The organism is Mycobacterium genavense ATCC 51234, from assembly GCF_000526915.1.
Classification (GTDB): Bacteria; Actinomycetota; Actinomycetes; order Mycobacteriales; family Mycobacteriaceae; genus Mycobacterium; species Mycobacterium genavense.
The window spans coordinates 57,672-115,342 of the sequence record NZ_JAGZ01000007.1; the positions used below are offsets into that span (position 1 = coordinate 57,672).

The following is a 57,671-nucleotide window of genomic DNA, read 5'->3' on the forward strand; positions in this document are numbered from 1 at the left end:
TTCGTCGCACACATCATGCGCGCCACGTTGAACACGATCAGAGCCAACGCCGAGGCGGTGCGCTGATCACTTAACGGGCGTAGCGGCGACCGGGCCCCGGCGGAAGGCATGTCCGTCGCCAATCATGTTGTTGTTAAGGCGTTCTCAGGAATACATCGTTGAGCGTGACGGTACGCAGGTTCCGGTCCCGGATGGTGTCGATGAGTTGCGGATACACGTGCGTGACGGGCAGGTGATTGAGGTGGCCGATCACGATGGCCTGCGGGACGAAATACTGGTCGATCATCTTGAGGATGTATTCCTCGGTGATCAGCGTGGAATCCGACAACGAACCCGACCACAGGGTAGGCACGGTGTAGCCGAGTTCGTTGGCCACGGCGTCGACGGCGCCGTTGTGCTTGCCGTAGGGCGGCCGGTAATACGGTTTGGCGCCGACGCCGTAGGTCTTCTTCAGAAACTCGTCGTTGCGCTTGAGCTCTTCTTCGACCTTGCTCTGCGTCAGCGACGTCAAGTCCGGGTGTGACCAGGTGTGGTTGCCGAGCTGAATCTGCCCGGACTCCACCAACGGGCGCAACAGATCCAGATTGTCGGTCCACGAATTGTAGATCCCGTTGACGAAAAAGGTCATTCGGGCGCCGGTGTCCTTGGCCAGCTGCGTGTAGGCCCGCACGACATCGCTGTTTACCCCGTCATCGAGGGTCAGCGCGAGCAGGTCGCCGTCTCCGGGAATCGTCATCAGTGCCCCGCCACCCGGCAGCGGGATCCGGGCACTCAGGGGCGGGGGCGGCAACAAACCGACCGGCGATGGGGCGACCGGCCCAGATGTCGCGGCGGCATCGAGAGGCACCTGCGCAAACGTTCGCGGTTGCGGGTCGACGATCAGGCGCGCGGCGCCCACAGCGGCAACCGTGGCCGCGGCAAGCGAGCCGAGAAATCGGCGCCGTTTCATCTCTTCCATGGCTCGGCTCCGGTCAACCCGCGAAGCAAATGATTTGCGGTGGGGCGGCCGACAGGCAAGCCCGCGTACGGGTTGTCTACCTTGCCAAACTGCGCGGCCACAGCAGCGAACCGTACCATTGTCGGCCCGAATATGACGGGTTCGTTACGGGAGGGTCCGCTGTGAATTCCCGACGAAAAATCGCGTAGAGCTGCGAAGGTCACGAAACGGTCACGGCGCACGATCGGATCAGTGCGGGTCCCCGGGTCCGCGTTGCGGTAGCTGCACCGGCTCGACGTTCGGCGTCCCCAGCGTCGAGGCGAGCCATGGCAACGCCGCGTCGAACGCCTGGGCGGCGAACGGCCAGTCGTGTTTGCCGGGCTGTGTCACCACCGCGCACCCGATCCCGTTGGCCCCGGCGATGGTGCACAGCGCATGGGCGGCGGCGTCCTGGCCCTCCGGATTGGCCGCGGCGGTGCTCCCGAGGGCGGGGTTGGCCGCCTGCGCGACGTTGTGTGCACCGGGCGGGGTGGGGATGTCGAACCATCCCGACAATCCGGTGTAGCGGCCGTGTCGAGTCATCACGGCGATCGGGTCGAAGTCCGCCCACGCGGCGGTGTGGCCGCCGAACAGCTCCGCGATGGTCTGTTCGTTACTGCCGATGTTGGGCCGCAGGTCGCCGGCGATGTCCACGAAGGCACTGAACAACTCCGGATGCATGACGGCGAGGGTGATGGCACACGTTCCGCCCATCGACCATCCGGCGACACCCCAACTGGCGCGGTCGGCGCTGACACCGAAGTTGGAAACCATGAACGGCACCACGTCTTTGGTCAGATGATCGGCGGCGTTGCCGCGGCGCCCGTTGACGCATTCGGTGTCGTTGTCGAACGATCCGGTGGGGTCGGGGAACACGAAGACCGGGGCAAAACCGTGATGGCGAGCGGCGAAGCCGTCGATCGCGGTGAATGCGCCGCCGGGTCCCAGCCAGTCGCGAGGCAGATTGAACGCCGAGCCGAGCATCATGACCGTCGGCAGCCGGGGCGGCGGATTGGTGTTGAACCACGCCGGGGGCAGATAGACTAGTTCCTGGCGGTGCGGAAAACCGGAGGCGTCGGCGTCGATGTTGACCGGCACCACCACGCCCTTGTCCGGTTTGGTGCCGGCGACCTGCATCGCGGTGACCTGCAGCCTGTCGATCTGATCGGGCAGCGGCGCCGACGTCAGCTGATTCCACGCCGCCAGCACGGTCGGGAAATAGCCCACCCACAGGTTCAGCGACATACCCGCGCACAACACACACAGCGGAACGGCGAGGAACGCCAGAGCCCGCCGCCACCAGCGGGCGCCGTTCCACCCCAGCACCAGCACCGTGGCCGTCAATCCGCTCATCGCGATCCACAGCCACAGGGACTTCGGTGCCGGGTCGCCGGCGACGCCGAGCGAGACGATGTACCAGTACGCCAGGGCGGCGACGGCGGCCGCGGCGATCAGGGCCACCGGCAGCGCGCGCCGCAACCAGCTGGGCCTGCGCCAGTCGATCACGATCAGCGCGACGAGCAACGCGAGTGCCTGCGCCGCGAGTGGCAACCAGCCGTGCAGCAGGGACAGTTCTCCGAGAAATCGGGGCAAACGTGCAGACCTTCGAAAACTATGGAACCCGGTTGGCCAGACCAACTATCCCATATCGCCCAACCGGTCCGTGCTCGCGAACGAGCGCAGTCGCAGGCTGTTGCCGACGACAAAGACGCTGGAAAACGCCATCGCCGCTCCCGCCAGCATCGGGTTGAGCAGGCCCAGTGCGGCCAGCGGAATCGCGGCCACGTTGTAGCCGAACGCCCAAAACAGGTTCGTCTTGATCGTGGCCAACGTCTTGCGGGAGAGCCGGATCGCGTCCCCGGCAGCGCGCAGGTCGCCGCGCACCAGCGTCAGGTCGGCGGCCTCGATCGCCACGTCCGCGCCGGTGCCCATCGCGATCCCCAGATCGGCGGTGGCCAGGGCGGCGGCGTCGTTGACCCCGTCGCCGACCATCGCGACGACCTTGCCGTCGGATTGCAGACGCCGTATTACCGCGACCTTGTCGGCGGGCATGACCTCGGCGATGACGTGCGCGATCCGCAGCTCGCCGGCGATGTGGTCGGCCACGATCTCGTTGTCACCGGTCAGCAGGACCGGCGTCAGTCCGAGCCGCTTGAACTGCCGGATGGCCTCGGCGCTGGTGGGCTTGACGGTGTCGGCGATCACCAGGATCCCGCGGGCGCTGCCGTCCCAGCCCACCGCGACGGCGGTCTTGCCCTCGCTCTCGGCGCGGCGTTTGGCCTCAGCGACCGCGGGGGTCAGGCACAGCGACCAATCGGCCAGCAGGGCGTTGCGGCCGACAACGACGGCGTGGCCGTCGACGACGCCTTGCACGCCCTTGCCTTCGACGCTCATGAAGTCGTCGGGCGTCGGCAGGGGGCCGAGCTCGGCGCCGGCGGCCTTGGAGATCGCTTGGGCGACAGGGTGTTCGGAGGCATCCTCGAGTGCTCCGGCGTAGCGCAGCAGGATGGCGCGGTCGGTGCCCGGGGCGGCGACGACGTCGACAAGGGCCATCTTGCCGGTGGTCACCGTGCCGGTTTTGTCGAGCACGATCGTGTCGACCTTGCGGGTGGACTCCAACACCTCGGGCCCTTTGATCAAGACGCCGAGTTGGGCCGCGCGACCCGTTCCGACCAACAGGGCGGTCGGTGTCGCCAGCCCCAGCGCGCACGCGCAGGCGATGATCAGCACCGCGACCGCCGCCGTGAACGCCGCGGCGACGGGGAAGCCGGCGACGAGCCACGCCACCAGCGTGGCCACCGCGATCGCGATGACGATCGGAACGAAGACGCCGGACACGCGGTCCGCCAGCCGCTGCACCTTGGCCTTGCCGGACTGCGCGGCCTCGACCAGCTTGGCCATCTGTGCCAGCTGGGTGTCCCCGCCGACCCGGGTGGCACGCACGACCAGACGTCCGCCCGCGTTGACGGTGGCACCGGTGACGACGTCGCCCTCGCCGACCTCGATCGGCACGGACTCGCCGGTCAGCATCGACGCGTCGACCGCCGACGAGCCGGAGACGACGACCCCGTCGGTCGCGATCTTCTCGCCGGGACGCACGACGAAGTCGTCGCCGACGTTGAGCTGCTCGACCGGGATGCGAAGCTCGACGCCCGGGCCGTCGGGACGCAGCATGTCGCGGCGCAACACGGCGACGTCCTTGGAGCGGTGCTCGAAGTAGCGGCCGGCCAGGACAAACAGGGTCACGCCCGCGGCCACTTCGAGGTAGATGTTGCCGGTGCCGTCGCCGGGCGTGACGGTCAGTGTGAAGCCGTGGTGCAGGTGCGGATGCCCGGCGGTGCCGAAGAACAGCGCATACAGCGACCAGAGGAACACCGACAGGGTCCCTATCGACACCAGCGTGTCCATCGTGGCGGCGCCGTGCGTGAGGTTGGCCCATGCGGCGGCGTGAAACGGCCGACCCGCCCACACCACCACCGGCGCGGCCAGTGCCAGCGATGCCCACTGCCAGTTGCGGAACTGCAGTACGGGGATCATCGCCATCGCGATCACGGGCGTGGCAAGCACCATCGCGGTGACCAGCCGGCTACGCAGCGAGGCCAGCTCGCGGTCGTCGTCGGTCGGTTCGGTCTGCGGTTGCGGCAGTGCGGCGGTGTAGCCGGCCTTTTCCACCTCGTCGACCAGCAACTGCGGGTTGTAGCCCGCCGGGACCGCGACCGACGCCCGCTCCAGTGCGAAATTCACGGTCGCCGTCACGCCGTCGAATTTGTTCTGCGCCTTTTCCAGCCGCGCCGCGCAGGAGGCACACGTCATCCCGGTGATGTTCAACTCCAGGTTGCTGACCGCGCTCGTGGTCATGACGCTCCTTTCATATACCCCCTGGGGTAGAAAGCACGCATACCCTTATACACCCCCGGGGTATCGTCGTCAAGGCCGTGTCGCTGCGGTGTTCGCCTGCGATTCTGCCTGGTCGGCGGTGTAGGGCCGATTTCGGGGCGCCCGACCGCTTCATCGGCTCGGCGTCGGCACCACCGCTGCGCTGCAACTGCCACGCGAGTTCGCCACGAAGGTCGGCGTCGTGCTGCGCGAAGAGGTCACCCGGCTGACCAAATCCGGCCTGTGGCCGGCGCGCTTCGCGTCCTCGCCGGTGTGGGATCCGGCTATTCCGGAGCCGCGATAGCCGGGGCTACTGCCCGGTAGGTGGAAGGAGAGACATCATGACCGTCGTCATCGTCGACGCGGGGCCCCATCAGGTGAGCCGCTCGGTCGACGTGGCCGCGCCGGCCGCCGAGCTCTACGAGATGGCCGCCGATCCCTGCCGTCATCGCGAGCTGGATGGGTCGGGCACCGTGCAGCGCAACATCAAAGCGCCGGAAACACTGGTCGTGGGGTCGAAGTTCGCGACGGCCATGAAGATGCTGGGCGTCCCGTATCGGATCACCAGCACGGTGACCGAGCTCAAACCGCACGAACTGGTCGAATGGCGCCATCCGCTGAGCCATCGCTGGCGGTGGAAGTTCGAGCCGCTGTCTCCCACTCTGACCCGCGTCACCGAGACCTTCGACTACCGCGACGCGGGCACGTTGAAGAAGAAATTGAAGTACTACGAGCGGATGGGGTTTGCGAAAGCCAACGCGTCGGGGATCGAGGCGACGCTGGCCAAGTTGCGCGACCGCTACGCCGCGAAGTAGGTAGGCCGGATCGTCGGCGTCCCACGCGACCAGCCCGGACACCCAATGGGTCAACTGCTCGACCTGATCGTTGTGGTGCAGATGGCGTGGCGGTGTTGCGAACGTCGAGTAAGGACGGCACCGCATGACGATGCGGGTTTCCCGTTCGCACATGGCCGCCACGGCCGGCCGCGCCTCTTCACCGAGTGGTTGGCCCGACATCCGGCCGGCGACCGCCATCATCACGTCGACCGCAAAGTCACGATCGTCGTCGAGCGCGGCATCCGCATAGACCTGGAGATAGGTGAACGGCCACCGCTCGTCCAGGACACACAGGCTGACCTTGCCGTCGCGTGCGATCACGCGAGCCTTGCCGCGGCCGGCCATCGTGGCGACCAACAGTTCGTCGGTGTCGGTGGTGATGTAGTAGACCACCGACATCGCCGGGCCGTCGCTGCGGCGGCGGTAGCCGAACACGCAGGTGCGGTGGGTCCGGACGAACTCCCGCCGCTCCGAGGGCAGCATGTCGCGGTCGGTCGGAGCGGTGTAGGGCGCAGCGGCCAGCGGCAGCAACATGCGAAATATTCTCGTTGTCAGTGGTATTGACCCCTCAACTATTTTTGGATACAGTGTGACCATTAATAATGACCCTGTCAAGCCGCCGCCGGCCCGCTCCCGCGGACGACCGGCCCTGGCGAAAGAGCGGATCATTGCGGCGGCCGTCGAAATTCTCGACGAACAAGGCGCGGACGCGCTGTCCATGCGAACGCTGGCACAGCGCCTAGGATCCGGTACCGCCACGCTGTACCGGCACTTCGACGACCGATCGGAACTGGTGGCCGCGGTCGTCGACCACATTCTCGGGGCAGCCGACCTCGATCCGGACGAGATTGCCGCACAGCCGTGGCAGCAAGCCTGTATCTCGTTCGCGCAGCACATGTTTGGCGCGCTGCGCGGGCATGGTAATGTCGCAGCCCTGCTGACCGACCACATCTCGATGGGGCCCAATGCGCTGGCCCACCGCGAGCTGTGCCTGTCGGTGCTGCTCGACGGCGGCTTCGCGCCGGAGGTCGCCGCCCACGCCTACGCGACCCTGGCCCGCTATGTCTTCGGGTTTGCCATCCAACAGTCTGGCGCGGCCGATGCTGCGCAAGATGCCGCGTCGGCCAGCGCATTCCGCCACCTCGACCGCAAACGGTATCCGGCGACGGCATCGGTGGCCGACGCTCTGCCGGTGCCCTTGGTCGACGAGTTCGCCTTCGGATTGCAACTGTTGATCGCCGGGCTCGAAAGGCTGCACGGATTGAAGGTGACCGCGCGGTGAATCGTGGTGCCTTCGGACAACCAGCCCAGCCTGCCGAAGGATTTGCGCAATGACCGGCTCGATGATCAGTCGTACCTTCACCAACGCAACGCATCCCATTTCGGATTCGCTGATCCTGCTGGGTCATCTGATCAGTCGTTACGGACTGGTCGTCGTGCTAGCCTGGATCGGCTTCGGCAAGTACGTCAAGATGGAATCCCCGGTTGCTGATCGAACACAACCCGCTGATGAGCTGGATGTACGACGTTTTCAGCGTCACGACCGTTGCCCGCGCACTGGGGACGATGGAAATCGTTGCGGCCCTTCTCATTGCGGTGTGCCCGCTGTGGCCCCGCGTGTCGGCGATCGGCAGCGCGCTCGCGGTGGTGCTGTTCCTGGGAACGTTGAGCTTTCTGTTCACGACGCCCGGCGTGGTCTCGACGCATGCCGTCGGCCTGCCCGTGCTCTCGGCGCTGCCCGGCCAGTTTTTGCTGAAGGACCTGGTGCTGATCGGGGTGGCGCTATGGACGCTCGGCGACGCGCTGCGTGAACAGCGTTCCCCGAATGAGACTCTTGGCTGACCCCAGCGCGGCTTGGTAGGTGTGCGGCGCCAGGCTATCCGCTTGCTCCGACAGCCCCCGGGTGAGTGCGCAGATGGCCTCGACCGTCGACCGGGCGTCGGTCTGGCCGTACAAGGTCCCGCGTCGCCGGGCATCGTCTACGATCTCGAAGACGACGTCGTGCAGCGCCTTGGATCCCGGGGATTCCCGTGTGCCGGCGGCACGCAACGCCCGCAAGAACCCGGTCAAATACGGATAGTCACGGATCAGCCGCGCCGACTCGTCGAGCACCGCGTCGAACCGGTCGCTGACGTGCTCGTGCTGCGCCGCGGCTTCGCGCAACCGCGGCGCGACGATCTGTTCGATCTCCTCTCCGGTCGCGTGCAACAGTTCGGATTTGTTCGGAAAGTAGTGGTACAGGCTGCCACTGGTCATGTCGGCCATGCGGGCGATCTCGCGGATCGTCGCTTGCGAGTAGCCGACCTCGGCCACGCAGCGCATCGCGGCGGTGATGATCCGGCGGCGGGTCTCCTCGCTGTCCGCTCCCACCGGACGCCCCAGCTGAGTCACTGGTTGTCCGGGTGGCGCGCTCGCCGGCTGATGCGGATGCGCCACGTCCGCTTTCGCCGCGTCAGGTAGTAGTCCTCGCTTACACTTTCACCGAGTCGCCAGCCACGCCATCTGGCCAGCAGGCACAGGCCCGAGCCGACGGCGATTCCCACCAATTCACCCAGCGGCGCCAGTCCGTAACGCGACAGCAGCACCACAGTGCCGCTGGCCGCCACCGCGGGCGTCGCGTAGAGCGTGTTGCCGCCGAAGATCGCCGGCGTGCGATTCACCGCCAGGTCACGCAGCGCCCCGCCCCCGACGGCGCTGATGGTGCCGAGCAAAATCGCTGGGAGCCAAGACAATCCGGCCGCCAATGTCTCCTCCGCACCGGCCACCGCCCAGGTGCCCAGCGCCAGCGCATCGACAACCGGGTAGGTCAGCGACCACACCCGTGCGCGCAGCAGGATCAGAAATGCGACCGCTGCCCCTGCCACCGCAATCACCACGTAGAGCGTGTCGGTCAACGCCACCGGCGGTCCGTGCTGCAGCAGCGTGTCGCGGATCAGGCCACCGCCTAGGCCCGATAGGATCGCCAGCGCCACGAATCCCACTGGGTCCATGCGGAATTCGCGTGCCACGGCCCCACCCAGCACGGCATTGACGAACACGCCGGCCAAGTCGATCGCGCGCGAGAACTCCCCCAACGCGAGGTTCACTGCCGCTCACCTCCGGCTTGATCGGTCGGTCAAATATATTCGACGTCGTAGTGCGCCCGCGGTCGAAGGGTGGGCAACCATGCGCGCGAAGGCACAGTTGGGCCGACCCGTCGGCGCCAGCGGCGCAGAGACGCGCCGCCGTATCGTCGCCGCGACCATGAAATGTGTGGCCGAGGTCGGCTACGCGCGGGCGACCATCCGCGAGATCGCCCGCATGGCGGACATGACCAGCGCCAGCCTGTACAACTACTTCCCGAACAAATCCGAACTGATCAAGGCGGCCGTCGCGGCCAGGACCGACATCGTCATGCCCCGGCTGCGCGCGGCCGCCGAGGGGCCCGGCAACATCGTCGACCGGATCGAAGCCGTGCTCGACGAGTCGGGCCAACTGATGCGCGAGTACCCGGACCTGGCCGCGTTCGAGTTCGCCATCCGGGCGGAAAACGTTGCGGCGCCGGTCCGCCGGAAGGTCCGCGGGCAACCGAAGAACCCAGGGTTCGAGGCGTTCCGCGACATCATCGAGGGCGTCGTCGAGGACGCCTGCGGGCGCGGCGAGCTGGGTGATCATCCGGATTCACGCGCTGTCGTGGCGGCGCTGTACGCGCTCGTCTACGGCCTGACCGAGCTGGCGGCCACCCTGCCACCGCGGGACTACCACGCCGCGTTGAGGTCGGCAAAAGTGCTGGTCCGGAGCACTTTGTTCGGCGAGCAGCCGAAGACGCCTTGACACGATCAAGCGATTGATTATTAGAGTCGACGCACGAAGAGCGGAGCCGGGACTTGACCGAGACTGTTGGGTACGCGTTCGACGTCGACGCACTGCGGCGCAAGTATGCCGAGGAACGTGCGCGCTGTCTGCGGCCCGACGGCATCGACCAGTACGTGGAGATCGCCGGTGAATTCGCGCGGTACGGCGAAGATCCCTGGGTCGACCAGGAATTCACCCGCGAGCCCCGCACCGACGAGGTCGACGTGGCGATCGTGGGCGCCGGCCTCGGTGGCCTGCTCACCGGGGTGCGGCTGCGCGAACAAGGCGTGTCAAGCGTGCGGTTGATCGACCGGGCGGCCGATGCGGGCGGCACCTGGTACTGGAACCGGTATCCGGGGATCGCGTGCGACGTCGAGTCCTATGTGTACATCCCGCTGTTGGAGGAACTCGGCTACATCCCGGTGGAGAAATACGCCAAGGGCGCGGAGATCTTCGCCCACTGCCAGCGCATCGCCGAAAAATACAACCTGTACCGTGACGCGTGCCTGCACACCGAGGTGCAGGAGATCCGTTGGGATGCAGCCGAATCCCGGTGGGTAATCCGCACCAACCACGGCGACGCGATGCGGGCCAAGTTCGTTTCGATGGCAAACGGCTATCAAGCCAAGCCCAAGCTGCCAAGCATCCCCGGGCTCGGATCGTTTCGCGGTCACACGTTTCACACCAGCCGCTGGGATTACCGCTACACCGGCGAGAAGCTGGAAAACCTCGCCGGTCTGCGCGTCGGGATCATCGGCACCGGCGCCACGGCGGTCCAATGTGTGCCGCATCTGGGTGCCGCGGCGCGGCACCTCTACGTCTTCCAGCGCACCCCGTCGTCGGTCGATGTGCGCGCGAACGCGGCCACGGATCCTCAGTGGGTCAACACCTTACAGCCCGGCTGGCAGCGCCGTCGCATCCAGAACTTTCAGATCTTGACCGCCGGCGGGCAGGCATCCGAGGATCTGGTCGCCGATGCCTGGACGAGCATCACCCGCAAGCTCCCGGTGATGCGTCACGACGGCCCGGATCTCCAAGGGTCGGTGGACCCGGAGCAGCGTGGCCGCGACATCGAGCTGGCGGACTTCGCCAAAATGGAGGAGATTCGGGCCCGGGTCGACGAGATCGTCACCGACCGCGCCACTGCCGAGGCGCTCAAACCCTGGTACGGGTACTTCTGCAAGCGCCCCTGCTTCCACGACGAATACCTGCAAACTTTCAACCGCGACAACGTGACCCTCGTCGACACACGCGGTCGCGGTGTGGAGCAGATCACCGAGTCCGGCGTCGTCGTCGACGGCGTGGCCTACGAGCTCGACTGCCTGATCTTCGCAACGGGTTTCGAGGTGGGCACCGACTACAGCCGGCGCACCGGCTTCGAACTGATCGGACGCCACGGGGTGAGCCTGACCAAGCACTGGAGTGACGGCGTGCGCACCTTTCACGGCTTGTGCGCCAACGGATTTCCGAACTGCTTCATCGAATGCATCTCCCAGGCGGGATTGACGGTGAACTTCCCGTACCTGCTTGACGTTCAAGCCACCCATGCCGCCTGGATCATCGCGTGGGCCCTCGAGCACGGCGCCACCGAGGTCGAGGCGTCGATTGCCGCCGAAGCGGCGTGGGTCGAGACGGTGGTGGCACGCTCGACCGCGACCGCCGAGCGTGCCAGGACCTGTACACCCGGTTACTACAACCGCGAGGGCAAGGCCGACGCCAAGACCCGACAGGGCAGCTTCTTCTTCGGCACGCCAACCGAATACGCCGACATCCTGGCGGCCTGGCGGGCCCAGGGCGTCATGGCCGGCCTCGAGATTCGCCGGACCGACCCGTGAAGTACCTACTCGGCCGGGCCCGCGCGGCGACCCGGCGTCGACGCTCACCCAAGGTCGCGATCATCGGCGCCGGATTCGGCGGGCTGGGCGCGGCGGTTGCGCTGCGCCGCGCCGGCATCGACGACCTGGTGATCATCGAGGCCGACGACGGCGTCGGCGGCACCTGGCGGCGCAACACCTATCCCGGCGCCGCCTGCGATGTCCAAAGCCACCTGTACTCGTTTTCATTCGCGCCCAACAAAGCCTGGAGCCGAACCTACGCGCGGCAGCCCGAGATTCTCGCCTACCTGGAGTCGGTGGCCGACGACTTCGATCTGCACCGTCATCTGCGGCTCAACACCAGGGTGCGCTTGGCGGTGTGGAATGCCGACACCTGGAACTGGGAGTGCCGGCTGGAACGCGACGGCCGCACCAGCACGCTGAGCGCCGACGTGGTGGTCTGCGCCGTCGGGCTGTTCGGCTCGGTGAAGCTGCCCGATATCGCTGGATTGACCGACTTCGGTGGCTCCGTCATGCACACCGCAGGGACCATGGCTTTTCGTCGGCGGGCAAGAAGGTGGCGGTGATCGGCACCGGTGCCAGCGCGATTCAGCTGGTCCCCGAACTGGCGAAGACCGCCGCAGGGGTGACGGTGTTTCAGCGTTCCCCGCCATGGATGGTCCCCAAAGACGACCGCCCATACAGCGCAACCGAATTGGCGCACTTCCGGCGCAACCCGCTGGCGGTGCGCCGCGCCCGCTGGCAGATCTGGAAACTGCTGCACGACAACACCGCAACCCTCGCGGACGACCCGGTGGTCGCCGACCGCACCCGGATTGCCACGTCTTTTCTGGAACGCAGCGTTGCCGACGCCGGGCTGCGCCGCGCCCTGACGCCGGACTATCCGTTCCGGTGCAAGCGGGTGCTGCTCGGCGACGACTACTACCGGGCCTTGCAGCAGGACAATGTCGCGCTGGTCACCGACCCGATTGACCACCTCACCGACGGCGGTCGTCACCACCGTCGGTGAGGTGGTCGACGTCGATGCGATCGTGCTGGCGACCGGATTCGAGACATCGCATTATCTGTCGGGCATCGAGGTGGTCGGAAGCGGAGGGCAGCGCCTGCACGAGCGCTGGGGCGAGGATCCCAGTGCCTACCTGGGCGTCGCGGTCGCGGGCTTCCCCAATTTCTTCATGCTGTACGGCCCCAACACCAACCAGGGCGGCAACTTGATCGTCTACATCCTGGAGGCCGGTGCGCGCCTGGTGATCAGCGCGGTCACCCGGCTGGCGCGCCGCGGCGGCTACCTCGAGGTGCGCCCCGAGGCCGAAAAGGCCTACAACGACCGACTTTCCGCCGACTTGGAGCGCACCATCTGGACCCAGTGCGACAGCTATTTTCGCTCGCCGTCGGGCCGGATCGTCACCCAGTGGCCGCACACCACGTTGGAATACGCGCGCCGGACCTGGCGGCTGCGGCCCCGAGACTGGTTGCACCGCACCGGTGCGCCTCCGGCGGCCGGGCCTCGGCTAAGCGATGCCGAAATCGATTACCCCGCGGATCAATTCACCGGCGGCTAGGTCGGCGTACGCTTCGTTGATCTCGTCGAGCCCGTAGCGTTTGGTGATCATTTCGTCGAGCAGCAGTTGACCCGATTCGTACATCGCGGCCAGCAGCGCAATGTCGCTTTTGGGGTTGCAGGAGCCGAACACGGTGCCGCACAACGTCTTGTTCATCAGGATGAAGTCCTGCAGCGCGACGTCGATGGAGTTGATCGCCGGCATGGGCAAACCGGTGAGCACACACGTGCCGCCCTTGCGAGTCAGCGCCAGCGCTGCGCCCACGTCGGCGGGGCCGATCATCGACACAGACACGACGACCGCATCGGCCATCACCCCGCGGGTCAGCTCACGCACCTGAACGATCGCCTCGGCCGCGGTCGCCGCCTGGTGCGTCGCACCGAAAGTCCGCGCCGACTCGCGCTTGAACTCGATCGGATCGACCGCGACGATGCGGGCGGCCCCGCTGATCCGGGCGCCCTGAACGGCCGCGGTACCGATTCCGCCGACGCCGATCACCACCACCGTGTCCCCGCCGCGCACGTTGGCGCGCCGCGCCGCCGAGCCGTATCCGGTGGGAACCGCACACGCCAGCAGCGCGGCGGGCACCAGCGGGAAGTTCGGGTCGATTTTGACCAGTGAATTCGCCGACACGACGGTGTGTTCGGCGAACGCGCCGATCTTGGATACGTGCCCGAGATCTCGTCCGTCGGCGCTGTGATGACGAAAGGTGCCGTCGGTGGGCATGCCCGGCGCCAACGTCCCGGAGCTGGTGTCGCACAGATACTCCATTCCCGAAGCGCACCAACGGCATTGACCGCACACCGCGACGAACGACGTCACCACGTGATCGCCCGGCGCGAAGCCGGCAACCTCGTCGCCCACCTCCACCACCACGCCGGAGCCTTCATGCCCGCCGATGGTCGGCGACATCGCCGGCAGCCCGAGCGAGCGCAGCACATCCGGCGGCGCGGCCAGCCTTCCCTGCCGGATGTGTTCGTCGGATTGGCACAGCCCGGTGGCGGCCAGCCGCACCAGCACCTCGCCGGCGCGCGGTGGATCCAGTTCGAACTCCTCGACCGATCACGGGCGGCCGTACTCGTAGAGGATCGCCGCGCGGCTTCGCATCGACACTCGGCCTTTCGTGAACTCGCGGGTTGTGCTGGGCTAAGCAAGCGTGAGGAGTGCTTCGCTTACACGGACGATAGACAGCGGCGTCGCGGCCGTTCAACGTTTGCGTGATGTGTTGTGGGCGATCGCCGAAGCGTCGGTCGCCGCGGGCCTGGCGTGGTACATCGCTCACGACGTGCTGGGCCACCCGGACCCCTTCTTCGCACCGGTCGCCGCGGCGGTGTGCGTGTCGGCGAGCAATGTGTTTCAAGGGCAACGCGCGGTGCAGAACATTGTCGGTGTGGCACTGGGCATCTGCCTGGGTGCCACCGTGCAGCAACTGTGCGGCACCGAGTCGATTGCCATGGCCGCCACGGTGTTTGCCGCGTTGTGCGTCGCGGTGTTGTTCGGGCAGGGTATCCTGGCCCGCGACTTGACTTTCGCCAACCAGACCGCCGGCTCCGCGGTCCTGGTCATGGCGCTCTCGGTCGGTACCGACAGTGTGTTTCAACGCCTGCAGGAGGCGCTGATCGGTGGCGGCGTGGCACTGGTGTTGAGCATCCTGGTGTTCCCGCCCAATCCGCATACCGCGTTGCGCGACGCCCGGATCGCGGTATTCGCCGCCCTACACGACTTGCTCGTCGAGACCGTGGAGCGGGTCGCCGGTACCGCGCCGATCGCGTCGGCCTGGCAGTACGCGAGCGTCGACCGGCTGCACGACCGACTCGAGATACTCAGCAAGGCCCGCACCCACGCCCGGCATCTCGCGTTGATCGCGCCGCGGCGATGGGCCGAACGCGACGCGGTACGAGACGCGGATCGGCAAGGCGCGCAGGTGGCCTTGCTGGCCGGCTCGCTGCTCTATCTGGCGCGCGTGACGACGGCGGCCGGCGGCTCGCTTCCCGCACCGATACACGCCGCGCTCAGTGACCTGGCGGCCGGACTGACCCTCGCCGAGCCGAATCCGCAGGCGGCGAGTACCCGCGTCGCCGCCGCCCGCGCCTGTGCCGGCGCGGACGACTCGGCGCTTGCCGCCGTCCTCCAAACCTGTGTCGAGGACCTACAACTCGCGATCGACCCGCGGCACTAGGTGCCATGGGGGGAGGGATCGTCGAACCACGGCGAACTTGACCTCAGGCTGATTCTCACCGATGCCACCAGCTTCTACTACCTGGTTTAGCCGCCGGCGGCCACCCTGGCCCGCTCGGTCATCGAGGCAACCACGCCACCGTCGTTGAGGATGTCGGTGCCGGTGAGGTAGCCGGCCTTGTCGCTGGCGCAGAAGGCCAATAGCTCGGCCATCTCCTCGGGCCTGCCCCAGCGCGGGACGGCGGCGTCGGCTACCATCGCGCCGGCACCGGCCTGCTCCTCGAGGCGGCCCATTTCGGTGTCGATGGATCCCGGTGACACCGAGGCGATACGTAATCCCTTGGCGTTGAATCTTTTCGCCTGCGATTGGCTGTACCACTTCACGAAGTTCTTGCTCAGCGCGTAGGCGTACCCGGGCCGCGCCTCCTCCGGCATGGGGTCACACGCGGCCATCATGGCGTCTCAGAAGGCGTCGCCGTCGGTGAGCGCCAGCGGAAATTGCGCTGTCGGAATCAGTTCCGCGGGCAGCAAGTGGGCCGCCATCGACGCGACGTTGACTATCACGGAGCCCTCGCCGGCCACCGTATAGAACGCCTCGTTGACGTTGACGGTGCCCACGGCATTGGTCCGCATCACATAATCGGCGGCACCCATGCTGGGGCTCACCCCCGCGGTATGGATCACCGAGGCAAGCGTTCCGAGGCGTTTTGCGGTGTCCAAAAGGTCTGCCACCGCAGCCCGGTTGGTCACGTCGCAGTTGACGATCGTGGGATCCATCCCGAGTTCCTTGAGGGCGGCGGCCGCGTTGTCCAGCCGGTCTTGCCTGACGTCACAGAGGACGACGATGTGGTCGCGGCCGACGATCTTGGCCGTGGCCAACCCCATGCCGTCGGCACCGCCGGTGATTACCGAGACTCGATTCATACCTGGACGGTATACGTAGCCCGCTCAGCGGTTTGCGCGTACTAGTGGTTCAGCGCCGACTCCGCCGGATGGTGCGGATGACCGGCGTGCCGAACCGCCGTGCCGAGGAACGGCGCCTGCAGGGTGGCGGCCACGTAGCGGCGGTTGACGATCAGCCCGCCGACCGTGATCACGGCGTAGATGCCGCAGAGGACCAGCCGTCCAGGCGTCGAGGTGATCGGGAACTGAACGAGGAACAATCCCAGCAGCGTCCAGGCGGCGGCGCGGTGAAAGCGCAGCGCCAGGATCACCGCGACGCCCATCAAGGTTTGGCCGGCGGTGAGCAAGACTTCCTCGATCTGGCGGGAGTCGAGCTCCAGGGCGAAGCCGCCACCACCGAGCAGGTGGGCGAGCGGCAGCGATCCGATCAGCAGCGTCCACTGGTTGACCTTGGACGAAATCAGGGTGGCGATGGCCGCGGTGCCCTTACCGCGCGTGGCGAAGATGGTCGCGATGATGAACTCGGGCGCCTCGGAGGCCAGCGGTGCAAGCCACTGCACCAACAGGAACCGGTCGATCCCCAACTCGGTGCCGGCCGCGACCAAATTGTCGGCAAATGGCTTGGCACACAGCAGGATCACCGCCCCGGACACCGCGAACAGGCCCACCACCACGGCGCGGCGGGTACGGTCGGACAGTTCGCCGAGTGCGGCGGCGGTACCGACCAGGTCGGGCTCTTCGACGTCGCCGTGGCTGACCTTGCATAGGTAGAAGCCGAACCAGGCCAGCAGCGCCAATCCGAGTCCCAGGTGGATCTCGCCGCCGACCGGTATCGCGAACGCGGCCACGCCGGCGATCAACAAGAACCCGAGTTCGACGCGGTTGGCGGGCTCGAGGGTCAAACCGGTCGCCTTGCCGGTGCCGATCCGCCGGGCCGCCACGATGCTGACCAGCACCACGACCGGCCAGCCCAGGCCCATCAACAGCCGGTTGGATCCGGTCATATTGGCCGCCGCGTACTGCGTGTTATGGCCCGAAACGAACGCGTAGTAGAGGTCCACGGCGTACTCGGACAGTACGGCGACCAGCGCGAGCACCGCGATCGCCAGTCCTCCGGAGACGTCGATCTGCGCGGCCTCGGCGGCCCATGCCAGCAGAAAGCTGGCCGACACGACGGCGGCGCCGAAGACCAGCAGGGCGACGACCGGGTCCGGATGCAAGCCGAATTACCCGGACGACAACCGCGGGTGCGATGAACAGCGTGGTGATCAGGGCCGAACGGAAGAGAATCCGGCGCGGTGTGCGTGACGCGCCGGAATCGAGGCGATGGCCCTGTCAGTGACGAGCATCGTCGTCCTTCACTCTGGTTGGCCGATCAGGAATGGCATTTTGGCTCGCGGTCCTGGCTTGACCCGCTCGCCAAAGCTACCCGGGATACCCCTATCCAGCAACGTTGTGAAGATGCCAATCGGTGCCGGCCGTCGACCTATCTTTGCAGGCCATAGCCATCAATCTAAAAAGTTAGGTCCAACTAACTGCAGTTTATGGCAAACCGATCTAGGCGTCTTACGGGGACTCTGTGCGCGGGTGGACGGGTTCGGTGGAGTGCGCGGCCAGCCTGCGAGGGGACCGTGGAACCGCAACATCCACTGCGACGCATTGCTGGAGTCCGGGTTCCGCTGGACGTGCGACGATGTGATGGCGGCCGAGCTAGCGGGCTTCGATACGCGGTGTCCGGCGCCGCGCTGCATCGCCTGGGTCAAACCGGCGAGCCGTCGGCGGTCGGGCCCCATCGCGGCCGCCGCGGCCTGGGTGAACATTTCGACGGCCTGCTTGCGGGTCAACGACGTCATGAATTGCGCGGCGGCCTTCATGACGTCGCCGGCCATCAAGGTCGGTCCGTTCGCCAGGTTGTCGAACGCCTCCGCGATGATGTCGTCCACCGCTGCCGCACCCTCGGGGACCTCGTCGGGCGAACCGATGGTGCCGCGACTGAATTCGAGTGCCCGCAAAGCGGGCGTGTTCGTCTTGCCCAGAATCAGGCCCAGCACGTCGACGCCCTTGTCGTGCAACTCGGCCCACAGCGCCTCGGCGAACACCATGTCGAACGCCTTGGTCGCGCCGTAGGCCACCATGTTGGGTCCGCCGGCCAGTCCCGCGCCGGATCCGAAGATGACGATGCCGCCGCTGCCCCGCTCGACCATCGCCGGGGCGAAGTGATGGCACAGCTGCATCGGCACCATGCAGTTGCGCTGCACCATCGCCTCGGTGGCCTCGATCGGATTGTCAAGGAAGGGTTCGTAATTCGGGTCGGCTCCGGCGCAGTACGCCAGGAAGCCGATCTCCAGGTCGCTGGTGGCGTCGGCGATTCTGGCCGCCGCGTCCGGGGTGGCGAGATCGACTGCGAACGTGCGGGTTTGGACCGCCGTTCGGTTTTCGATCTCGGCCACTAGCTGGTCGAGCATCGCCTGGCGGCGGGCCAGCAGCACGACATTGACACCACGTTCGGCCAGTCCCGTGGCGAACGCCGCACCCACGCCGTCGGAGGCACCGGCGACCACTGCCCACGGGCCGTACTTGGCTGCGAATGTCATGGAGCGCTCCTAGGGGCCGAACGTCGTGATGCGGACCTGGGTGAACCGGCGTCGGGCGATGCGCAGCCGTCGTCGGTCCGGACGATCTCGTCGTCGTAGAAACCCCACGCATTGACTCCGGATTCGTTGTCGCCGAACATGATTACCGCGTCGATGTAGGTGCGTGCCGATGCCTTGTCACCATCGAGCGTGATGGCCTGATTGGACAACCGGTGCAGGGTGTGGCCGGCCGGCGCGTGCGTCTTGTCCATGAATTCGGTGACTTCGTCTACGCCGTGCCAGGTGCCGATCTCGCCGTAGTCCAGCTCGCAGTCGTCGGTGAACACCGTGCGAAGCAAGGGCCAGTCGCGACGATCGATCCCGGTGGCGTAGCGCACCAGCAGATCGGAGATGTCCTGACGGTCTTCTCGTTCGGTCATGCCTGCCTCAATTCGGGTTTCCGGTCTGGCCGAGCACGATGCGGGCGGTCCTTTGGACCTGCGGGCGCTTACATGTTCGCCGACCGTACGTAGAACTCGCCGACCGCGAAGGCGTCGACCAAAGCGACGGCGTCCCCGGCGACGGCCTTGGCCGCGGCCACAGCACGCAAAGCGTCTGCCTTCTTCTCGAATAATCGAGTTATCCTGTCGAATGTTCGCTATAACTGTAGAAACCCGCTCTCAGAGGAGTCAAGCAATTCGCGGATCCACCTCGGTGCCGACCGCGCGAGTACACGACGTTGTCGAGCTGTTGGCGCGGTTTCCCAATACGCGGCTGCGCTTCTCCGACATCGTGCGCGAGCTCGATCTGACGCAGGGGACGGTGCACGCAATCCTCAAGACGTTGGGCGATCGCGGCTGGGCGAGTCGGGATCCCGTCGCGAAGACCTTCTCGCTGGGACCGGCGCTGGGTGTGGTCGCGGCCCGCATGGACACCGCCCGGCCGCTGGTGCACGCAGCACGAGCGGCGGCCCTGCGACTTGCCCGCGAGGTCGGCTACGCCGGCTCGGTGGTCGAGTGGTTCGGTGATTCGTTGGTAGTCACCGCTTTTGAAGGCGATCCCGCCACCCAGCCCGCGGGGATACCCGGGGATCGCATCCCGTATGCGCCGCCGTTCGGCGTCGCATTGGCCGCCTGGGACAGCGAGGAGGAGCAGCGCGCGTGGATTCGGCGCGGCGCGGGCAGCAACGCCGACCGCGTGCGGCGCCTGGAACACGTCTTGGCGCACACCCGTGAGCGCGGGTTCGACGTCGACTGGACGACGCCGGCGCTGGCCCAGGCCGTCCAGGTCGTCGCCACGCTGGACAGCAACGAGATGCCGACGCCGGTGCGCCACATTCTCGACCAACTCCTCGTCGAGTTCACCACCATCGGCTTCCTCTCCGACGACAATCCCGGACGCCGCAAACAGCCGGTCGTGACCATCGCCGCACCGGTTTTCGACCATCGCGGCCACGTCGCCCTGATGCTGGTCGTGCACCCGTTGTCTCCGCTGTCCGCGCGGCAGATTCAGGTCATCGGGAACAAGCTCACCGCCGAAACCACGGCGATCAGCGAGGCCCAGCAACATCCGCCGGTCGTGGACCTCGAGGAGCGCAGCACCGCGCGGTAGTCCTAGGGCTTCTCCTCGCGCCTGGGCACTTCGGCGTCGAATGCGTTGAGTGTCACGGCCACCATCGCGAAACAGCCCACCAGGAACACGATCTCGGCGGCCCCGAGCTCGCCGAATCGCGCGACGGCGGCTCGATAAGTGGTCTCAGAGAGGACGCCGCCGCGGGTCAGGGCGACTGCCATGTTGAAGGCGACACGTTCGTCGTCGGTGAGGTCGGCGGGGCGTTCGCCCGCGGCGATGGTGGCGACTTTGTGCGCGGATAGCCCAGCGCGCTCGGCGAAGTACTCATGCCCGTAGACCGCATAGCGCGCCCTGAACTTTGCGACTGTGACCAAGATGACCAGTTGATGGACACTGCCCGGTAGCAGACGGTGGTCCCACAGCGCTCGGTTCAACGCCCAAGCCGGCGAACCGAATTGGGGAAAGTGCAGCCATCCGTTGAATGGACCGATCAAGGCGCCGTCTTGGCGGTGGGCGACGAGTTCGCCGAAACTGCTGTCGATTACGGCCCGCATGTCGGCGTACAGATCTTGCTGTGCGGTGGTCAAACCGGTCGGCGGCAATGGTGGAAGTCGCATCGGGTTCCCTCCTCGCGCGATCGGGTGACTTCTCCGAGCCAATCGCCAGCACGATCACTTGTCCACGACCACGATGTGATCACTGGTAAGTTACGCTTCCTGCCGCAGGTTAGAGCCGCTTAAGCTCGACGTATGGAACTGCGGGCTGACGACGCACTTGGTGCGCGCGGAACCGCTGCACGCGGTACTGCCCGGAACTAGCTCGGGCGAACCCATTGCGGCACGACGACTTACGGTCCTGCTCGATATCGACCAGTCGGCCTGGTCTTCGTGGAACCGCTTCGCCGGGGAGTTCGCGGCGGCGAGCGGTGCCCGTACTGTCCGGATTGACGACGGCGGCATCACCGGCGACGCGTTCTACGCCCGTGTCCGTCGGATCGGGGCCCCGATTCTCGCTTCGCCCAAGCGGCACACCGCGGTGACGCCGCCGAGCCTCGGTTCAGCGGCCCGTCGCGGATCCGGTGCCGCTTTGGACCTGGTCGCTGGTGCACCGTGACGACGACGACAGGGTCGGCGTCTCCCAAGTGGTGGAAGCACTACTGACACTGGCGCAGAGCCGGAATTGGCGCGCTGCTCCCGTCGAACGATGGTGGACGCCCGCTGACGATCCGCACCGAAGCGTGCTCGACGGCGCGAAGCAGCGGTAGGAAGCTCTGTCGAACAGAGGTAGGCGACGGGTCCTGGACGGCGGATTCTCGCCGCGTTTGAGTGGAGGTAACGACGGAGGGGCGAAAAGCGATGGCACATCGATACGTTGTGGACGAACTGGCCGGGTTCGTCGTCGGCGCACAGCCGGCGGATCTCAGCGCACACCCGCGGGCATTGCTCAAACGCAACGTGCTCGACAGCATCGCCTGCGCCGTGGGAGCACTCGACGGCGAACTCATCCCGACGATCCGTGAGCACACCGGCCAGTTCGGCGGGGCCGCCTCGGCGACGCTGATCGGCGGCGGTCGGGCCTCGGTCGACCAGGCCGCGTTCTTCAACGCCGTGCTGGTGCGCTATCCCGACCTGCTCGACACGTACCTCACCGTGAGCGGCCTTTGCCACCCGGCCGACAACTTCGGAGCGATCCTGGCCGTGGCCGAACACGTCGATGCCAGCGGCGCCGATTTCCTGCTCGCACTTGCGGTCGCCTACGAGGCCCAATGTCGTTTCAGCGCACAGGTTCCCGTGATGGCGCAAGGCCTCAATCACGCGCTGCAGCTGGCGATGTCGGTGGCGGCCGGTTCGGCGAAGTTGTTCGGCTTGGACGCTGAGCAGACCGTGCATGCCATCGCCGCCGCTGCCGCCGACAACGTCTCGCTTGCCGCGGTTCACGCCGAACCGGTGTCGAACTGGAAAGGCATCTCCCCGGCGATCACCGGGATGCGTGCGGTGTACACCACGATATTGGCCGGATGCGGGATCACCGGACCCAAATCATTGTTCGAGGGTCCGCATGGCCTGGTCCAACTCTTCGATCAGCCAATCGATTTCAACACCGCCCACCGCGGGCTCACGGCGGTGGAACATGCCTACCTCAAGCAGTTCTGCGCGTTGATCGACGGACAGGCCATCATCGACGCGCTATTGGCGATTCGGACGGCCCACCAGCTGCGCGGCGAGGACGTCGCGAGGGTGCGGGTCGAGGTGTTTGCGACCGCGTACGACATCGCCGGCGGGGGCGCCTACGGCGACAAGGATCATCCGCGGACCAAGGAGCAGGCCGACTACAACCTCAAATATCTGTCCGCCGTTGCACTGCTCGACGGGGGAGCGGGTCCCGAACAGCTGGAAAACGACCGTGTTCTGCGCAGCGACGTCCAGGAGCTGTTGGCCCGGGTCGACGTCGTCGCCGCGGCCGACCTGACCGCAGACTATCCGCAACGCACGGCGACGCGGGTGCATGTGCGCACCCGAGACGGACGGGAATTCACGCGCGAGGAAAGCGATTACGAGGGATCACCGACTCGACCGTTGACGTGGGACCGCGTCGTCGACAAATTCAACTGGCTGGCCGAGCCCTGCTGCGACGACGCGCTGCGGACCGACATCATCGCCGCCGTCGAGCACGTCGACGAGATCCCGATCAGCGAACTCACCGGACTTTTGGGCGCGGTGAGCCCGGTAGGGCAACGTCCCCGCAGCCGGCCGCGGTTCTGACGGGCTGCGCGCGCCCTCTTGCGTCGTTAGCTGCCCGCGTTGAATGATCGGCCATGCGCAAAGATCGCGGCATCAACCGGTGGGAGTTGGTTACCTGCGCGCTGGCAGGTCATGTCACCTACGCGCCCGCCGAGCAGGGGCGTGCCGACCGGCTCAGCGGCACGACCGGACTCGGTGCGGTGTGGCGATGCCTGCGCTGCGGGGAATTCGTCGTCGGCGAACCACACGGCCGGGGCCACGCAGAAGACGCGCCGATGATTATGCGCGGCAAGGCTTTACGACAAGCCATCATCATTCGTGCGCTTGCGGTCGAGCGGCTGTTCCGGGCGGTGGCGATCGCGCTGGCGGCGTACGTGGTGTGGACGTTCCGCGGCGCACGGGGATCCATCCAGGCCACCCTCGACCGCGACCTGCCGATCTTTCGGGCCGCCGGATTCAAGGTCGACCAGATGACGATTGTGCACGAGCTCGAAAAGGCGCTGGCCGCCAAGCCTTCGACCTTGGCGCTGCTGACGCTGATGCTGACCTGCTACGCCCTTATCGAGGTGATCGAGGCTGTCGGCCTGTGGTTGCTCAAGCGGTGGGGCGAGTACTTCGCGGTGATCGCCACTGGGGTATTCCTGCCGCTGGAGATTCACGACCTGGCCAAGGGCATCACGACGATGACGCGGCTGGTCACCTTCGGCATCAACATCTTGGCGGTGATCTACCTGGTGGTCTCCAAGCGCCTGTTCGGCGCGCGCGGCGGCCGCGACGCCTACGACGAGGAACGGCGCGACGAGCAGCTCCTCGACGTGGAGCGGGCCGCCTTGACGGCCTGATGCTCGCGGATGTGGCACACTGGATGCTGCCCAGCGTTGGGCGAGGGGATTTCCCTTGAGGCAGCAGCATTTTCGTCGGCGTGAAGCTAACCGTGCCGTTTGGACACCACGATGAGGTGGAACGTGGCGAGCGGTACAGAACGTCCCGGAATGTGCGCCATGCCACAACCCGAATTTTCACCGCGTTTACCAACCTGCTGCACACTTGTAAAACAGCTGCGGTGAAATACACGAGTCGGCTAACTAGGCTGGCGTAGGAGGGGTCGAGACGTGCAAACACTGCAGACCTTGACCAATCAGAGCGCTACCAACCTCGATGTAGTGGCCCCAATCAAAGCTCGCGCCTGTGACGCGCTGAACCTGGTGCGGAGAAACAGGTCACGCAGGCAGTCAGATGACGCGCGCGTCATGCGCAGGGGAGCCGAGCGCTGCTGACTCCCTGATCGGGCCGGTAGGATCGCCCCGACGATGCCAGGGCCAACGGCCGGCGGCTGAAGTGCGAGTCACCCCCCGACGGAGCGCGGTGACAATCGGCGCCATCTATGCCAACGGCGAGCAATTCCGTTGCTGCGCAATCATTTTGATGGGCGCTCGAAGGCGATTCAGTTCTGCGCGGCCCGTTCACGTTCGCGCCGGCGCGCCCGCGAGGCCCGCAGGTTGGCGACGTTGCCACACGTCTTCACGTTGCACCACACGCCGCTGTTGTTCTTCGAGCGGTCGTAGAACGTCGATTCGCACGGGTCGTTGTGGCATTGCTTCAGTCGCCGCCAGGTGCCCGCTTGCTGGCTGAGCAGGATCTCACCCCAAAGCGCCGAGGCCAGCCAGCGCCAGCCAGTGCCGGCCGGTTCCAGCCGGACCTCGCCGCTGTCGGAAACGACCAACGACGCGGCAGCGGTCGCGCCGCCGGCGGGGGTTTCCCCGCGTACCAGCTGTGCGATGGTGCGGCGCAGCGCGCGAAGCTTCGGTAGGTCCGCATCGGCCAGGCCGGGTGGGTTGGCGCCGACGCCGCGCAGTTCCGACCACATCCGTACCGCGCCGGTTAGCCACTGTTGCGCGAGTGCGGTGTCGGCCAACAGGTCGGGTTGGTGGACCGTGTTCAGGAAGTCGTGCACCAACCCGAGGCCCTCGGGCGCGGTCGTGAGTTCGAAGCGGTGTGACGCAGGCCATGTCGACATAGCCAAATTCTACTTGGCTATGTCACGACCGGCAATTAATGTGACATAGGCAAAGATACTTTACCTAAGTCAAGGAGTGTGGATCATGGTCAACATCAAGAGAGCGACGGTCGTGGTCACCGGCGGACAGCGCGGACTCGGCAAGGCCATCGTGGACGAGTTTCTGAGTAGGGGTGCGGCCAAGGTCTACGCCACCGCGCGTACCCCGCAGCCCAGCACCGACCCCCGCGTCGTCAGCGTCGCGCTCGACGTGACCAAGGCGGATTCGGTTGCGGCCCTGCCGCTTACGGCGTCGGATGCCGACATTGTGGTCAACAACGCCGGTATCATCGGAGCGGCCCAGCTGCTCACCAGCGACGTCGACGAGGTGCGCGAGGTGTTCGAACCAACTACTTCGGTGCACTTCGGGTGGCCCAGGCGTTCGCGCCGATCCTGGCCGAAAACGGTGGCGGAGCCCTGGTGGACATCAGTTCGGTGCTGGCCTGGGTGGGCGGTTTCGGCGGCTACGGCGACTCCAAGGCCGCGATCTGGTCGATGACCAACTCGTTGCGCGTCGAGCTCGAGAAGCAGGGCACGCTGGTCACCTCGGTGCACCTGGGCTACACGGACACCGACATGACCGCCGGGTTCTCGGCACCGAAGAACGACCCACATGATGTCGCCCGCCAGATCGTCGACGGCATCCGGGACGGCGAGGTCGAGGTGCTCGCCGACCAGGACTCCCGCCAGGCCAAGGCCGCGTTGGCCGGACCGGCCGAGCTGTTCCGCGTGAGCTGAGATGCACCCGCCATGGGGGTCGGCGCCGGGCCGGCCCCCATCGGCGCGCCCAACGTGTTTGGATTGGTCTATGGCCGATACGGTTCCCGAAGGCATTGTCAGCGCGACGCGCTTCATCTCCGCCAGCGCCGAGCGAATCTTTGAACTGATCGCCGAGCCGTCGAGTCAGCCGAGCTGGGACGGGAACAACAACCTGGCCTCCTCGGCTCCGGGACAGCGCGTCCGCGCGGTCGGTGACGTGCTCAAGACCACGTTGACCAACGGCGCGGTGCGGGAGAATCACGTCGTGGAGTTCATCGAGGGCACCAAGATCGCTTGGCGCCCAGCAGAACCCGGCAAGAAGCCGCCCGGTCACCTGTGGCGCTGGGAGCTCAGCGAGATCAATCCCACCTGACCAATGTCACCCACACCTACGACTTCACCGCGCTGACCAACGCGACGCGGCTGGAGAAGGCGCGTTCGACCACGCCCGAGATGTTGCGCGAGTCGATGGACAAGCTCGCCATGCTGGCCCAGCAGCTCGGTTAGCAGCCCGCGGAAGCGCCGCGGCCGGCCCACGTGCGACTGGGCGTCAGCCCTTCTTGGCGCGCATCCACTGGAACGTGCCGATGTTCTTGACGCGCACGTTGGCGAACCCGTTGGCTTCCAGGATGTCGCCGATTTCGTCTTCGTCGAACATGTGCGCCCCGATGTTGGGCAGCAGCCGCCAGACCCGCGCGGCCCGCCCCGCGGTCGGAACCATGACGACCAGTCGTCCGCCGGGCCGCAGCACCCGCGCCATCGCGGCCAACGCCGCGGCCGGATCCGGCACCAATTGCAGCACCGCCAGCGAGACCACCGCATCGACGGTGTCGTCCCGCAGCGGAAGTCGTTGTGCGTCAGCCCTTATGAAGCCGACGTGCGGTCCTGCCTCGTTGCGCACGGCGCGGGCAAGCATCGCTTCGGAAATGTCCACGCCCAGGGCGAGTCCATCCTTGCCCGCGGCGCGGGCCAGCGAAGCGGTGACGGTGCCCGGACCGGAACCGACGTCCAGCACGGTTCCGCCCGGCGGGATGTCCAGCCAGTCGGCGGGGTTTTGCAACGCGGTGAGCAGCCGTCGTGAGAACGCCTGGGCGTTGTCGTACAGCAGCGAGCCGATGGGCGATGCCCATGCGGCCTGGATCGGGCCGGTGTTCTTGGCAACGTGCTCCGATTCGGCGTCGAGCAAATCGAGATACCCCTTGCCCGCGTCCGGATTCGCCGGCGGATCGGCCAGCAAATCCAGCGCCCTGCGCAATGCGGGAGGAAGTGAGACGTGTACGTCAGTCATGCGTACTCCTTCGATCAAATGCCAAGCTGTACGCCGAAATACAGGAGCCGCGACGTTGAGTTCCCCAACGCAGCCTACGCGCGGCCACCGGGTGCCTCGACCCGCCGAGAATGTGGCCTTCGTTAACGCTTGACGACGGCGTGCTCGCTCACCAGGGCGTAGAGCCGCCACTCGCCCGGCACGCCCTTGAGGGCGCTCTCGCCACGGTCGGTGAACCGATGCCGCGACCCGGTGACGATGTCGCGCAGCGTCGAGGATACCAATACCTCACTGGGGCCGGCCTGGGCGGCGACCCGGGCGGCGATGTGCACGGCCATGCCGGCGATGTCGTCTCTGACCGCCCCGCCGTGCACCTCGACCTCACCCGCGTGGATTCCGACCCGCACCTCGATCCCGAGTACCCGGACCGCGTCGACGATGGCGTCCGCACACGCGATCGCGGCGCTCGGGCTGCTGAAGCTCGCCGACGAATCCGTCTCCGGCCGTGTTGACTTCGCGGCCGGAGAAGCGCTGCAGTTCTCGGCGCACGATGGCGTCGTGGTTGTCCAGCAGATCGCGCCAGCGATCGTAACCGAGCAGGGCGGCCCGCCCGGTCGAGCCGACGATGTCGGTGAACACGATCGTGGTCAGCAGGCGCTCGGCGTCCGAGCCGCCGCGCAGGCCGGTGATGAACTCCTCGATTTCGTCGAGCATCGGCGCGGTGTCGCCCACCCAGTACAGGGAGTCTTCGCCGGGCAGCTCGACCAGGCGCGAGCCGGCAACGTGCTCGGCAAGGTAATGGCCATGCCCGATCGGGGCGAATTCCGGATTGTCGCGGTGCAGGATCAGCGTCGGTGCCCTGACGCGCGGCAGAACGTCGCGCACGTCGGAGCGCCGGATGGTGTAGATGAAGAGCCGGGCCATGCTCGGGGAGGCGGCCCGGTTGCCCGCGTGATCCCACCACGCGCGGAACGCGTCGTCGGCGGCCACGGACGGAGCGATGATGCCGAGCATGTCGAAGCCCCGCTCGACGGCGTCCGGTTCGATCCCGATCGTCGTGTGTACGGTTTCGCGGCCGTCTCGTCGCTGCCGATCGGGTAGTCGGGACCACGCAGCGTCCTGGCCCCGCCGTTGAAGATCACCAGGTTACTGACTCGCTCGGGGAAATCCGCGGCCAGCACCAGCCCGGCCATTGAGGTGAAACCGGGGGCGAAGACCGTCGCCCGTTCGCACCCGACCGCGTCCATGACGGCGATCGCGTCCTGTGCCCAGCATTCCGGCCCGATCATGTCCAGCGAAGGGAGCCGCGACGACAGGCCGATCCCGCGCTGGTCGAACCGGATCACCCGGCAAAACGACGCCAGCCGACGGTGAAAGCGGTACATCGACGGCTCGCTGTCGACACAGTCGATCGGAATGAGTGGGCCCGGCAGCACCAGCAAGTCGATCGGCCCATCGCCAAAAACCTGATAGGCGATGTCGATCTCGCCGCAACTGGCGTACCGGGTCCGCGGAACCGGCGCCACGTACCCAGGCTAATGCAGGGCTAAGACAGGGCGCCGATGATCGGGGCCAGGTAGCGCGCGGCGTACTTGCGCACCGCGGCGTGGTCGGAGATGTCGAGCCGGTCGGTGGGGAACACGATGATGCCCAGCGCCACCCGCAGCAGCATGTCGGCGATGTCGGTCAGGTCGGAGTCGGGGATGTCCGCGCCGCATCGACGCAGCGTGTGCGCGATCCCGGCGGCGAATTGGCCGATCGGGAAGACGTGCGACCGGGAGAACAGCCCCAACAGCTCGGGCTCGCTTTCTATGATGCGCGAGTACAGCGGGGAGTCGTGGACCAGGCGCACCCCCAGCGTGAAGGCCTCGATCACCGCTTCGGCCGGAGTGCAGCCGGCGGTAGCCCGGTCCAAGGTGGCGAAAAACAGCTCACCCTCGCGGCGCACCACCTGTTCGACCAGATCGTCCTTGGTGGGAAACCGCCGGTAGACGGTGCTGCGACTGACCCCGGCCCGGGCAACGACGTCCTCGATGTTCGCGCGGCGCACGCCGTAGGTCTCGAAGACCGCCCGTGCGGTGTCCAGGATGGTGTCGTCGATCCTGGCGGCGTCGACGAGATTGCCGTCCGGGCTGCGGTTCCGCACGGATCACCACCTCCTCGGCACTGTCGACGCCCGAATGCTACGGTGACACAAAGATACATGTTTGTGTCACTGATTCACGGGGAGGTTGGGTGTGACCGCCCTAAACGACCAGTCGGCCGGCACCCGTTTCGACGCCGGCGTGCGGGAGGCGGTCCCCGTCGTGGTCGACGGGCCGGTCGACGACGAGACCGCGGCGCGGCTCGGGCCCGATTCGCTGATCTGGAAGTTCTACGGCGATCACCGCACCCAATTCTTCGGGTTCCAGCGAGTTGCCGGTGTGGAGAACTGCATCGAGCAGCTTGCCCAGGGCGTGCTGGACCACTCGGTGATCTTCAGCGACACGTTGGGCCGGGCCAAGCGAACCGCCCCGCCGTTGATGAAGACCGTCTACTCCGACGAGCCGCACGAGTGGGGTCGCAAGGTGCGCGACTTCCACAAATCGATCAAGGGCACCATCAGCGACGGCTCGCGGTATCACGCCCTGAACCCCGAGTTGTTCTATTGGGCGCACGCGACTTTCGTCGATCAAGTGATCTACAACACCGACACGTTCATCCGCCGGTTGTCGGACGCGGAGAAGGAACAGATTTTCGAGGAAGGCAAGCTCTGGTACGGCCTCTACGGCGTCAGCGGTCGCGGCCAACCGGAGACCTACGCCGACTTCCTCGCCTATTGGGACGACATGCTCGAGCGGTTCGTGCCGCACAAGACCGTGCTGTACGGCACCGGCTACATCCGCAAGGGCATTCCCGGACCGCGCTGGATGCCCAAGGGAATCTGGAAGATATTGTCCGCGCCGTTGAACGCCTACACCCGTCTCGTGCTGGTCGGAACCATGCCGCAGCAGATGCGTGACGTGTGCCAGTTGCAGTGGGATGCCAAGAAGGAGAAGCGATTTCAGCGCTTTGCCGCCATGATGCGGGCGTTGAATCCGGTGTTCAACCGGCTTCCGCTTTGGTTGCTCTACACGCCATGGGCGGTGACGGCCTGGCGCCGGGCGGGCGTTGACCCGCGCCGGCTGCACAACCGCGCGGCTAGCTGATCCGCAGCAGCCGTTCGGCGTTGCCGTGTGCGATCTTCTCCCGGTCGGCGGGCGACAGCGTCGTCTGTTCGAAGCCCCGGACCGCCTCGTGGGAGGACTCGTACGGGTCATCGATGGAGAACATCAGCGCGTCGGCGCCGACCTCGAGCACGGCGCCCGTCATCACCGCCGGTGAGAACACACCGCTGTTGGTGAAGACGATGTTGGTGCCCAGTTAGCTCGACGGCGCGTGCTTTAGCGTGCTGGTCTGCGCCAGCGCCGTCGACGCGAAGCGGGAGTCGATGCGGTTGCGCTGGAACGGCAGGAACTCGCCCATGTGTCCCAAGATCATCGTCGCTGCGGGATGCCGGTCGAACACGCCGCTGAACAGGATCCGTAGCGCATGTCCGCCGACTTCGGCGGCCCAGCTCCAGGTCGCGCCGTACAGCTCCGGGCGCCCCGCGATCACCTGCCAGTGATCGGCCGGGGTGCGCCGGGGTGCAAATACAGTGGCACGCCAAGGGATTCCACCGCCGCCCACAGCTCGTCGTATTCGGGCGCGTCCAGGTAGCGGCCGCCGGGTCCGGTGATGCAGTCGTTGACCAGGGCGCCGCAGAAACCGTCCTGGGTGACGGCGCGCTCCAGTTCGGTCACCGCGGCGACGGGGTCCTGCAAGGGCAACGCCGCGAATCCGCGGAACCGATCCGGATTGTCGTTGATCGCCTTGGCCAGGTATTCGTTGGCGAAGCGGGCGTTGTCGCGGGCCCGTTCGGCGTAAATGTCGACCTGCAGTCCCGGCGACGTCAGGGAGAGCACCTGGATGTCGATCCCGGCGTCGTCCATCTCGGCCAATCGGTGCTCGCCGATGTCGGGGAGCCGGAGTTGACAGCGCCGGGCGTATTCGGCGGTCATGCGCTTCTGCAGCTGCTGGTGCTCCGAAGTGGGCTGGCGCTCGGCGAGTTCGGGAAGGAAGAACGCTTCCTCTAAAGCGATGTAGCGCATCGGGTTTTCTCACTGTCGGATTACCGGGTCTCCCTTCGACTCTGCGCCTGCGCCGGCTATTTGTGAAATGAATGTCGCGTATAAGAGGTATGTCTGTGACGCATAGCCGCAGAGCTGGGCCGAAGGGTGGTGACTCGGGCGGAAACTCGTGGTTACCTCAAGGCAGATCTGAGCATCCCGCTACGTCAGCCCGAGCGTGAGGAGCGCAGCAATGCAAATGACGGGTAATACCGTTTTGGTCACCGGCGGTGGCAGCGGGATCGGCCGCGGTCTCGCGGAGTCACTGCACCGGCTCGGCAACCAGGTCGTGATCGCCGGCCGTCGTCGTGAGCTGCTGCGGGCCGTCGTCGAGGCCAACCCCGGCATCGGGTATCTGCCGCTGGACCAGTCCGATGCGGCCGACGTCCGGCGGTTAGCGGTCGAGCTGACCGACCGCTAACCAAACTTCAACGTGTTGATCAACAACGCCGGAACGCAACGCGTCGAGGACCTCACCGCCAGCAACGCCGGCGCGGCGGAACAGAGCATCGCGACCAACCTGATGGGCCCGATCCGCCTCATCTCGACCCTGCTTCCGGCGCTGCTGCGAAAGCCGCGCGCGGCGATCCTCAACGTGACGTCCGGCCTGGCTTTCATGCCCAGTGCGCTCCCGCCGACCTACTGCGCATCCAAAGCCGCCCTGCACTCCTACACGCAGTCCCTGCGGTTCCAGCTTCGCGACACCGCGGTCCAGGTCATCGAGATCATTCCGCCGCATGTGCAGACCGCGCTGCAGGGGGAGCGCGGATTCGACCCGCGGGCGATGCCGTTGGATGACTACATCGCCGAGATGATGGCACTGTTGCAGTCGCAGCCGCAGGCCGAGGAGATCGTGGTGGAGCGGGTCAAGAACTTTCGCTACGCCGAACGCGACGGCACCTATCAGGAGATCTACCCGGCTTTCAACGAGGCGATCACGGCGTGGCTGCGCGGCGCGGGCAGCAGCCGAACAGCCCGCTGAAAACCTTGCGGTTACACAGAATTCGCCGCGGAATGGGCTAACGTTCAGCCTTTGTATGCCCTGGCGCGGCTGAACCCGCGTGGCGGCGCGGACCGGCATGCGACAGGATCGAGGACATGGCCGAAATCGACTTTTCGTTGTTGGACGTTCCGAGATCGGCACCGGTCGAAGACGCCGAGGCCTATTTGCGTGCGGCCGTCGCCTGGCACTTCGGCGAGGACACCGGCTCCGCGTTTTGGCTGCGGATTGCCAAGACGCTGGACTTCGACCCGTTGACCGATGTCAAGACCTTCGCCGATCTGCGGCTGTTTCCGAACCTGCTCAGCGAGCTGCGCAAGGTGCCGGTCGAGGATCTGATCCCGCGCGGCTACGGTTCACCTCCGCCGGTGCCGCAGGTCTTCGAATCCGGCGGTACCACCGGGGCTCCGAAACGTACTGCGCAACTACCGGATTGGGTTGCGCAAGTCATCGAATGGCAAACCGAGGACTTCGCCACCGGCGGCTTTCAGCGCGGCCGGGGCTTTTTGTGCCTGATGCCGAGTGGTCCGCACGGCGTGGGCTTCTTCTCGCGGCTGGTCGCCGAGCGGCTGGGCTCGGCGTTTCATGCGATCGACATCGATCCCCGCTGGGTGAAGAAGATCGCCGCGCGCAATGCCGTCGGTGAGGTGGCGGCCTATGTCGACCACGTCCTCGAGCAGGCGGCACACGTGCTGCAGACACAGAACGTCGCGAATCTACACGCCACTCCGCCGTTGCTCGAGGCGATTGCCCGCGACGACGGCCTGGTGGACTTGGTAAACGCCAAGATTCGCTACCTGCTGCTCAGCGGCGCGCATGTGGATGCCGACACGCTGGACCTGCTGCGCGACATCTTCCCGAATACGACGATCACGATGGCATTCGGCAGCACGATGATCCTGTCACAGGCCGTCACCCGGATCGACGGTGACGCGTTCGTTTTCGACCCGCGCACACCCTGTGTCGTGTTCTGGGTGGTCGATCCCGACACCGGAGAGCGGGTGCCCTACGGACAGCTGGGCCAGGTGGTGATGAACCACATCAGCAAGGGCATGTTCCTGCCGAACAACCTGGAACGCGACATGGCAATCCGGATGCGCGGGCCCGCAGGCCAACTCAGCGACTCGGTCAGTGCGGTACGGCCGGTCGCCACCTTCGAAGGCGAGGCCGTCATCGAGGGTGTCTACTGACGTGCGTGGCGAAACATCCGGTGTGGCCGCTGATTTAGTGCTGCTCGACGCCCTCGGCCCCACCGGCGAATACCGGACCCGTAACCGCGAGATCGTCACCACCACGGCGGGGGCACCCGTCGCCGAGTTGAGTCTGGTGCCACCGCTGTATGTATCGCGCACCATCGCCGCGCAGCGCAAGGTCGTGCCGCTGCCGGCCGCACAGCGGGAAAAGACGTTGGCAGTCGCCGCCGACATCTTTGCGGCCGCGGAAATCGGCGGCCTCGACTTCGACGCGTATGTCGAACTGGCCAGCCGGATTTCGGGAGTGCCGATTGCCGTCACCCGCGCCGGGGCCCGCGGCGTGGCCGACGCGGTAGCGCATGCCGTCGACGCGGTGCGACCGGCCCAGCCGACCGGCGCGGCCCGCGACTGGCGCGAGGACCGTGCCCGCGCCGGCGGGGCGGTCTGGGTGCGCCGTGGCGAGGTGTTCGCCGTGCACGCCGCCGGAAACGGCCCGGGTGTGCACGGGTTGTGGCCCCAAGCGCTCGCCCTGGGCTACCGGGTCGCGGTACGCCCGTCGCGGCGTGAACCGCTCACCGGGCACCGACTGGTTAGTGCCTTGCGCCAGGCCGGCTTTCGGTACGAAGACGTCGTCTTTCTGCCCACCGATCACGCCTGCGCCGACGAGATCATTCGCTGCGCGGATCTGGCCATGGTGTACGGCGGTCAGGACGTCGTCGACAAATACGCCGCCGACCCGACGGTGATGGTGAACGGACCGGGCCGGGCCAAGATCCTGATCACCGCCGATCGTGATTGGCGCGACCACCTGGACCTGATCGTCGACTCGATCGCCAATCTCGTTGGTATGGCTTGTGTCAACGCCACCGCCGTGCTCTACGAGGGTGACCCGGCCCCGCTGGCCGCGGCGATTGCCGACCGGCTGGCGGCGCTCGAGCCGCTGCCCACCGAGGACGAGCAAGCGATCCTGCCCACCCAGCCCGTCGAGAAGGCGCAGGCGCTGGCGGCATATCTGGCGGCCAAGGCCGCCGGCACCACCGCGCTGCTCGGCGCCGATCAGGTCGTCGCCGCGGTCGGCGCCGGCTATGCCGCCCTGCGGCCGGCCGTGCACCTGCTGACCGCACCCGACGTCGACAAGCTCAACACCGAACTGGCGTTCCCGTGTGTGTGGGTGTCGCCGTGGTCGCGCGCCGACGGCCTGGCGACGCTGCGAAAATCCTTGGTGGTCAACGTGATTACCGCCGCCGACGACCTAATCGACGGTCTGCTCGGCGACTCGGCGATCGGCAACGTCTACCGCGGAAACCATCCGACATACTACGGCGCACCGGAGATCCCGCACGACGGATTCCTGGCGGACGTCCTGATGCGGAACAAGGGCTTCATCCGGGATTAGCCGGCGTCGATGTACGGCAACAGCGCCATCTCGCGGGCGTTCCGGACCGCGGTAACCACCTGCCGTTGCTGCTGCACCGTCAGGCCGGTGACGCGGCGGGACCGGATCCGGCCGCGCTCGGAGAGGAACATTCGCAACGTCGAGATATCTTTGTAGCCCACGTATTTGAGACCCAGGCTGGCCAGCAGGTTCTTCTTCTTCTCGACCGGCCGAGTTCGGGCCGGGCGGGTCGTTGACTTCTCGGCCATTCAGCGTTCGTCCCGGAACTCGACGTGGCGACGCACCAGCGGTTCGTACTTGCGCAGCATGAGCCGGTCGGGGTCGTTGCGGCGGTTCTTGCGGATGATGTAGGTGTAGCCGGTGTCCGCCGTCGAACGCAGCTTGACGATGGGCCGAATCTCGTTGCGCGCCATCAGGTGCGCCGGCCTTCCCGGCGCAGTCGGGCGACGACGGCGACGATGCCGTCGCGGTCGATCACCTTGATGCTCTTGGCACTCACCCGCAGCGTGATGTGCCTGCCCTCCGGCATGACGCCTCCTCTCTGTGCCGAACGTCGAGTTGTCGGGTGAATTGGCACCGTTTTGGCCCGACAACCCGACGCTCGACCGGCACGCGGTTATTGAAAATCATTTGCAATAAGGAGTGGGCATGCGGACCCGGTGGTGCTGGTAGCGGGTCAGGGCGACACCGACGCGGTGACGGGGGCGTTCCTGCGTCGGCCCGGAACCGTGGTCGTTGAGCATCGGTTCGACGGCCAAGCGGTAAGGCGGACGACGGCCGTGCTGTGCAAGGGCGAACTCACCACCGCCGAGGAGGCGCTGGAGCTGGCCCACGGGTGTGTGTCCTGCACCGTGCGCAACGACCTGCCGACCCTGCTGCGCAAACTGGCCCGCCACGACGGGGTCGATCGGATCGTCGTGCATCTGTCGCAGTGGCTGGAACCGGAGCCCATCTGCGTCGCGATCAATCACGTCCGGGTGCGGATCGGTCCCGGCTCCCCGGACGGCCCGGCCGTCCCGGACGTGGCGATCGCCGGGGTGGTGACGTGCATCGACTCGCACCGCTGGCTCACCCGCGCGCTCGGGGACGACGTGCTGCCGGATGGCCGCACGACGGCCCAGGTCGTCGTCGGCCAGGCCGAGTTCGCCGACCTGCTGGTGCTGACCCGTCCGGAGCCGGTGACGCGGGCCGTGCTGCGCCGGCTTGCGCCGCGGGCGCGGATCACCGTGGGGCTCGAACGCGTCGACGTGGCGCTGGCAAATCTGGAGGACGACTCGCGACGCGGCCGCAGTGATCATCCGCACGGCTGGCTGCTCGCCGGCCGCCCGCCGCTGGGCGCCGACGGGCCCGTGCAAATCGTCGAGTTCAACGCCCGCCGCCCGTTTCACCCCGAGCGCTTGCACGCCGCGGTGGACCTGCTGCTGACCGGTGTGGTGCGCACCCGCGGGCGGCTGTGGCTGGCCAGCCGGCCAGACCAGGTCATGTGGCTGGAGTCCGCGGGCGGCGGCCTGCGGGTCGCCGGCGCCGGGAAGTGGCTGGCGGCCATGACCACGCACGAGGCGGCTAACGTCGTCGCCGACCGGCGGCTGTTCGCCGAGCTGCAGTGGGAATACCGGTTCGGCGACCGGCACACCGCGATGACGGTGTTGATCTGCGGCGGGCAGCCCCCCGACATTCTCGACGCCCTGCACGGGGCGCTGCTGACCGACGCGGAAATGGCGCAACCGCGGGAGTGGGGCGGCTATCGCGACCCGTTCGGCGATTGGCACGAGGACCCCTGCGACGAAACCTCCGGCGCGACCGAGGAAGTCGCGTCCGACTCGCAGCGTCGCGAATCATGATCTGACACCGCATCGGCCCGCAGCCGGTACCGGCGTTTGGCCGGTGCCCGCGGTCTGGTAGCTGTAGGTTACGAGTCGCAAAGCGTTGGGAAAGCAGCGCTGCACCAGGACTCGGCACGCCTCTCGGTGAATGCGGTGTGAAGGTGAACTTGATAGGCCAGGCCTTTAAGACGGCGACGGACCGGTTGGCCAACCCGGCGCGGGTCGTGGATCCGGACAAGCTGCGCGCCGCGGTTTCGGGTAAGACGGCACTGGTCACCGGCGCGTCATAGGGAATCGGGGAGGCCACGGCCCGCCGGCTCGCGGCGGCCGGGGCGACCGTACTGGTGGTGGCGCGATCGGCCGAACGGCTCGACGATCTCGCGGCGGCGATCAATGCCGGTGGCGGGCACGCCGTGACCTACCCGACGGATCTGAGCGACGAGGCCGCCGTCCACGTGCTGACCAAGCAAATCACCGAGAACCACGGCGCCCTCGACCTCGTGATCAGCAATGCCGGAAAATCGCTGCGCCGTTCGCTGCATCAGCAATACGACCGCCCGCACGATTTCCAGCGCACCATCGACATCAACTACCTGGGGCCGATCTGGCTGTTGCTGGGACTGCTGCCGGCCATGCGGGAAAACGGGGGCGGCCACATCGTGAACGTGTCGAGCGTCGGCGTGCGGGTGGTGCCCGGCCCGCAATGGGGTGCCTACCAGGCGTCCAAGGGCGCGTTCGATCGCTGGCTGCGCAGCGTGGCGCCGGAACTGCACGCCGACGGCGTGGCCGTCACGTCGGTCTACTTCGCGTTGGTTCGAACCCGGATGATCGCACCGACACCGATCCTGGGCCGGTTGCCCGGTCTGTCCCCGGAGGAGGCGGCCGACGTCATCGCCAAGGCAGTCGTCGAGCGCCCGCGTACCGTCGAACCGCCCTGGGTGTTTCCGGCCGAGCTGGCATCGGTGCTGCTGGCCGGCCCGGTGGACTGGGCGGCCCGGCTGTGGCATCGACGCTTTTTCGCCGACCGAGAGGACGGCGGATGACCGACGGTGTGGTCGCCACGACGGCCCGAGCCCTGGTGTCGTCGCGGCTGCTGAGCGTGCCCACCCCGATCGCGGTGCTGCGGCTGATCCGCGAGGTGTATCGGTGCGGCACCAACCTGTCGACGCTGCTGGCCGTCGCTGCGGCGCGCTGGCGGGACCGCACGGCGATCATCGACGACGGCGCGCTGAGCTACCGCGAACTGCAATCCAAGACCGAGGCGCTCGCCCACGAGCTGGTCCGCGACGGCGCGGGCCCCGGTGAGGCCGTCGGAATCATGTGCCGCAATGGCCGGGACTTCGCGGCGTCGGTGTTCGCCGCGGCCCTGGTCGGTGCGGACGTGGTGCTGGTGAACACGGAGTTCCGCGCCACCGCGCTGGCAACCGCGTTGGGTTCGCACCAGGTGCGAAACATGTTCTGCGACAACGAGTTTACCGAGTGGGTCAGCGATGCCGCGCCCGCGGTGGACGTCATCGACCCGGCGACCGTGCAGGGCCGCCCGGGCGTGCCGCGACCGCGCGTCATCGAGTCCGGTCGGCTCATCCTGCTGACCTCGGGCACCACCGGTACGCCAAAGGGCGTCCCGCGGATGCCGCGGATGAGTTCGGGAGTCGGCGTCGGCATGACGATCCTCGAGCGCACCGGGCTGCGGGTGGGATCGCGAATCCCGGTGGCGGTACCGATGTTTCACGGTCTGGGCCTGGGCATGCTGATGCTCACGATCAGCCTGGGCGGTACGGTTCTGACGCATCGCCGCTTCGATGCCGAGGCGACGCTGGCCCAGGCATCGCTGCAGCGCGCCGATGCGCTCAGCGTGGTCCCGATCATGCTGGCGCGCATCATGGATTTACCGAAACGGGTACGCATGCGAACCCGTTGTCGCTGCTGGTCGTGATCTCCAGCGGCGATCGGCTCGATCCAGCCTCACCGGCCGTTTCATGGACGCCTACGGCGAAATCCTCTACAACGGATACGGTTCCACCGAAGTCGGAATCGGGTCGTTGGCAACACTTTTCGAGCTACGCCATGCCCCGGACACGGTCGGACGGCCGGTGGCGGGGTGCCCGGTTCGCATCTTCGACAAGACCGGCAGGGCCGTCGGACCGCGGGTGACCGGCCGCATCTTCGTGGGTGGCGAGCTGACGACCAAGGGCTACATCGGCGGGGGCGCCAAAACGGTCATCGACCAGATGACCAGCACCGGGGACATGGGCTATCTGGACAACTCGGGCCGGCTCTACATCGTCGGCCGCGAGGACGACATGATCGTGTCGGGCGGCGAGAACGTGTATCCGCAGGCGCTGGAAAATGCGCTCACCGGGCATCCCGACGTCGCCGAGAACGCGGTCGTGGGGGTGCCCGACGAACAATTCGGGTGCCGACTGGCCGCATTCGTCGTTGCCCGCAATCAGCGGGAGATCGACGTGGCGGCGCTACGAGACTACTTGAAGGGCAAGGTTTCTCGCTTCGAGCAGCCCCGAGACATTCATGTCGTCGACAGCATTCCGCGCAACCCGGCCGGCAAGGTCATCCGCAAGGAGCTATCGGGCTAAAACCACGGACCGTCGTAGTCACCGGTTGCCCCACGGGCGAGATATGCACCGGAGCGATCCATCGCTGTTGCGCCGCCGCCGCACGGAAAGCTGTAGCTGCCTACGCACAAAGTGTTGGAACCAGTTGAAGTCTTGGGTCCTTCGGTGCGAAGCAGGACCCATCCGCCGTCCAGCTTCGCAAGCGGGCGCACGGACCATCCTGCGGACATGGTCTTCGATGTGCGGTAGTCGATCACCGGGTTGTCGGATTCATTCTTCAGATAGACAAGGTTTCCGCCGATATCCGCATCCGAAATTTTCAGGCCGCTGATCTGCTGGTCGCTCAATCCGAAGACTTCTTTCTTGGCGGTCGTGTCGAAGATCTTGAGATACCCACCGCGACGGCTGTCACTGCCCGCCAAGATGATCGTGTCACCGTAGGTGAAGGCCTCCGCCAGCGCGGGAATCGTTGGGGAGGGAGCCATGCCCTGACTCATGTCGAGGTAGGGCGCGATGGGACCGGTGATGTCCCGTGTCCGTATGTCGAAATAGAAGACACCAGGCGCAAGATCCGCCGGGTCGACGGATGCTCCGGCCTTGGGAGTGGCTTGCACGTTGTGTTCGAGTAGGAAGCCATGATCTGCCGCGATGATATTGCCGAGGTTGCGGAATGTGCCGACTTCGGTCCCGTCGGCGCCACTGTGGAAATGCAAATCGAAAGTGGTGTAGGTGGGCCCTTTGATGGCGTTCTGCACGGCGTAACCGTCGTAGTTGATTCCCCTGATGCCGGTGTCGGGTGTTCGGTGCGACCTCGAGGTGCGCCTTCGTCTCAAGCGTATTGGGGTCGAAGAACGCAACCGAGAGCAAATCGGGTCACGACCAGTGGGCGACCACGAACTCGCCAGAGGCTGGATAAATCGACCAGTTTGCGTCGACTTCGTTTCCGGGAGTCGGTGACGAAAACGGCTTTTTTGCTGTCGGTTGGGGATTTGACGGATCAAAGGCGATGAGGTTGGTCTGTTGAGACTCCGGAGTCAACCCTTGGGACGGCGTCTTGGTAGTGAGCAGGTAGATGACCCGTTGCTTGCCGTCGTTGGTGGTCGCGACCGCGCAGCCCTGCGCCATCAGCTTCTCGCCGGCGGCGATCGCCGGATGCGGCAAGGCGATATTGTCGCCGGTTTGCGTATCGAAGATCTGGCCCGTTTGGGGGCGTTGGGTTGGACTGCGGGATCGCAACCCGCGTAGATCGTCGACGAGTTCCGCGGCAATCGATCACCCTGGGTGCCGGGCAGAGTCGCTCGTGTCGATCGCTGCGGTGCAGTCGACGTCGTCCCAGACGCCGGCGAACCCTGCGGGCCTTTCGCCGGCGAGCCGCACCCGAATAGTGTTGCGGCACAGGCGACTGCAACCGCGATGGTGCACCCATGTCGGGCAGTTGACTGTCGATGCGTTGGACGTGACATAAAGACTCCTAGCTTCCCGACACGATCACGGGGGTCAAGATTGGGATGCCGTCGGATGATGATCGATCACTGTTGCCGCATCTAGGGAATTGGACCACATGGCGTGCCGGATCATCCGGGGTTTCGTCGGTCCCGCTCGATAATCTCGAGGCTACCGTGCCCGGCGTCTCACTCTTGGTCCGGCTGGATGACTCCGATGGTCTTGTTGAGCCAGTTGGGCGCCAGCCACGAGATCGCGGTGGCGCCCGCGGTGGCCCCCATCACGCCCGACCAGGCGATCGGTCCCAGTGGTGTGCATCCGAAGAATTGGCTGATCACCGGGGTCTGCACGATGCCGACCAGCACACCCGCGCTGCCCAGCGCGGTGGCCACGACGAGCGGGCTGTGCTGGCGCGTCAGCAGCGTCTGGGCCAGCTGCGTGGTCACCAACGCCGTCAATCCCATTGTGGCCGTGCGCCGTTCGCTGCCGGGTGTCCAGCGCCCGATGGTCCAGGCGGCGGTCGCGCCCGCGGCCGTGACGACGCCGCGGGTGACGATCTGGCGCATCAGCGGGGCGTCGAGCGAGGGCCTGGGACCGGTCAACACCGCGAGACGGTGTGCGGCGCGGGCGTTTTCGGCCTGCTCCTCGGATTCGTACCCGGTCTCGTCGGGTTCGACGTACTGCGACGTGACGGCAACCGCCAGCGCGGGGAACATGTCGGTGAGCAGGTTCACCAGCAGCAACTGACGGGTTCCCACCGGCGCGCGGCCCTGACCGAACGCGGTCCCGATGATGGTGAACAGCACCTCGCCGACGTTGCCGCCGACCAGGATCGTGACGGCGTCGCGAACACCGGCCCACATGCTGCGGCCCTCGACCAGCGCGTCGAGCAGCACACTCAGATCGCGGTCGGTCAGGACGATGTCGGCGGCGCTGCGGGCGGCCGACGAACCGCGCCCACTCACCCCGATGCCCACGTCGGCCATCCGGATGGCCGCGGCGTCGTTGGCGCCGTCGCCGACCATCGCCGTCACCCGGCCGCAGCGCTGCAGCGCGGCCACGATCTGCACCTTCTGCTCCGGGCTGACGCGGGCGAACACCTGGACGTTGGAAACGACCTTGGCGGCGGCGTCCTCGTCGAGACCGGCCAGTTCGGCGCCGGTGATGACCCGCGCATCCGCCGGCAGCCCCAGCTGGCGGGCGATCGCCCGGGCCGTGATTGGGTGGTCTCCGGTGATCAGCACCACCTCACGGCCGGCCGCCTCCAGCGCCTCGATCAACGGGCGTGACGATTCCCGTGCCGTGTCGGCCAGGCCGACGTAGCCCAGCAGCTCGAGATCGTGTGCGGTGGCGTCGACGGCGTCGACGTCGGTGTCCTTGTCGTGCGTGGTCCCGTTCGGCCACGGGCGGCGGGCCACCGCCAGCACCCGCAAACCCCGTTCGGCGAGGCTGCGCACCACCGCCTCGGCGTGCGCCCGGTCGGCCTCCGGGTCGGCGAACCGGCAGCGGGGCAGCACCACCTCGGGTGCGCCCTTGAGCATCAACACCGGCTTGTCGGCCTCCGCGCTCAGGGTGCCGATCGCGGCGGCATAGCCACGACTGGACTCGAACGGCACCTCGGCTAGCAGCTGCCAGCCCGAATTGTTCTTGGTGAGAAGGAAACTCGCGGCGGTGATGATCGCCTCGTCGGTGGCGTGCGCGTGTCCTTGTCCGTCCTGGGGTTGGGGCGACGCCCAGGCCGCGGCCCGCAGCACCGCGGCCGAGCGCGGATCCTCGGCCTCCGAGAATGGATCGCCCGGCCGGGCGTCGTGCGGCATCGCGCACAGCACGCGCAGCCGGTTCTCGGTGAGCGTGCCGGTCTTGTCGAAACACACGGTGTCGACCCGGCCCAACGCCTCGATCGTGCGCGGGGAGCGGACCAGCACCCCATGCGACGTCAGGCGCTGCGCGGCGGCCAGCTGGGACAGCGTGGCCACCAACGGCAGACCCTCCGGCACGGCGGCCACGGCGATCGCGACACCGTCGGCGACGGCCTGCCGCAGCGACGCGCGCCGCAGCAACGCCAGCGCCGTCACCGCGGCCCCGCCGGTCAACGTCAACGGCAGCACCTTGGAAGTGAGTTCGCGCAGCCGGGCCTGCACACCGGCCGCCGTTTCGACGTCGGCAACCGCCGAGATCGCCCGGTGCGCAGCGGTGTTGACCCCGGTGGCCACGACGATCGCGCGAGCGTGACCGGCGACGATCGTGCTGCCCTCGAACAGCATGCTCGCCCGCTCCGGGTCGTTGACGGCGACGGGCTCCACCTGTTTGTCGACCGGCAGCGACTCGCCGGTCAGCAGTGACTCGTCGACCTCGAGGTCCTCGGCCACCAGCAGTCGCGCGTCGGCCGGAACCACCTCGGGTGCGGCCAGGTCGATGACGTCACCGGGCCGCAGCGACTTGGCGGACACCGTGACCGTGCGGGTGGCGCGCCGGGCCGCCTTCAGGCGGCGCCGGGTGGTGGCCACGGCGGGGACCGCGACCCGACGTACCAGCTGATCCTGCTCGGCGAACAGCTCGGCGGCCGCGGCCTCGGCCCGCAATCGTTGTGCCCCACCGGTTATCGCGTTGGCCGTCATGACGCCGCCGACCAGCAGCGCGTCGATGTTGCTGCCGACGATGGCCGACGCGGCGGCCCCCACCGCCAGAATCGGGGTCAGCGGGTCGGAGAGTTCGACCCGGGTGGCCGCGGCCAGCCGCGCCAGGTTGTGCAGCGGTCCGCGCAGTCCCGCGAAGGGTGGGCTGTAGGACAGGTCGTCGAGGCGGCGACGCCAGGACGGGGTCAAAGTCTCCACGGCCAGCGGTCGCGAACCGCCGGCCAGCCGCGCGTACACGATCTCGGGGTCCAGCGCGTGCCAGGCGGTGAGCGGCTGCGGGGTGGGGTCGGGCAGGCGCAGCACCCTGGCGGCTGAGAAGGTTCCGGCCACCAGCGCGGTGGCCGCGGCGGCGTTGACCGGGTTGAGCCAACGGCGGAAGTTCGCCGGGTTGCTGGACCGCTCCTGGTCGCTGCCGGTGACCAGCAGCAGACCGGCCAGCGTCGTACCGCCCTGGGCGAGATGTATCGCCGATTCGCTGGCCGCGCGGGCCACCGGAATCGCGGACAGGATGCGCACGGCGTCGGCCAGGTCGGTGCCGGTGATGATGTCGGCGGTCCATGGGGTGGCGGCACGTGGATCATCAAGTGCCACACCGATATCGGCGATGGCCAAGGCGGCCAGCGTGTCGGTCGACGCGAAATCGCGGTGCACCGCGGTGATCAACAGCGCCGGGCCGCGATCGGCCCGCAGCTCGCGCACCACGGTCAGCAGCGGTGTGCCGGGCGGGTGCGTCGCGGCGACGCTGGCGGTCAGATCCTCGGTGCCGGCGACGTGACGCAGCACCACCCGGGCCCCGGTCCGGTTCGCGGTCTGCAGCAACGGAATCGCGTACGGGTCGACCTCCCAACCGACGTCGACCCTGCCGACGCATTCGCCGTCGACCATGAGGTCCGCACTTTCCAGACCCTGCGCGGGGGTGGCCGACGGACCTTGCACCGGAACCCATCTCAGGTGTGCGCCGGTAGCGGGCAGCTCGTCGTCGTCGGGCTCGGGCGCCTCTTCTCCGTGCAGCAGCGCGTCGGCGACCTCGTAAACCCGGTCGTCGTCCCACCCGGGCGCCTCGCCGACCGATTTCAGGACGGCGCGGTGGTCACCCCGCAGCGCAGCGCCGTCGATGACGACCACTTTCACCCGATCCAGCCGGCGCAGGGCGCCGGGGTCGAGAACCAGTTGCCCGCCGTTGGCCAGGCCGCGGCCCAGCGTCGAGGCGAATGCCTGCCGACCCATGTGCGCGGCGCGGGGCACGCCGGCCTCGATCGCGGCGGCCGCGTCTTCGGTGCCGCCGCCGGCCACCAGCGCACTGGCCGCGGCGATCAGCGAGCCGTTGGCCGCCGACTCGACATAGGCCTCCACCGGGTCGGCCATCGAACCCTTCTCGGTGTCCATCGCCGCGTCGATGGCTCCGCCGACCACGACGTGCGAGGCTTCGCCCGCCGCCGCGGCGGCCCAGCTGTGCCGAGGCAGGTGGGATTTGGCGCCGGCCGAGGAGATGACCGGGACCACCGGCGCCTGCGGACGCTCGGGTGACGCCAGGTGCGGCTCGCGCTCGCGCCACACCCGACGGTGTGCCGCCGCCTCGGTGATCTGCAGCGTCCGTTGCGTCATATCGAGCAGCGGTGTGCCGAACGATTGGGTCAGCCCGTGCGCCGCCGCGGTCGTGGCGGCCAGCACGATATCGGTGCCCACCCGCCCCAGGCGGGACTCCAGGATCGACACCATCCGGGGTTGATGGTTGATCAGGGCGGCGGCTGCCCGGGTGGTTTGCGGCGCGGCGGGCAGACGCGTCACCCGGCCGGTGACGGCGGCGGTCATCGCGACGATGTCCATGGCCGCCGAGGTGAGCGGCACCAGAATTGCCAGCGGGTTGCCGGGGTCGGCGAACGGCGCGGAAATCGGTACGTCCGACTTCGTGGAAGCCAGGTCGGCGGCGATCGCGGCAACCGTCGATCGCACCTCGTCCAGGACGGCGTCGTAGTCTTCGGCGTCCTCGGCGAGTTCGAACACCAACCGGCCCAGGGAGCCCTCGACGTGGGCCTCGGCTACGCCCGGGATCCGGCGAACCGGCTCCTCGACGACGGCCGAGTACTCGTACCAGCGCGAGAACGGCAGCAAGGGATCCAGGTCCAGGTGCACCCGGCGACCGCTTTGCCAGCGCACCGGCGGGGCGATGGGGGCAGCAGACCCGTTGGATGACGGGGTGATTCCGAGGGCCCGGGTGGTGGAGTCGGCCATCGACTGCACCACGGGTCCGGCCAGTTCGACTACCGGGCTCGCCAGGAGCTGCACCGCACCCGCGGCGCCCGCCGCGGTGGACACGCCGGCTTTCACCAGCTGGGCCGCCCCGTCGGTGAGACCAGCGACGACGTTGGTTACACCCGGAATCTTCATTCGGTCATCCTTCAAATACGTCTGTCGCGCTAATGATCCTGGGGTGCTGGGGACCTGTCCACATCTGTACCCGAAGGCAGGCCGGGCGACGACACCAACGGCTTTGGTGGTTGGGGATTCGCTGGGTTAACAGCGGGTGTAATCGCGTCCTGTGGAAAGTTTACCGGCTGGACGGCAGATCGAACGTCGCGAACAACGCAGGGTCGAGGAAAATTGTGATGGCGGCGACGCCGCCGGTGCCGACAGTGATGACATGTGTGCCGACAGTGATGACATGTATCGAATGTGCCCGCATCACGCCGTCGGCGGCGCGGCGGTACTCGGCCACGGCCGGTTGGGCATTCGCGGCAGTCGGGATCATGACAATGTCACCGGGGGTTGTAAATGCGCGTGCGGCAAGGAATTCCAGCACGGTGTCGCGGCCGGTGAACCACACCGGCAGTGGCGGCATTTCAAGTTTGACGTCGGCCCGCAGCAGCTCGGTCAGCGCGGCCATGTCGGCGTTTTCGAATGCCGCACAGTAGCGGTCGAGCAATGCGCGGTGCTTGGCGTCGTCGGGCTCGACCGCGTCGTCCTCGGTGGGTGAGGCCTCGGCGAGCCGGGCCCGCGCCCGCTGCAGCGCGCTGTTGACCGAGGCGGGGGTGGTTTCCAGCAGTTCGGCAACTTCGGCGGCGCTGAACTGCACGACGTCGCGCAGTATCAGAACGGCACGCTGACGCGCGGGAAGTTCCTGCAGCGCCGTCATCACGGCCAGCCGCACGCTGTGCCGCGCCGTCACACTGTCTTCCGGGGTCGCGAACACGTGCGTATCCGGAATCGGTTCCAGCCATTGATGGGCGGCGCCGGCGCCGTCGAGATCGGTGTCCGGGTCGATGGAGCCGTCGCCCAGGCCGGCCGGCAGCACCCGGCGGGCGCGGTTCTCCAGCGCGCGCAGGCACGCCCTGGTGGCGATGCGGTACAGCCAGGTGCGCAGCGCGGCGCGCTCCTCGAATGCCTGATAACCGCGCCAGCCGCGCAGATAGGTCTCCTGGACGAGGTCTTTGGCGTCGTGCACCGAGCCGAGCATCCGGTAACAGTGCGCGATTAACTCGCCGCGATACGGGGCGGCCTGCTCGATGAAGTCCTCCTGAGCCGGCACGGGCGGTCTGCTATGTCTGGTGGGCCGAAACGCTACTCCTGCTACAGAGACGTCGGGCCGGCGAAATTCATCGCCCCGCGGCCGATTAATTCGGTCGACGTGCCGTATCTGAACCAGTGGATGTCTGAGCAGAGTTCACCGAGGAAGCGAGTACAAAAATGAACCGGCCCAACCAGAAACTTGCGGGCACCACCGCGATCGTGACCGGGGCGAGTCGTGGATTCGGTCGCGCCATCGCGGCCGCGCTGACCGAAGCCGGCGCCGAGGTCGTCGGCGTCGCACGCACCGCCGTCCTGCTTGACGAGGTTCGCGGTGAACTCGGCGCCGTCGCGCTGGTGGTCGCCGACGCCGCCGACCCGGCCGCGGCCGGTGAGCTGATCGACAAGCACAACCCGCGCACGCTGGTGCTGTGCGCCGGCGCCGCCCCGCGGATGGCCCCGCTGCAGCAGCAGAGCTGGGAAACCTTCAGCGCCAATTGGAATGTGGATGTCGCGCAAGCGTTTCACTGGACCTGCCACGCGCTGGCGCGCCCGCTGGCGCCGGGCAGCGCGGTCATCCTGATGTCCAGCGGCGCCGCGGTCAACGGGTCGTCACTGTCCGGCGGCTATGCGGGAGCGAAGTCGGCGGTGCGGTTCATCGCCGGCTATGCGGCGGGGGAGTCGGACCGGGCCGGGCTGGGAATCACCTTCGTCTCGATCCTGCCGCGGCTGACGGCGGCCACCGAGCTGGGCGCCAACGCCGTGGCGGCCTACGCCGAGCGTCAAGGCGTCGACGTCGACACCTTCGTCGCGTCGACCGGACCCGCGCTGACCGTCGAACTCGTCGGCACCTCGGTAGCGGCGATCGCCGCCGGCGAGCCCGGTCAGCGCGGCGCCTATCTGGTCACCGCGTCGGGACTGTCCCGGTTGAACTGACATCGAGCGAAAGGCGGACAACGCAATGGACACACCACCGATCGTGTCGGCGCAGGAGTGGGCGGCCGAGCATCAGCGGCTGCTGGTCAAGGAGAAGGAGGTGCTGCGCGCCCACGATGCGCTGGCCGCCATGCGCCGACGCATGCCGTGGCTGGCCGTGGACAAGCACTACGAATTCGACGGGCCGGACGGCCGGGTGAACCTGCTCGAGCTCTTCGACGGCCGGCGCCAATTGATCGTCTATCGCGCCTTTTTCGGGCCCGACGTGCACGGCTGGCCCGACCACGCCTGCCGCGGCTGCTCGATGATCGCCGACCACATCGGGAACCTCGCCCATCTCAACGCGCGCGACACCACGCTGGTGTTCGCCTCGCGAGCACCCCAGCCCGACATCGAGCGTCTCAAGGCGCGGATGGGCTGGCAGATGCCGTGGCACACGATCACGGACGGCTTCGATGTCGACTTCGGTGTGCACGAGTGGCACGGCACGAACGCCTTCATCCGGGACGGCGACCGGGTTTTCGCACCTAACTTCATCAACAACCGGGGCGACGAGGTGCTGGGCAACACCTGGAGCTTCCTGGACATGACGGCGCTGGGGCGCCAGGAGGACTGGGAGGACTCGCCGCCGGGGTACCCGCAGACCGCGCCGTACGAGTGGTGGGACCGGCATGACGCCTACGGGCAGCACGAGCCGTCGCGGTGGTTCGGCGAACCCGACCCGGACGATCCCAACGACCAACGGCCGCCGCGTAAACGAGTTTGATCGCCGGAATTAGGCCCGAACAACACGAATGCGCGGTAGCCGTCCCCGGCTACCGCGCATTATTTTCCGGCGCGTGAATTCGCTTTACAGAATTCGGTGCTGCGCCCGGTCGACCTGGTATCCGGCCGGAAAGGACTTCTCGATGACCTGCAGCTGGTGGTCCACCCGGGACTCCAGTTCGAGAACTACGCAGCTATCGCCGAGGGATTTCGATTCGAGAACAATGTACCGCTGGCCACAATCGGTGATCGGGTCGCCCGAGTGCAATTTCTCGACCGTTACCGACTCCGGAGTTGCATCTGCCTCCATCCCTGCCACGTTAGGTCAATTCCGCGAGTGAGGGAATAGACCGCTAGGCGTTGTCGGCGTGGCGCTGCTTGAAAAACACGCTGACCCGCGCGATCAGGCCGTCGTCGTCTTGCTCGAACAGGATGCACTCGGGCCACGTCGTCGCGACGCCGTCGATCTCGAACGTCTCGGACAACTCGGCGAACGCCACCCGGGCGTCCACGTGCGAGACCCACTGCACCTGTAACCGGTGGCCCTCGAGATTGGTGCATACCTTGCGCAGATAGGCGACATAGTGCGCCTTGCCGTCGACGACATCGCAGAACGGACCCTCTCGGGTCAGGCCTTCCTCGGCGATGGTGTCGGCCAGTCCGTCCCAGTCGTGGGCGGCCAGGCATGCCAGGTAGCGCTCGACCACTTGTCCGTGGGTGCCCATGTCGCCTCCGCTCCGCTGCCTGCGCCGAGCGTAACGCCAGAGGGTCGCCGTGCCGCTACCCTCGCGGGCTAGATTTCCTTCATGAGCTGGTGGACCGTGCACACCGACCGGACGTTGTCCGACCTGGTGCCCGCGCCGCCCGACGCGGTGCGTGACTATTACGTGGACCTCAACAACATCAAGCTCGTCCACCCGTTGATCGTGTCTGTGGAAACGTTGTCGCGCAGCGAAACCGAAGACGGCTATCAACAGACCTATCGGGTGGTCGACCGAATTCCACTGGGGCCGTTGACGTTACGGATCACTTACCAAGCCCGGCTGCGAGTGCCCGCGCAGGGTGATGTACTGACGGAGGCCGACCAGTCGCCCGGGGTGCGGTTGCGCGGCACGGTGAGCTTCGAACCGCTCGACGGTGGCACCCGAATCACCGAGCGAATAGGGTCCACCGCGCCGCGCCTGTTGGCCGGGGTGACGGTCCGCGAGGGGGTCAAGGCGCACATCAAGATGCTGGCCGGCGTTCGGAAACACTTCGAGTCCGGGTGAGCGGCAGTCTGCTTAGATGCCGGCGAAATCGATCACGCCGCGAATGTTACGGCCCTCGCGCAAGTCCGTCATCGCCTCGTTGATGTCGTCGAGCCGATAGTGGCGGGTGACCAGCTCGTCCAGTTTGAGTGCGCCCGCCTGATACAACGACAACAGCAGCGGCACGCTGGTGCGCGGGTTCATCCCGCCGTAGAGCGCCCCGCGAAGCTGTTTGGCCGACAGCGTCATCTCCTGCAGGACCAACGGTGTCGGGGGTTCGGTGTACGGGGTGATGCCGGTGAGCACGCACACCCCGCCCTTGCGAAGCAGCGTGAGCGCCAACGGGATCAAGTCGACGTGCACGACGCCGGGACAGACCACCACCCGATCGGCCATCAGGCCGTCGGTGATCTCCCTGACCAACGGGATCGCTTCCTCGGCCGACACGGCGGTGTGCGTGGCCCCGAAGAACTTGGCCGAATCACGTTTGGAATTAACCGGATCCACTCCGACAACATAGGTCGCACCGACAGCGCGCGCCTTGCAGGGCGTTCATTCCCGACCCCGCTGGTGCCGATGACCACCACGGTGTCGCCGGGTTCGGTGCCGGCCGAGATCGTCGCGGAGCCCCAGCCGGTGCTGACCCCGCACGACACCAGGGAGGCGGCATGGAAGGGGATCGCGTCGCCGATCTTTATGACGGACTTTTCCGACAGCACCGCATATTCGGCGAACGTGCCGAGTTGCCCGTAGGCCAACAGGTTTTCGTCACCGAGGTGCCGGCGACACGTTCCGTCGGTCGGCATCTCCCGCCGGAACAGGCTGGCGCCGACGTCGCAGATGTAGCTCTGCCCGTTCACGCAGAACCGGCAAGTGCCGCACGCCGGAATGAACGACAGCGCCACGTGATCGCTGGGCCGCACCGTCGTCACACCCGGCCCGACCTCGGCGACCACACCGGCGCCCTCGTGACCGCCCAGCAGCGGGAACCAGTCCGGTGCGGGCTGGCCGCTGGCGGCCAGCACCTCCGGGGTCGGCACGACGTCGCCGGTGAACAGGTGGTCGTCGGAGGGGCAGACCCCGGCGACGGCCATCCGCACCAGGACTTCGCCGGCGCGTGGCGGATCGAGCTCGATCTCGCGGATCTCCCAGTCCTGGCCGACCCCGCGAATCACCGCGGCACGACACTTCATTGCGACCTCCCTTTGATTTCGTGTGGCATAACGGGATCAGCGCGCCAAGCTGGCACGCAGCTCGCGCTTAAGGACGGCAAGAGCCCTAACATCGTGCTCGACGACAGTGGCTTTGCCGACGGCGTGCGCGCCGGCGTAGCCAACATGATGCCCAACTCCGGGCAGAGCTGTAACGCCCCGACGCGCATGCTGGTGCCGAATTCCCGGATGGCCGAGGCCATTACCACCGCGCGCGAGGCCGCCGAGCAAGTTACGGTGGGCGCCCCGGGCTCCGGGACCACGATCGGGCCGGTGGCGTCCAAGACGCAGTTCGACAAGGTCCAACGGCTGATCCAGCAGGGCGTCGAGGCAGGCGCGACCCTGGTCACCGGCGGCCCGGGCCGGCCGGACGGGCTGGACAAGGGCTACTACGTCAAACCGACGGTCTTCGCGAATGTCACCAATGACATGACGATCGCGCGCGAGGAGATCTTCGGGCCGGTGCTGTGCATCCTCGGCTACGACGACCTCGATCACGCCGTGCAGATCGCCAACGACACCGATTACGGCCTGGCCGGGTTCGTCTCGGGAGCCGACCTCGACAAGGCCCGCGAGGTGGCCCGCAAGATTCGCGCCGGGTGGGTGACGATCAATCACGCCTTCGACATGAACGCGCCCTTCGGCGGCTACAAGCGCAGCGGCAACGGTCGCGAATGGAGCGAGTTCGGTTTCCACGAGTACCTGGAAGTCAAAAGCACGCTGGGCTATGCCCCTGAGAAAGCCGCCGACAAGGCCTGACACCGGAGGCCGAAATCCGAACGCACCCCGGCCGAAAACCGGCGCGTGTCTGCGCCGCATCCGGCGACGCCGCCTTTAAGCTTGCTGAGATCAAGAGGAGGGGCGACGACGTATCGGCAGCAACTACCGCGCCGGGCAACGCAGCGGTCAGGGCGCGTTACAAGCAACCACTGAGCCGGACGGGATGTACACCGAGCCGGCACCTTCTGCTCGGCAGAAGCGTTGGGTAGACCCGGTACGTCGTGTCGGTCGACTGGCGATTTGGGATAAACCCGATCGGCACAGCGGTATTCCCGCACTCGATGGACTGCGCGCGGTGGCCGTCGCCCTGGTGCTCGCCGATCACGGCGGCATTCCCGGCGTCAGCGGCGGGTTTCTCGGCGTCGACGTCTTCTTCGCGCTCAGCGGATTTCTGATCACCTCGCTGTTGCTGGACGAGCTTGGGCGCACCGGGCGCATCGACCTCACCGGGTTCTGGATCCGCCGGGCCCGCCGTCTGCTTCCGGCGCTGGTGCTGATGGTGCTCGCCGTCGGTGCGGCCCGCGAACTGCTTCCCGCCCCGGCCCTTACCGGGTTGCGTGACGACGCGATCGCGGCGTTCCTCTGGGTGGCCAACTGGCGTTTCGTCGCACAGCAGACCGACTATTTCACGCAGGGTGCGCCGCCGTCGCCGCTGCAGCATGCCTGGTCGCTCGGCGTGGAGGAGCAGTACTACTTCGTGTGGCCGGTCCTGCTGATCGCGGTCACCCTGCTGCTGGCGGCCCGGGCCAAGCGCTACTTCATGCGGGCCACGGTCGGCGACGTGCGGTTCGCTGTCTTCGTGATCGCCACGCTGGGTGCGCTGGCTTCCGCGGCGGCCGCGATCGTGTTCGTCTCCGACACCACCCGGGACCGCATCTATTTCGGCACCGACACCCGCGCGCAAGCCTTGCTGGTCGGCTCGGCGGCGGCGGCCCTGCTGGTTCGCGACTGGCCGTCGCTGAACCGCGGCTGGTGCATGATCCGCAGCCGCTGGGGCCGGCGGGTGGCCCGCTTGCTGCCGATGCTCGGCGTGGCGGGATTGGCGGCGGCGGCTCACTTCGCGACGGGCAACGTCGGCGATTTTCGGCACGGCCTGCTGATCGCGGTCGCGATTGCGGCCGTGTTCGTGGTCGCCCCGGTGGCGATGGAACAGCGCGGGTTGGTCGCTCGCATCCTCGCCGCGCCCCCGCTGGTCTGGCTGGGCACCATCTCCTACGGCGTCTATCTGTGGCACTGGCCAATCTTTCTGGCGCTCAACGGCGAACGCACCGACTGGTCGGGCTTCCCGCTGTTCGCCGCCCGGTGCGGGCTGACGCTGGTGGTGGCCTGCGCGTCGTACTGGTTGATCGAGCAACCCGTTCGGCGGTGGCGCCCGGCCCGGGTGGCGTTGCTGCCGCTGGCCGCCGCCACCGTGGCCAGCGCCGCCGCGATCACGCTGCTGCTGATTCCGGTCGGCACCGGAACCGGCCTGCGCGAGGCCGGCCTGCCGCCCGGCGTCTCGTCCGTCGCGGCGGTGTCCTCCGTCCCGCCGGGTGGGAGTCGACCGGTCGGCCCGCGAAACCCCAACCGGCCGTTCACCGTTTCGGTATTCGGTGATTCGATCGGGTGGACCTGGATGCACTTCCTGCCGCCCACGCCCGGATTCGCGTTTTTGGACCACACCGTCATCGGGTGCAGCCTGGTCCGGGGCACGCCGTACCGGTACATCGGCCAAACCCTGGACCAGCGGGCCGAGTGCGACAGCTGGCCGACCCGATGGGCGGCGCAGATCAGTCAGGATCAGCCGGACGTCGCGCTGCTGATCATCGGCCGCTGGGAGACGGTGGATCGGGTCAACGAGGGACAGTGGACCCACATCGGCGATCCGACGTTCGACGCGTATCTCAACGCCGAGCTGGAGCGAGCGCTGAACATCGTGAGCGCCAGCGGGGTTCGGGTGATGGTGGCCACCGTCCCGTACAGCCGGGGCGGGGAAAAGCCGGACGGCCGCTTGTATCCGGAGGATCAGCCGGACCGGGTCAACCAATGGAATGCCATGCTGCGCAAAACCGTTGCGCAGCACCCAAATGTTCAGATCCTGGATCTGAACAAAAAGCTCTGCCCCGACGGCGTTTACGCCACGAAGGTCGACGGCATCAAGGTCCGCAGCGACGGCGTCCACCTCACCCCGGAAGGGGTCAAGTGGCTGACGCCGTGGCTGGAAGAGTCGCTGCGCTGAGTGGCTAGTCGTCGGTGCGGCAGCTAATTTCCATGCTGTCGCTTTCCTGGACCAGGAAATTGAAGCTGGTGTATCCGTTGGCTGGGTTGCGCACGCGATCCAGATAGGGCGCCATGTCGGGCGCGCTGGCATTGTCGGCTACCACCAAAGCGCCTTTGGTGAGCCGGGGCTCGAGCAGCTTGATGACGGGCAGGTACAGATCCTTCCAGCCGTCGAGCAAGACGAATTCAACCGGCCCGTCCACCGCCTCCAGCGTGGTCCGCGCGTCTCCCTCCAGAATCGTGATCACGTCGTCCAAACCGGTCTCGGCGAACGTCTTTTTCGCGGCGGCAATCTTGCTCGCACTGAGTTCGGTGGTCACCACGCGACCCACCTCGTTGTCGCGTACCGCGGACGCGAGATGAATCGCCGAGATACCGAACGACATTCCGAATTCGACAACCGTCGTCGGACGGGTCGCCCGGATCAGTGCGTACAGCAGCCGGCCGGCCTCCGGGGTCACCGGTATGTAGAACTCGCTCATCGCCTCGGCGCGCTCGGCGGCGGTCATCGGTCGGTCAAACTGACCATGCCGCTCCCGCAGCAGCGACATCTGGTTCTTCGTCTCGGTGTACATGCGGTCGAGCACGCTCTCGACGCGAGGGTCTTGCAGGGTTGTGGCCATGCCCATGAGGGTATGCCCGGCCCGCATCGAACCGAATGATGACCGCTGACTCCGGGGTGTGAGCCAGGACACGCGGTCGCGGAATTGTGACAAAAGGGGTTTGACGAGTCGCCGGTGGCGGTGCCAGCATAGGTGGGCAAGCACCGCGGTAGGTGAGGCGTCTGCACGGACACAGGCCACTGACCCCGAACGTCGAGAGACGCCCCGGGTCAAAACAGCTCTTCCCGGACACAAGGGTTGAGCCCAAGTGGCTTCTGGCCGGGGAGCGATCGCCAGCGCGGCGAAGCCGGGCGCAGCGGGTCGCGACCATCGGCCAGATACGCCGTGCAGTGCCGAAGCTCCGACGAGAGGGGCGCGTCCGGCGGGCTCATGGCCCGGCATTCGTACTCTCCCGCGTGTGATGTGACGACACCCTCGTGTGTCATGGCCGTGAGGAGGTGAGGACGAGATGAGTCCCGGCGATAGTTGCTATCCGAAATCCATCTTGATCCGATCCGGTTCCGGCATTCCTGTCTGCTGACGCAGCTCAAATTCGCTGTCCCGCAACCGCATTGCCGGTTGCATGTGGTGCGCCGAGGAACCGATCGGGCTTCCGGCAGGGGGAAGACCATGACTTTTGTTGTTGCGCACCGTTTTCACGGTCTTGGAAGGTGGCGCGGACGGTCGATGCTGCGTGTGGGTCGGCTGCTGACGAACAGGCTGTGCGCCATGCACATCCCGACACCTGACGAGCGGGCGAACCGGTATGCGTCGCTGACGCCGATCGCGGTGCTCTCGGCCGCGCCGGGCGGACGCTCACCGGACAGGGGGGGCAACCACCGGTGATTCGTTCCGCCAGTGGTCCCCAGCGGCGGGCGGGGGGTTGACAGCCCGCCGCTGGGGGCACGTTTGAACACCCGATCTGTGTAGCTCGACCTGCGAGATAGCGAGAAACCCATGACAGTCATTTCCACCCGGCCGCCGGCCGGACAGGCCGCGCTGGACTCCGCGCACACCGGCGACATCGTCGGAGCGTTCGGCCGGATCAAGCGCGACGACGGTGGCGCGTTCAGCGGCCGGTGGCGGCGGCTGCGCACCCTGCTGGTCATCACCGGACCCGGATTGATCGTCATGGTGGGCGACAACGACGCCGGCGGCGTCGCCACGTACGCGCAGGCCGGTCAGGACTACGGGATGCACCTGCTGTGGACGCTGGCCTTGCTGATTCCGGTGTTGTACGTGAACCAGGAGATGGTGCTGCGGTTGGGCGCGGTCACCCGAGTCGGTCACGCGCGCCTGATCTTCGAGCGTTTCGGAAAGTTCTGGGGCGCGTTCAGCGTCGGCGATCTGCTGGTGCTGAACGCGCTGACGATCGTCACCGAGTTCATCGGCGTCGCCTTGGCACTGGGATTTCTGGGTTGTCCGAAGATCGTCGCGATTCCCGCCGCGGCGGTGTTGCTGTTCGCCGTGGTGGCGGGGGGCTCGTTTCGGCGCTGGGAAGGGCTGATGTTCCTGCTGATCGCGGTGAACGTCGCGATGATCCCCATGGTGCTGATGGTGCATCCGAGTCCGAAAGTGGCTGCGGGAGGCTTAGTTCCACAGTTCCCGGGTGGCCTGAACTCGACTGTCCTGCTGTTGATCATCGCGATAGTGGGCACCACGGTGGCGCCGTGGCAGTTGTTCTTCCAGCAGTCCAACGTGGTGGACAAGCGCATTACCGCGCGCTGGATCCCTTATGCGCGAGCCGATTTGGTCATCGGCATCGTCGTGGCCATTGTCGGGGCGACGGCGCTGATGACCGTCACCGCGTTCGGGTTGGCCGGCGCCGGGAGCTTCACCGACGCCGGCGCGGTCGCGAGCCGGCTGCACCACCCGGTGGGGGTGCTGTTCGCGATCATCCTGCTCGACGGTTCGCTGATCGGGGCCAACGCCATCGGGCTGGCCACCACCTATGCCATCGGTGACGCGATGGGCAAACGGCACTCCCTGCACTGGAAGATCAGTGAAGCGCCGCTGTTTTACGGTGGCTACGCGTTGCTACTGGCGGCGTCGGCCGCGGTGGCCTTCAGCCCCGATCACGTCCTCGGGCTGGTCACCCAGGGCGTGCAGGCGCTGGCCGGCATCCTGCTTCCGTCGGCGACCGTCTTTTTGGTGTTGCTCTGCAACGACCGGGCCATCCTGGGCCCCTGGGTAAACACGCTGCGGCAGAACGTCGTTGCCTGGGCCATCGTGTGGGCGCTAGTGCTCCTATCGTTGGCATTGACGGCGGCAACGTTCTTCCCGGACCTGTCCGCCGGCGTCCTCGAGGCAGGGTTGGCGACCGGGGCGGCCGTCGGTGTGCTTGGTGGCGCGATAGCGATCATCGGCGACCAGGGATACGGCGACACCCGCGCGGCCAAACTGGCTTCGCCACTCGGTCGCGCCGAACAGCGAGCTCTTCGCGAGCACGATCAGAAGGATTGGCAAATGCCAGATCTGGGTTCTCTTGCCCGCCCGGCTCTTTCGCCCATTCGCCGGATAGGGCTGTTGGTCCTGCGTGGCTACCTGGTGCTCGCCGTGGTCTTCGTGATCGTCAAGATCGTCGAGGTCGGCACGGGCTGACGGTTACGGCGAACCATTCGGCAGCAGCACGATCTTGCCGTGAGTGTGCCGTCGTTTGAGTTCCTCGAAGGCGTCGGCCACCCGTTCCAGCGGAAACGTCGCGGCGATGTCGAAATCGACTGCGCCGCCGGCGACCAGGTCGGCGATCTCGGCGAGCACTTCCGGGGTGGACGCATCGGTGCTGCCTTCGGTCTTGGCGCCGACTTCACCGGCCTTCTGGAAGGAGATGGTCGTGTCGATACGCTCCGGGGCCACCCCGAGCTCGAAGGCGAGCTGCACGTACTCCGGGCCGAATAGGTCGGTGAACGCGTCGATCCCGTTGGGCGCCGCTTCGCGCAGTCGCTCGGCCAGGCCATCGCCGTAGGCGATCGGGATGACGCCGTGTGCCCGTAGCCATTCGGCATTGCCCGATCCCGCGATGCCCAGCACCCGTGCCTCGCGCAGCACCAACAGCTGGACGACAAGGCTGCCGACACCTCCGGCGGCCGCCGACACGGCGACGGTCTCGCCCGGCTGTGGCGCGACGGCCCGGACCGCGGCGAATGCG

The 57,671-nt window shown here is 67.0% G+C and carries 42 protein-coding genes, 16 pseudogenes and 1 riboswitch (2 of these 59 cut by a window edge); of the genes and pseudogenes, 27 read left to right on the forward strand and 31 right to left on the reverse strand.

The genetic code is table 11. The features are described 5' to 3' along the window. Window positions 1-66, forward strand: the 3' end of a protein-coding gene (locus T428_RS0116300; RefSeq protein ID WP_036468228.1) for a hypothetical protein. Its footprint begins 519 nt before the window's first position; only the last 66 of its 585 coding nucleotides appear in the window; its start codon lies off the left edge, out of view; its stop codon occupies window positions 64-66. Window positions 67-133: 67 nt separating this feature from the next. On the opposite strand, the gene T428_RS0116305 is transcribed toward T428_RS0116300, so the two are convergent. The 3 genes from T428_RS0116305 to T428_RS0116315 form a co-directional block, all read right to left on the reverse strand. Continuing rightward, window positions 134-949 (reverse strand): polysaccharide deacetylase family protein, encoded by an 816-nt coding sequence (locus T428_RS0116305; RefSeq protein WP_025737318.1) that lies wholly within the window; start codon window positions 947-949, stop codon window positions 134-136. 237 nt (window positions 950-1,186) lie between these two features. Then, on the reverse strand, window positions 1,187-2,569 hold the full coding sequence (locus T428_RS0116310) for an alpha/beta hydrolase (protein WP_025737319.1): 1,383 nt from the start codon (window positions 2,567-2,569) through the stop codon (window positions 1,187-1,189). 45 nt (window positions 2,570-2,614) lie between these two features. Beyond that, on the reverse strand, window positions 2,615-4,834 hold the full coding sequence (locus T428_RS0116315; RefSeq protein ID WP_025737320.1) for a heavy metal translocating P-type ATPase: 2,220 nt from the start codon (window positions 4,832-4,834) through the stop codon (window positions 2,615-2,617). A gap of 359 nt (window positions 4,835-5,193) precedes the next feature. Between T428_RS0116315 and T428_RS0116325 the strand changes: the two genes are divergently transcribed. After that, window positions 5,194-5,667 carry an SRPBCC family protein gene (locus T428_RS0116325; RefSeq protein ID WP_025737321.1) on the forward strand — a complete coding sequence of 158 codons (474 nt, stop codon included), beginning with the start codon at window positions 5,194-5,196 and terminating at the stop codon, window positions 5,665-5,667. Between the two features lie 6 nt (window positions 5,668-5,673). Here T428_RS0116325 and T428_RS32160 read toward each other — a convergent pair. Next, window positions 5,674-6,222, reverse strand: a pseudogene (locus T428_RS32160) (pyridoxamine 5'-phosphate oxidase family protein); the annotation flags it as partial. Between T428_RS32160 and T428_RS0116335 the strand changes: the two are divergent. Beyond that, window positions 6,221-6,970 (forward strand): TetR/AcrR family transcriptional regulator, encoded by a 750-nt coding sequence (locus T428_RS0116335; protein WP_084298775.1) that lies wholly within the window; start codon window positions 6,221-6,223, stop codon window positions 6,968-6,970. The pseudogene T428_RS32160 and the gene T428_RS0116335 overlap by 2 nt on opposite strands. A 130-nt stretch (window positions 6,971-7,100) precedes the next feature. Further along, window positions 7,101-7,530 (forward strand): annotated as a pseudogene (locus T428_RS28715) (DUF417 family protein). On the opposite strand, the gene T428_RS0116345 reads toward T428_RS28715, so the two are convergent. Both T428_RS0116345 and T428_RS0116350 read right to left on the reverse strand, forming a co-directional pair. Then, window positions 7,471-8,079 (reverse strand): TetR/AcrR family transcriptional regulator, encoded by a 609-nt coding sequence (locus T428_RS0116345; protein WP_025737323.1) that lies wholly within the window; start codon window positions 8,077-8,079, stop codon window positions 7,471-7,473. The pseudogene T428_RS28715 and the gene T428_RS0116345 overlap by 60 nt on opposite strands. Then, a complete protein-coding gene (locus T428_RS0116350; RefSeq protein ID WP_025737324.1) occupies window positions 8,076-8,774 on the reverse strand; it encodes a trimeric intracellular cation channel family protein in 699 nt (232 codons plus the stop codon). Before T428_RS0116350 ends, T428_RS0116345 begins: the two co-directional genes overlap by 4 nt. 79 nt (window positions 8,775-8,853) lie before the next feature. On the opposite strand from T428_RS0116350, the gene T428_RS0116355 reads away from it, so the two are divergent. From T428_RS0116355 to T428_RS35490, 3 genes and pseudogenes are all read left to right on the forward strand, one after another. Beyond that, window positions 8,854-9,501 carry a TetR/AcrR family transcriptional regulator gene (locus T428_RS0116355; protein ID WP_025737325.1) on the forward strand — a complete coding sequence of 216 codons (648 nt, stop codon included), beginning with the start codon at window positions 8,854-8,856 and terminating at the stop codon, window positions 9,499-9,501. A gap of 53 nt (window positions 9,502-9,554) precedes the next feature. Next, on the forward strand, window positions 9,555-11,357 hold the full coding sequence (locus T428_RS0116360) for a flavin-containing monooxygenase (RefSeq protein ID WP_025737326.1): 1,803 nt from the start codon (window positions 9,555-9,557) through the stop codon (window positions 11,355-11,357). Next, window positions 11,354-12,919: pseudogene (locus tag T428_RS35490) on the forward strand (flavin-containing monooxygenase). The gene T428_RS0116360 and the pseudogene T428_RS35490 overlap by 4 nt, the downstream one beginning before the upstream one ends. Here the strand turns inward: T428_RS35490 and T428_RS28725 are convergent. Further along, a pseudogene (locus T428_RS28725) lies at window positions 12,869-14,026 on the reverse strand (Zn-dependent alcohol dehydrogenase). The pseudogenes T428_RS35490 and T428_RS28725 sit on opposite strands and share 51 nt — an antisense overlap. A 115-nt stretch (window positions 14,027-14,141) precedes the next feature. Between T428_RS28725 and T428_RS0116375 the strand changes: the two are divergent. After that, window positions 14,142-15,098: an FUSC family protein gene (locus T428_RS0116375; RefSeq protein WP_051465262.1), complete on the forward strand. Its 957-nt coding sequence runs from the start codon at window positions 14,142-14,144 to the stop codon at window positions 15,096-15,098. Between the two features lie 86 nt (window positions 15,099-15,184). Here the strand turns inward: T428_RS0116375 and T428_RS28730 are convergent. The 4 pseudogenes from T428_RS28730 to T428_RS28745 all read right to left on the reverse strand — a co-directional run bounded on the left by T428_RS28730 (window position 15,185) and on the right by T428_RS28745 (window position 19,013). Beyond that, window positions 15,185-16,021, reverse strand: a pseudogene (locus T428_RS28730) (SDR family oxidoreductase). A gap of 41 nt (window positions 16,022-16,062) precedes the next feature. Beyond that, a pseudogene (locus T428_RS28735) lies at window positions 16,063-17,349 on the reverse strand (sodium/calcium exchanger protein). A gap of 432 nt (window positions 17,350-17,781) precedes the next feature. Continuing rightward, a pseudogene (locus tag T428_RS28740) lies at window positions 17,782-18,594 on the reverse strand (SDR family NAD(P)-dependent oxidoreductase); the annotation flags it as partial. A gap of 9 nt (window positions 18,595-18,603) precedes the next feature. After that, window positions 18,604-19,013 (reverse strand): annotated as a pseudogene (locus T428_RS28745) (nuclear transport factor 2 family protein). Window positions 19,014-19,287: 274 nt separating this feature from the next. Between T428_RS28745 and T428_RS0116410 the strand changes: the two are divergent. Continuing rightward, window positions 19,288-20,184, forward strand: coding sequence for a helix-turn-helix domain-containing protein (locus T428_RS0116410; RefSeq protein ID WP_051465263.1), 897 nt, complete (start codon window positions 19,288-19,290; stop codon window positions 20,182-20,184). 2 nt (window positions 20,185-20,186) lie between these two features. Here the strand turns inward: T428_RS0116410 and T428_RS0116415 are convergent, their stop codons facing one another. Beyond that, a complete protein-coding gene (locus T428_RS0116415; RefSeq protein ID WP_025737330.1) occupies window positions 20,187-20,762 on the reverse strand; it encodes a carboxymuconolactone decarboxylase family protein in 576 nt (191 codons plus the stop codon). Between the two features lie 160 nt (window positions 20,763-20,922). Between T428_RS0116415 and T428_RS28750 the strand changes: the two genes are divergently transcribed. From T428_RS28750 to T428_RS0116430, 3 genes are all read left to right on the forward strand, one after another. Beyond that, window positions 20,923-21,258: a hypothetical protein gene (locus T428_RS28750; protein WP_156942978.1), complete on the forward strand. Its 336-nt coding sequence runs from the start codon at window positions 20,923-20,925 to the stop codon at window positions 21,256-21,258. 260 nt (window positions 21,259-21,518) lie between these two features. After that, window positions 21,519-22,907 carry an MmgE/PrpD family protein gene (locus T428_RS0116425; RefSeq protein WP_025737332.1) on the forward strand — a complete coding sequence of 463 codons (1,389 nt, stop codon included), beginning with the start codon at window positions 21,519-21,521 and terminating at the stop codon, window positions 22,905-22,907. Window positions 22,908-22,960: 53 nt separating this feature from the next. Then, window positions 22,961-23,728: a DUF2127 domain-containing protein gene (locus T428_RS0116430; protein ID WP_025737333.1), complete on the forward strand. Its 768-nt coding sequence runs from the start codon at window positions 22,961-22,963 to the stop codon at window positions 23,726-23,728. Window positions 23,729-24,330: 602 nt separating this feature from the next. Here T428_RS0116430 and T428_RS28755 read toward each other — a convergent pair. Beyond that, complete coding sequence (locus T428_RS28755) at window positions 24,331-24,903, reverse strand: CGNR zinc finger domain-containing protein (protein ID WP_036468232.1); 573 nt, start codon at window positions 24,901-24,903, stop codon at window positions 24,331-24,333. A gap of 78 nt (window positions 24,904-24,981) precedes the next feature. Between T428_RS28755 and T428_RS28760 the strand changes: the two are divergent. Both T428_RS28760 and T428_RS28765 read left to right on the forward strand, forming a co-directional pair. Next, window positions 24,982-25,680: pseudogene (locus tag T428_RS28760) on the forward strand (SDR family oxidoreductase); the annotation flags it as partial. 70 nt (window positions 25,681-25,750) lie between these two features. Continuing rightward, window positions 25,751-26,208: pseudogene (locus T428_RS28765) on the forward strand (SRPBCC family protein). Between the two features lie 43 nt (window positions 26,209-26,251). Here the strand turns inward: T428_RS28765 and T428_RS0116450 are convergent. The 3 genes and pseudogenes from T428_RS0116450 to T428_RS0116460 form a co-directional block, all read right to left on the reverse strand. Further along, the gene (locus T428_RS0116450; protein WP_025737334.1) at window positions 26,252-26,989 is read right to left on the reverse strand and encodes a class I SAM-dependent methyltransferase; all 738 of its coding nucleotides are present in this window, start codon (window positions 26,987-26,989) and stop codon (window positions 26,252-26,254) included. Window positions 26,990-27,111: 122 nt separating this feature from the next. Continuing rightward, window positions 27,112-28,494: pseudogene (locus tag T428_RS28770) on the reverse strand (adenylate/guanylate cyclase domain-containing protein). Window positions 28,495-28,514: 20 nt separating this feature from the next. Continuing rightward, window positions 28,515-29,114, reverse strand: coding sequence for a TetR/AcrR family transcriptional regulator (locus T428_RS0116460; RefSeq protein WP_025737335.1), 600 nt, complete (start codon window positions 29,112-29,114; stop codon window positions 28,515-28,517). Between the two features lie 85 nt (window positions 29,115-29,199). Here T428_RS0116460 and T428_RS0116465 point away from each other — a divergent pair, with 85 nt between their 5' ends. After that, window positions 29,200-30,156: an oxygenase MpaB family protein gene (locus tag T428_RS0116465; RefSeq protein WP_025737336.1), complete on the forward strand. Its 957-nt coding sequence runs from the start codon at window positions 29,200-29,202 to the stop codon at window positions 30,154-30,156. Here T428_RS0116465 and T428_RS33665 read toward each other — a convergent pair. From T428_RS33665 to T428_RS33675, 3 genes are read right to left on the reverse strand one after another with little or no spacing between them, the layout of a single operon-like run. Continuing rightward, window positions 30,149-30,337 (reverse strand): amidohydrolase family protein, encoded by a 189-nt coding sequence (locus T428_RS33665; RefSeq protein ID WP_211243963.1) that lies wholly within the window; start codon window positions 30,335-30,337, stop codon window positions 30,149-30,151. The two genes, T428_RS0116465 and T428_RS33665, sit on opposite strands and share 8 nt — an antisense overlap. Window positions 30,338-30,370: 33 nt before the next feature. Continuing rightward, complete coding sequence (locus T428_RS33670) at window positions 30,371-30,604, reverse strand: hypothetical protein (protein WP_211243964.1); 234 nt, start codon at window positions 30,602-30,604, stop codon at window positions 30,371-30,373. Further along, complete coding sequence (locus T428_RS33675) at window positions 30,601-31,137, reverse strand: amidohydrolase family protein (protein WP_211243965.1); 537 nt, start codon at window positions 31,135-31,137, stop codon at window positions 30,601-30,603. The genes T428_RS33670 and T428_RS33675 overlap by 4 nt, the downstream gene beginning before the upstream one ends. Window positions 31,138-31,348: 211 nt before the next feature. Between T428_RS33675 and T428_RS28780 the strand changes: the two are divergent. The 3 genes and pseudogenes from T428_RS28780 to T428_RS0116485 all read left to right on the forward strand — a co-directional run bounded on the left by T428_RS28780 (window position 31,349) and on the right by T428_RS0116485 (window position 34,744). After that, window positions 31,349-32,137, forward strand: a pseudogene (locus T428_RS28780) (SDR family oxidoreductase). Between the two features lie 116 nt (window positions 32,138-32,253). Beyond that, window positions 32,254-33,345, forward strand: a complete 1,092-nt coding sequence (locus T428_RS0116480) for an AMP-binding protein (RefSeq protein ID WP_025737337.1) — start codon at window positions 32,254-32,256, stop codon at window positions 33,343-33,345. 1 nt (window position 33,346) lies between these two features. Beyond that, window positions 33,347-34,744, forward strand: coding sequence for an aldehyde dehydrogenase family protein (locus tag T428_RS0116485; RefSeq protein WP_025737338.1), 1,398 nt, complete (start codon window positions 33,347-33,349; stop codon window positions 34,742-34,744). Here T428_RS0116485 and rpsR read toward each other — a convergent pair. From rpsR to T428_RS28785, 3 genes are read right to left on the reverse strand one after another with little or no spacing between them, the layout of a single operon-like run. Then, on the reverse strand, window positions 34,741-34,992 hold the full coding sequence (rpsR, locus tag T428_RS0116490; protein WP_025737339.1) for a 30S ribosomal protein S18: 252 nt from the start codon (window positions 34,990-34,992) through the stop codon (window positions 34,741-34,743). The two genes, T428_RS0116485 and rpsR, sit on opposite strands and share 4 nt — an antisense overlap. Then, on the reverse strand, window positions 34,993-35,157 hold the full coding sequence (gene rpmG / locus T428_RS0116495; protein ID WP_025737340.1) for a 50S ribosomal protein L33: 165 nt from the start codon (window positions 35,155-35,157) through the stop codon (window positions 34,993-34,995). Further along, entirely contained in the window at window positions 35,157-35,321 is a 165-nt protein-coding gene (locus T428_RS28785) for a hypothetical protein (protein WP_425412044.1), read from the reverse strand. Before T428_RS28785 ends, rpmG begins: the two co-directional genes overlap by 1 nt. 58 nt (window positions 35,322-35,379) lie before the next feature. Here T428_RS28785 and mrf point away from each other — a divergent pair, with 58 nt between their 5' ends. The 3 genes and pseudogenes from mrf (at window position 35,380) to T428_RS28795 (ending at window position 39,161) form a co-directional block, all read left to right on the forward strand. After that, window positions 35,380-36,585 (forward strand): ribosome hibernation factor-recruiting GTPase MRF, encoded by a 1,206-nt coding sequence (gene mrf, locus T428_RS0116505; protein WP_036468234.1) that lies wholly within the window; start codon window positions 35,380-35,382, stop codon window positions 36,583-36,585. Between the two features lie 143 nt (window positions 36,586-36,728). Continuing rightward, window positions 36,729-37,610: pseudogene (locus T428_RS28790) on the forward strand (SDR family NAD(P)-dependent oxidoreductase). Further along, window positions 37,607-39,161: pseudogene (locus tag T428_RS28795) on the forward strand (AMP-binding protein). Before T428_RS28790 ends, T428_RS28795 begins: the two co-directional pseudogenes overlap by 4 nt. On the opposite strand, the gene T428_RS0116520 reads toward T428_RS28795, so the two are convergent. The 4 genes from T428_RS0116520 to T428_RS0116535 all read right to left on the reverse strand — a co-directional run bounded on the left by T428_RS0116520 (window position 39,158) and on the right by T428_RS0116535 (window position 46,745). Continuing rightward, entirely contained in the window at window positions 39,158-39,895 is a 738-nt protein-coding gene (locus T428_RS0116520) for a hypothetical protein (RefSeq protein WP_025737342.1), read from the reverse strand. The pseudogene T428_RS28795 and the gene T428_RS0116520 sit on opposite strands and share 4 nt — an antisense overlap. A 118-nt stretch (window positions 39,896-40,013) precedes the next feature. Continuing rightward, window positions 40,014-40,376, reverse strand: coding sequence for a hypothetical protein (locus tag T428_RS0116525; protein ID WP_025737343.1), 363 nt, complete (start codon window positions 40,374-40,376; stop codon window positions 40,014-40,016). Window positions 40,377-40,771: 395 nt separating this feature from the next. Continuing rightward, a complete protein-coding gene (locus T428_RS0116530) occupies window positions 40,772-45,607 on the reverse strand; it encodes a cation-translocating P-type ATPase (protein WP_025737344.1) in 4,836 nt (1,611 codons plus the stop codon). A gap of 160 nt (window positions 45,608-45,767) precedes the next feature. Next, window positions 45,768-46,745, reverse strand: coding sequence for a sigma-70 family RNA polymerase sigma factor (locus T428_RS0116535; protein WP_025737345.1), 978 nt, complete (start codon window positions 46,743-46,745; stop codon window positions 45,768-45,770). 158 nt (window positions 46,746-46,903) lie between these two features. On the opposite strand from T428_RS0116535, the gene T428_RS0116540 reads away from it, so the two are divergent. Both T428_RS0116540 and T428_RS0116545 read left to right on the forward strand, forming a co-directional pair. Next, window positions 46,904-47,659 (forward strand): SDR family oxidoreductase, encoded by a 756-nt coding sequence (locus T428_RS0116540; RefSeq protein WP_025737346.1) that lies wholly within the window; start codon window positions 46,904-46,906, stop codon window positions 47,657-47,659. 25 nt (window positions 47,660-47,684) lie between these two features. Continuing rightward, entirely contained in the window at window positions 47,685-48,425 is a 741-nt protein-coding gene (locus tag T428_RS0116545) for a DUF899 domain-containing protein (protein ID WP_025737347.1), read from the forward strand. An 84-nt stretch (window positions 48,426-48,509) separates the two neighbouring features. Here the strand turns inward: T428_RS0116545 and T428_RS0116550 are convergent, their stop codons facing one another. After that, window positions 48,510-48,734 carry a hypothetical protein gene (locus tag T428_RS0116550; protein ID WP_025737348.1) on the reverse strand — a complete coding sequence of 75 codons (225 nt, stop codon included), beginning with the start codon at window positions 48,732-48,734 and terminating at the stop codon, window positions 48,510-48,512. A gap of 43 nt (window positions 48,735-48,777) precedes the next feature. Continuing rightward, complete coding sequence (locus tag T428_RS0116555) at window positions 48,778-49,149, reverse strand: nuclear transport factor 2 family protein (protein ID WP_025737349.1); 372 nt, start codon at window positions 49,147-49,149, stop codon at window positions 48,778-48,780. Between the two features lie 81 nt (window positions 49,150-49,230). Here T428_RS0116555 and T428_RS0116560 point away from each other — a divergent pair, with 81 nt between their 5' ends. Next, window positions 49,231-49,692, forward strand: coding sequence for an SRPBCC family protein (locus tag T428_RS0116560; protein WP_025737350.1), 462 nt, complete (start codon window positions 49,231-49,233; stop codon window positions 49,690-49,692). Window positions 49,693-49,704: 12 nt separating this feature from the next. Here T428_RS0116560 and T428_RS28800 read toward each other — a convergent pair. Next, window positions 49,705-50,846 (reverse strand): annotated as a pseudogene (locus T428_RS28800) (NDMA-dependent alcohol dehydrogenase). A gap of 15 nt (window positions 50,847-50,861) precedes the next feature. On the opposite strand from T428_RS28800, the pseudogene T428_RS28805 reads away from it, so the two are divergent. Further along, a pseudogene (locus tag T428_RS28805) lies at window positions 50,862-51,641 on the forward strand (aldehyde dehydrogenase family protein); the annotation flags it as partial. A gap of 184 nt (window positions 51,642-51,825) precedes the next feature. Further along, complete coding sequence (locus T428_RS0116575; RefSeq protein ID WP_051465264.1) at window positions 51,826-53,880, forward strand: SGNH/GDSL hydrolase family protein; 2,055 nt, start codon at window positions 51,826-51,828, stop codon at window positions 53,878-53,880. A 4-nt stretch (window positions 53,881-53,884) separates the two neighbouring features. Here the strand turns inward: T428_RS0116575 and T428_RS0116580 are convergent, their stop codons facing one another. Continuing rightward, window positions 53,885-54,544: an O-methyltransferase gene (locus T428_RS0116580; RefSeq protein WP_025737352.1), complete on the reverse strand. Its 660-nt coding sequence runs from the start codon at window positions 54,542-54,544 to the stop codon at window positions 53,885-53,887. A 137-nt stretch (window positions 54,545-54,681) separates the two neighbouring features. After that, window positions 54,682-54,903, forward strand: a riboswitch (M-box (ykoK) riboswitch). A 577-nt stretch (window positions 54,904-55,480) separates the two neighbouring features. Here T428_RS0116580 and T428_RS0116590 point away from each other — a divergent pair. Next, window positions 55,481-57,124 carry an NRAMP family divalent metal transporter gene (locus T428_RS0116590; protein WP_025737353.1) on the forward strand — a complete coding sequence of 548 codons (1,644 nt, stop codon included), beginning with the start codon at window positions 55,481-55,483 and terminating at the stop codon, window positions 57,122-57,124. A gap of 3 nt (window positions 57,125-57,127) precedes the next feature. Here T428_RS0116590 and T428_RS0116595 read toward each other — a convergent pair whose 3' ends face one another. Continuing rightward, a protein-coding gene (locus T428_RS0116595; RefSeq protein WP_084298781.1) for an NADP-dependent oxidoreductase crosses the window boundary here: on the reverse strand, window positions 57,128-57,671 show its 3' portion. It continues 323 nt past the right edge of the window; 544 of the gene's 867 nt are visible here — the last part of the coding sequence; its start codon lies off the right edge, out of view; the stop codon is at window positions 57,128-57,130.

Coding starts and splice junctions, on each gene's coding strand:
- T428_RS0116305 (WP_025737318.1), bottom strand. CDS start 949: ATGAAACGGCGCCGATTTCTCGGCTCGCTTGCCGCGGCCACGGTTGCC.
- T428_RS0116315 (WP_025737320.1), bottom strand. CDS start 4,834: ATGACCACGAGCGCGGTCAGCAACCTGGAGTTGAACATCACCGGGATG.
- T428_RS0116325 (WP_025737321.1), top strand. CDS start 5,194: ATGACCGTCGTCATCGTCGACGCGGGGCCCCATCAGGTGAGCCGCTCG.
- T428_RS0116335 (WP_084298775.1), top strand. CDS start 6,221: ATGCGAAATATTCTCGTTGTCAGTGGTATTGACCCCTCAACTATTTTT.
- T428_RS0116355 (WP_025737325.1), top strand. CDS start 8,854: ATGCGCGCGAAGGCACAGTTGGGCCGACCCGTCGGCGCCAGCGGCGCA.
- T428_RS0116415 (WP_025737330.1), bottom strand. CDS start 20,762: ATGCGACTTCCACCATTGCCGCCGACCGGTTTGACCACCGCACAGCAA.
- T428_RS0116430 (WP_025737333.1), top strand. CDS start 22,961: ATGCGCAAAGATCGCGGCATCAACCGGTGGGAGTTGGTTACCTGCGCG.
- T428_RS28755 (WP_036468232.1), bottom strand. CDS start 24,903: ATGTCGACATGGCCTGCGTCACACCGCTTCGAACTCACGACCGCGCCC.
- T428_RS0116450 (WP_025737334.1), bottom strand. CDS start 26,989: ATGACTGACGTACACGTCTCACTTCCTCCCGCATTGCGCAGGGCGCTG.
- T428_RS33675 (WP_211243965.1), bottom strand. CDS start 31,137: ATGCGCTACATCGCTTTAGAGGAAGCGTTCTTCCTTCCCGAACTCGCC.
- T428_RS0116480 (WP_025737337.1), top strand. CDS start 32,254: ATGGCCGAAATCGACTTTTCGTTGTTGGACGTTCCGAGATCGGCACCG.
- rpsR (WP_025737339.1), bottom strand. CDS start 34,992: ATGGCCGAGAAGTCAACGACCCGCCCGGCCCGAACTCGGCCGGTCGAG.
- rpmG (WP_025737340.1), bottom strand. CDS start 35,157: ATGGCGCGCAACGAGATTCGGCCCATCGTCAAGCTGCGTTCGACGGCG.
- T428_RS0116530 (WP_025737344.1), bottom strand. CDS start 45,607: ATGAAGATTCCGGGTGTAACCAACGTCGTCGCTGGTCTCACCGACGGG.
- T428_RS0116540 (WP_025737346.1), top strand. CDS start 46,904: ATGAACCGGCCCAACCAGAAACTTGCGGGCACCACCGCGATCGTGACC.
- T428_RS0116545 (WP_025737347.1), top strand. CDS start 47,685: ATGGACACACCACCGATCGTGTCGGCGCAGGAGTGGGCGGCCGAGCAT.
- T428_RS0116550 (WP_025737348.1), bottom strand. CDS start 48,734: ATGGAGGCAGATGCAACTCCGGAGTCGGTAACGGTCGAGAAATTGCAC.
- T428_RS0116555 (WP_025737349.1), bottom strand. CDS start 49,149: ATGGGCACCCACGGACAAGTGGTCGAGCGCTACCTGGCATGCCTGGCC.
- T428_RS0116560 (WP_025737350.1), top strand. CDS start 49,231: ATGAGCTGGTGGACCGTGCACACCGACCGGACGTTGTCCGACCTGGTG.
- T428_RS0116575 (WP_051465264.1), top strand. CDS start 51,826: ATGTACACCGAGCCGGCACCTTCTGCTCGGCAGAAGCGTTGGGTAGAC.
- T428_RS0116580 (WP_025737352.1), bottom strand. CDS start 54,544: ATGGCCACAACCCTGCAAGACCCTCGCGTCGAGAGCGTGCTCGACCGC.
- T428_RS0116590 (WP_025737353.1), top strand. CDS start 55,481: ATGACAGTCATTTCCACCCGGCCGCCGGCCGGACAGGCCGCGCTGGAC.